The sequence below is a fragment of the candidate division WOR-3 bacterium genome (assembly GCA_013177935.1).
In the GTDB taxonomy this organism is placed as follows: Bacteria; Hydrothermota; Tepidihabitantia; order Tepidihabitantales; family Tepidihabitantaceae; genus Tepidihabitans.
This window is the reverse complement of sequence record JABLXZ010000002.1, coordinates 1-57,671: the sequence shown is the minus strand read 5'-3', so window position 1 is coordinate 57,671 and position 57,671 is coordinate 1. Positions and strand designations below refer to the sequence as shown.

The window sequence follows — 57,671 nt, the reverse complement described above, 5'->3', positions numbered from 1 at the left end:
TGCCGCTTTAAATTTGTCCGCGGGAAGGTAAATTGACTTAGGCAGATTAGGAGCGTTGGGATTAAAAAATGCATTTTACCTCCTGTTTGTAAGATATGTTAGAAAAAAGCGTTTTATCTGTCAATAAAACCGCAAAAGTCACAGAATTCAGTTTAGAAAGGGGCGTTTCGAAAAGCGGCAGGTCAATTTGTCGGGCGGCATACGGCGTGATTTTTTGGATTATAGAAAAACTTGACAAAATCGGAAAATCTGGCAAAATAAATTAGGGAGGGATTGTCGGGGTTTTTATAGTATTAAAAGCATAAAAGGAGGTTAGGATGCGTTGTTTCTTTGTATTAGCCGGGGTAAGCATACTTTTGTTTGCCGGTACCCCAACACCACAGCCTTCTGCTGAGGTTGTAACAAAAGACGGCGTGCCGATGTTTATCAATTACCAGGGCTACCTTACCGATGCGAGTGGCACACCCATCAATAACACGAGTCCGGGTCTGGCGATGGCGTTTGAGATTTACGATGCCGAAAGTGGTGGTCTGCGGCTTTTTGGTCCCCAGTTGCAAACCGTGCCGGTACGGCAGGGTGTGTTCAATGTTAAATTACTGCTGAGCGAAGGCGACACAACCATTTTCCGAACCGGGGAGCGGCGCTGGTTGCAGTTGACAATCAGCGGCCAGGTTATGACCCCACGCACTGAGATTACTTCAATGGCATATGGGATTCATTCGGCAAAGGCGGACAACGCCGATATGCTTGACAACAAGCACCATACTGATTTTATCTGGAACGGTACAACAATGCAGGCACCTTCCAATTTTTACATCAGCGGTGCCGGTATCAGCAATGGGATTTTTGCTGCTTATGGGGTGGGAGTTAGCGGCAATCACACGCCGACGATTTATGGCAGAAGTGAAAAGGACAGCAGTTTTGGCGTTTATGGAACTAACTTTAGCACTCGTGGCACCGGCGTTGCCGGCTGCGGTAACTACGACACCCTGTTCTATTTGACCGCGGGCTCGGGTGGAACCTTTTCCGCCCGGCGGTTTGGTCTTTTTGCCTATGCTCATGACACCACTGGTACTGGTGTTGCTACTATGGGGAACAGAATTCGTGATACGGTTTTTACGCTTGCCCAGGGTTGTGGTGGTGCGTTCAACGGTACCACGGTCGGTGTTTACGGTCTGGCGCGAAATTTGAGCGGCAACCGCGCCGGCGGTTATTTCCGGACATTTGGCACGACCGATTCCACCTATGCCTATGTTGCCTATCGCTACAACGGACAGAACTACAAAATCCTTGGTGATGGTCAGGTCTCAACGATAATGGCAACCCGGGAAGGGAAACGGATTCTCTTTGCGCCCGAGTCACCCCAGCCCTTCTTTGAGGATTTTGGCGAAGCCCGGCTTGTCAATGGCCACTGTCGGGTGAACTTAGACCCGCTGTTTTTAGACTGTGTTGCCGTGGATGAAAGTGCACCGTTACGGGTTTTTGTGACCCTGACCGACGAGTGTAATGGCGTATATGTCAAAACTGACCAGACCGGATTTGATGTTTACGAGTTAAAAGGCGGGCGTTCCAATGCCGGGTTTTACTGGCGGGTGATTGCGACGCGAAAGGATGGCAAGGACCTCCGGTTGCCTGAGGCACCACCGCCGGCATCCGAGATTGGTATTCCGGTAAGAATGCAGCCCAGCCGGTAAAACTCCGGCAGGAAACGGAGGCGAATATGCGGCGGCTTTTTTTAGCGGGCGCGTTTGGACTGGCAATTTTGCTCTGTACCGGTGTACTGGCACAGAGTTACCGGTTGCCCGAATGGGTGATTGATGAAGGCGGGGTAGAGGCAAGAAGTACCAGTTTTATACTTAACGGCAGTTTTCACCAGACGACAATTGGATATGTGACCGGTGGCAACTTTATCGCCTGGATTGGTTTCTGGCATCCCAGACCACAATGGGTTGGCGTACACGATGTTGCCGCAGTAAGGATTGTTGCGCCGTTAGGACGGGTTGATACATTGAGCGATATTACACCGAAGGCGGAACTGGCAAACTACGGCACCGAGGCGGAAAATTTTACTGCAATATTTAAGATTTATATGGTCGGCGGGGTAATTCCAGTTTACCAGAATTTTAAACTGGTCCATCTTGAACCGGGTGAGTCGCGGATCGTGGATTTTGTCCCGACCCGGTTGCATGGTCTGGGGTCACATATCGCCCGCTGTTCGGTGGCACTGGCGAACGACGCGCATCGGGAAAACGATACCGTTTCCGCGGTCTTCAAGGTTCTGGACCGACCACCATTGCCTGTTGGCTGGTCTGAGGCAGACCAGATACCGGCACCGCCGAGCGGTAGAGGCGTTAAAGACGGTGGATGGATTGCCGCGGATGAAGAAGCGGGTGTGATGTATGTTTCAAAAGGGAATAAAACTGCAGATTTTTACCTGTACGACCCGAACGCTTCTCCGGTATGGCGCGAACTTGACCCCTGGCAGAAGGGCGCGGAGGGTAAAAATCCCGGAAGGGGTTCGGTGGGCTGCGTCGCGAGCAATGGCTATGTTTATGCGACAAAAGGCAACAATACGCTTGGATTCTGGCGTTACAGTGCTTTGCTCGGCTGGGAGGCTCTGCCCGATGTGCCTTATGGTCCGAGCCATCGAAAGGTCAAAGATGGCTGCGATATGGTGTTTGTCGAAAAGGATGGACTTCCTTACATCTACCTCCTGAAGGGGACCCGTAACGAATTTTATCGTTACAACATTATCAACGGTGTCTGGGAGGAACTGGCACCGGCACCCGGAACATCAAAGTGGTACCGCGGTTCCTGGCTGGTTTACGACGGCGAAAATACGATTTATGCCCACAAGGCAAAGTATCATGAGTTTTATGCGTATGATATCGCGGCGGGCGAGTGGCGGCAAACACCGCTGGTGCCGATGCCAATCGCAAGCGAGCGGATGTTGACCCGGAAAAGGGCAAAGGATGGCAGTTGCGGTACCTGGGCGTTTGGTTCAATTTTTGCCCTGAAAGGCGGCAACACCTGTGAGTTCTGGCGGTATGTTCCGGAAGGCGATTCGTGGGTGGAAATGGACACAATCCCTTCAGTGGGCTCTACCGGTTCTAAGAAGCGGGTGCGCGCTGGTGGTGACATTGCGTTTTCCGCTGCGGGAGTTCTGTATGCGCTTAAGGGGAACAAGACCCTGGAGTTGTGGCGGTTTGTTCCCGGGGAGGAGATTGTCAATCCCGCACCACCGCACCGGTCTGCCGTAATGGCGGAAGGAGGCAAGTTATCGTCGGCACCGGGTCTACAACTAATCAATTCGGTAGGTCGAGAGCAGGTCCAGGTGCGATACCAGCTGGGTGATGCTGCGCAGGGTAGTTTGGAACTAATGGACATTACGGGCCGGGTGTTTGCGACTCAGAAAATCGCGGGTCAGGAGGGCAGTATCGTGCTGGGTGGGCATGGGATGAAGTCGGGAGTGTACTTTGTCCGGCTTCAGACCGAGACCCGTACCCTTGTACAGAAGGTGGTTTTAGCCCCTTAGTCGAGAATCGCTTTCAGGTCTTCTTCGGGTGTTGCGATCGGCGTTAGATTAAATTTGTCCACGAGTATCTGAACAATCCCGGGCGTGAGAAATGCGGGCAGAGACGGTCCGAGACGGATGTTTTTGATGCCGAGATAGAGCAAAGTCAAAAGAACCGCTACCGCCTTTTGTTCATACCAGGAAAGGATTAGCGACAGTGGAAGTTCGTTCGGGTTGACTCCGAGCGACTTGCTTAAGGCGACAATAAACTGGATTGCCGAGTAACTGTCGTTGCATTGACCGACATCCCAGAGCCGGGGCAGACCTTCAATCGTCCCGAACTCAAGTTTGTTGAACCGGTACTTACCGCAGGCAAGGGTTAAGATGAGACAGTCATTAGGAACCTGCTGGGCGAACTGGGTGTAGTAGTTCCTGCCCGGTTTTGCACCGTCACAGCCACCGATCAGAAAGATGTGACGCAGGCGCTGCGATTGAATCAGTTCGGTTATTTCGTCAACTTTGCTTAACAGGGTGTTGCGGCCAAAGCCCACGGTAATGTAATGCTCGGCTCCTTCCGTGACAAATCCGGGTTGGGCAAGTGCCGCTTCAATCACCGGGGAAAAGTCTTCCCGGGTCACATGGCGCACTCCGGGCCAGGCAACGAGTCCGGAGGTAAAGATTCGGTCTTTGTAACTCTCCTGAGGTCGCTGAAGACAGTTTGTGGTCATCAGAATTGCACCGGGGAAGAGCGGGAACTCCTTTTGCTGGTTCTGCCAGGCAGAGCCGTAGTTACCAACGAGGTGTTTATGGGCTTTAAGTTTGGGATAGCCATGAGCCGGCAGCATTTCGCCATGGGTGTAGATGTTGATATTTTTGTCTTTGGTCTGCTCAAGGAGGGCGGCGAGGTCGCCCAGGTCATGGCCCGAGACGCAGATTGCTTTGCCCCGCACCGGCGTAATCCGAACCCGGGTTGGAACTGGCTCGCCGTAGGCTGAGGTATTTGCCAAATCAAGCAGTTCGGTTACGCTCAGGTTGAGTGCGCCAACCGCTAATGCGTTATTTAACAGTTCCTGGGTGTCGAACTGGTCCCGGGTCAGGTAGTCGAGTAGTTCGTGAAACCGGGCGTAGAGCCGGTCGTCTTCTTTACCCAGAATCGCAGCATGGTCAGCATAGGCGGCAGCGCCTTTTAGTCCGAAGAGGATAAGGTCCATCAGGTCGGCTTGTTCGTCGCCGAAGCGTTCGTGCCGGCTGAGGATGCCGACTTTTTTACCCTGCGCGACAAGGCCATCAATATCAGGCGCCGGAGTCCAGGTAGCGGGTCCGGCAAGGGTTTCCGGTTGAACCCCCTTAGTTCGGCAGGCGTCAAGGTACAGTCTTTGTGCCCGGGTTTTTAAATCGGCGGCGCGGAAGAGAAGCCCTTTCAATCTTTCCGGGTCAAAGTCAACATTGGTGATGGTGGAAAAGAGCGCCTCAACCGTAAACAGGTTGATTTCGCGGTCCGTGAAACCCAAACGCCGGGCACGGTGGGCAAACTGGGCGATGCCTTCGGTCGCGTAGATTAACAGGTCCTGCAAAGTCGCGGTTGTGGCGTCTTTGCCGCAGACCCCCTGAGTTGTGCAGCCGGTACCGCCTTTGGTTTGTTCACACTGATAACAGAACATCTTTACCTCTTCGTTCATTTCTCCTCCTTGATATTACCATCAATACTTAGGGTGATTTCCTTAAACGGGATGTTTTTCCCGCTGGCAGCAAGCGCCTGACGGGCAATTTGCACCAGACCATAACAGCAGGGTACCTCCATGTGCAAACAGGTTACCGAAAGGATGTTATTCTCCTGGAAGATGTTTGTCAATTTTTCTAAATAGAACTGGGCATCGTCCAGTTTGGGACAGGCGATGAGCAGGACCTTACCGGCAAGGAAGTCGCGATGAAATGCGGTGCTGGTAAAGCCGGTGCAGTCAGCAGCAAGCAGGAGGTGGGCGTTGTTAAAGTACGGAGCATGGACCGGTACAAGGGTTAACTGAATGGGCCAGGTGGTGAGCTGTGATTCCGGACGAGTGGTATCAGGCGTCGGGTTTCCTTTGGGTGTTAAACGGCGTACCTGAGTGCCCGGGCAACCACAGGCAAGCGCCGGTTTTTCGTCTGGTGTCGGGATGTTGTGTTCCTTCAAATAGGCGAGCGCCTCCTCGTAAAATTTCTGGGCACCGTGCTCCTTTAAATGCTGGAGATGGGCGCGGATGGTATTGGCACCGGCGCGCACGATATTTTCCATCACCTTGCGCTCGTCATAGGGTTCAGCCGGCCGTTCTTCAATCGTGAGCGCGCCTTCGGGACAGGTACCGACGCAGGCACCCAGACCATCACAGAACAGGTCTGAGATCAATCGAGCCTTACCGTCAATCACCTGCAGCGCCCCTTCTGGGCAGTTGGGGATACAGAGACCACAGCCCGTGCATTTTTCCTCGTCAATATGGATAATCTTTCTTGTTTTTTTCATTTACCCTCCAGGTTTATTTTGACTTCGGCTAAACTGGTCGTCTTTAAGTACCGGACCAGTTGCCGGTTGGTTTTTAAAAGGAAATTTCCCACCGGGCAGCCACCGCTGCATATCGGGATGGCAAAAGGACAGTGGTTGACTTCGACTGTGCCAACAACCGCCTGATAGACCGCGAGCAGGCTTATTTCCTTTGCCGGTCGCGCCAGACGATAACCGCCCGCTGGTCCGGTTTTGCCTTTGACCAAGCCGGTTTTTTCCAGTTGCGCCAGTACTTTTGCCAGATGGGCAGCAGAGAGACCAAGGGTTTGGGCAAGGCGGTTGATTGTCCAGCGTTCCCGAGGACGATGGGCAAGGATTAATGCGGCATGCAGTCCGAGGCGGGCTGCTTCGGGGATGTTAAATAATTCTGCCATTCTGGTATAATAATACCATATTTATCGTTTCTGTCAAGAAAATTTTTCATTTGTTTTGATAGGTGGGCAAATTGGCAGAGCGATAGGGGAAAGGTGTGCCCGATTACCTTATTCTTTTTAATATTATTTAGTTCTCTCGGTGGGTTGCGAAAAGTCGCCTGATTTGGGCTGATGGGTTTGGGTAGTTGGTAAATTTGAAGATGATTTTTCAGGTGAAAATCCAGACAGTCTGCCCCGGGATGGCACGACCTTTTTAGGATATCACGGAGTTTATTCTGCGGGATGGGTCATTGAAAAGGATTAAAGACATAACATTACGGATTATCAATAAGATAGGCTCTGGAAGGGCGTTTGGAGTTGGGTTCAATGCGAAAAGATGGGTGATAAAATAGGCGGGGCGTAAATTGGCGGTGAAGACTATCCCGGTGATTGCCCCCGGGCAGCCGAGGGTACGAAAACCCTGTTGTTTGACAGGCGGTAACGAATGGCTACACTTAATTGGTTAAGGAGAAAGGGTTGATAAGCACACCAGGTTCGTCTTCTTCGTTTAGATACCGGCACTACGGGATTGGGGTGATGTCAGGCTTTTGGTGGTAGGCCAGTGCGGTTGATATTGATTTTCAGTTTTGTGGCGCTTGTTGAGGCGGTGCCGATAGTGCCCGATATCGGGCTGGGGTATCGAATTGAGCCCGGAGTTGAGGAAAAAGGGGTTATTGGGGGTGGGGTTCAGGTGACATTCAGAAACAGGATGGCGCTTGATGCCGGGGTTTACGGAAATTTCGGGAAAAATTCCGGGCTGGGCGGATATGCGTTCAAGGGTGAGTTCGGTTTGCCGGTAATTTCCCGCTGGCGTGGGGCATTGGGGTTTCAGCATCAGGAGTGGCGTGACTGGCGGTGCGGGGAGAATCGGGCTTTTCTCTTGCTCAATCGCACAGGCTTCGGGCGGTTGGCGGCAGGAGTTGGGGTTGCCTGGCGGCAAGGGGTGTTTGATACTACAAAGTTTAGACAACCCTGGGTGTTTTCCGGTCCGGCGGGCGAATGGAACCTTTTGTATCGGCTCGAGTGGACGGTCTGGCATACAACTCGAGCGGAGTTGGGGTTGTTTCTGTCCAATATCAGCCGGTACCAGATTCATAACCCCCAGATGTTTCCTATTGGTGTCCGCGCTAGTTATCAGGTGGCACCGCACTGGCGGGTGTTCGCTGTGGGTCAAAGCACGGTAAAGGGTTTTTCCACTTTGCTCTTCTCACCCGGCGAGTTTGAGGCATACCTTGGGGTCAGGTATGAGTAGAATGCGTCTATTTTTCGGGTTCCTTTTGCTGGTTATTTTCGGGTGTGAGGCGGACCTGAAGGAGGCATTTTTCCATCCCGATGTGGAAAAGAGGGCAAAAGAAAGTTTTGCTCTTCCTACGCCGGCACCGGTTCTGGTTGGCGACACATTTGAGTTTGCGGTGTTTGGAGATGTCCACATCGGAAAAGCGGCTGGATGTTATCTGGAACGGTTCCAGCACGATGTGGATTCGCTGGGGATTGATTTCTTTTGCGTTTTAGGTGATATCACCGAGTACGGGGCGGGAGTGGAGTATGACTCAGCCCGAACAGTGCTGGCAGCAATCGCCCCGTTTTATGCGACGATTGGAAATCACGACCTTTACTCTTCCTCCGGTTGGGCAGATTTTAAACAGACCTTTGGACCGGCGACTTATGCGGTGCAGATTGGCACGAGGCTGAAACTAATTTTCTTTGATACCGCAGAGGGTGAGGTGGGCAAGACCCAGTTTGACTGGCTGGAAGGCATTCTTGCCGATACAAACAAAATAAAACTGGTTTTCACTCACTTTCCCATTTACGATGGTACACTACCCGGACCGTTTCGGCTTGCCTCTAATTCCGAGCGGGCGAAGTTGATGAGTTTACTTGTTAAAAATCGGGTTTATGCCTACTGTTGTGGTCATATTCACGGCTGGCGGCAAAACTCAATCAACGGCGTCCAACACCTGATTGCGGGCACGATGTCGCGAGAGTTAGACTTTGGTTCCCCGGGTTACCTTCTGTTTGCGGTAAGGGGAGATTCAATCTCCTGGCGGTTTGTGTCTTTTACCCGATAACGGGTATTGGCTGAAAGTTATGGCAAAATTTAGAAGAAGATAGCTTATTATTCATACGATTGGGGGCGATAATTGACTTTCTCGGGTTAATATCAATAATTAATCTCAAGGTATTAACCTGAAAGGAGTGTTTATGATAACTGTTGGGAATAGGATATACCGCACTGCTATTGGTGCGGTTTTTGTTGCGCTAATTGCCGGGTGCGCACCGACACCAGCGATGATGAAGGCGATGCAGCCTTATTCAATTTCGGCGCAGTTTGACCTTGCTAAGCCGTGGCGGATAGCGGTATTGCCGGTTCAGCTAACAGGTGATTCAGATAATGCGATTGGCGCCGATTTAGTGGAACGGGCGCAGATGCAGTTGATGAAGGTTTTAAACTTTTCGGTTGTTGACCGGAGCGCCGTTGAGGCGGTATTGAAGGAGCAGGAGTTTTCCTATTCCGGGGTGGTTGACCCGCAAACGGCAGCCCGATTAGGGAAGTTGATGGGTGCCTCGGCGGTGATGTTAATTAAGGTCGGGCAGGTAAAGCACGACCCGTTTTTCTCGGACTCGCCAAACCAACGGGATGCGCAGTTGAATGTACGCATCATCGGTGTTGAGACCGGCGAGGTTTTGTATTCGGCGCAGGGTGAGGGTTCCAGTTTTGAAGGACCAGAAGAAGCCCTGGCGAGCGCACTGGATGTCGCGCTGCTCCCTTTGCTGGAAAAAGGAGGTGTTAAATGAAAGCAGCAGGTTTTTTGCTCTTGACGATTGTCCTTTTTGTCTCCTGTGTAAGTTCGGGTGTTGGTGTACGGAGTGCAGGTAACGCACAGATGCCAACCGAGGCGCCGGTGAGCGGACCGGTGCAGATGCCACCAATGCCGCGCGAGACAAGCGAGATTCCGCCCCTGCCTGTAGAGGAGATTGTTCCTCCGGGTGAGGTTGTGGAGCCGGTACCAGGTGGAGTTATTGATTGGGGGGCTAGGGTGGTGCGCGCGCGTGGTTCGGGTGTTGTTGACCCCGGGGACCCAAATCCGGCGCGCGCCCGGTTGATGGCAGAGCGCGCAGCGGTGGTGGTTGCCCAGCGCAACCTCCTTGAGATTATCAAAGGGGTGCGGGTTGATTCCGACACAAAGGTGGAAAACTTTGTGACGAAGTTTGATGTGATTTACACCCATCTCGAAGGGGTTGTTAAAGGTGCGCGCCAGGTTGGTCCGGCGCAGTTCGATTCGGCAAGTGGTGTGGTGGAGGTGGAACTTGAGGTCAACCTTGCCGGTCCCCAGAGTGTTACCGATGCCCTGGAACCAGCACTTATGCAACCTGGTGCGATGCCGGCCGAGGTTAAAACGACGGCAACTGTCCGAGAGTTTCTACAGAAGTATTCGGCGCTGGTTTTTGACGCCGGCAACAGCGGCTTAAAACCGGCGCTTTTCCCGAAGATTTATGACGAAGCGGGCAACCTGCTTCTGGATACGAAGGAGTTGTATCAGTACACCGGAACAACGGGTCAGAAGGTGGTTCATTATATCGGGAAACTGGACGAGATTCTTTCCCGGCCTGAGTTTGCCAACCAGCCCTTAGTTTTGAAGATTAAACAGGTTCGGGGCAAGATGGGAGCGGATATTGTTCTGAGTAAAGAGGATGCGGATAAACTTAAGTGGCTTAAAGATGGGGCGAAGTTTCTTTTCGATGCGGGCAGGTTTCTAATAAAACTTCTCCTGTAAGGTGGCAAGATGTGGAATGCAGAAAGGCTGATACTGTCTTTCGGGCTTTTTTGTTTATCCTGTTACTACCCCGGATACAGTCCGACACCGGTTCAAACCCAGACAACTGAAGTTGTGCTGAGTGGTGGTGAAGGAACCGAAATCCTTGCCGAGGGCGTGGCGACAATTACCGGCGATGTTGCGATGGCGCGGGACCAGGCATTGAAGGACGCCCTACGCAAGGCGGTAGAGCAGGGGGTGGGAACTTTTATCAACTCCGAGACCCGGGTCGAGAACTTTCAGTTGCTCTCGGACCGGATTTACTCACAGGCTCAGGGTTATGTTTCTTCTTATCGGCTGGTTAGTGAATCAAGGGAGGCAGAACTTTATCGGGTCGTGGTGCGGGCAAAGGTGAAACTGGAGCGGATTGAGGATGACCTGAGAGCGATTGGAATTCTGATTGCCGAGCAGGGACGGCCCAGGGTGATGGTGGTGGTGCGCAAGGTGGCAAATCCGGTTGCAGTTACGGTCAATGAGGAGACGATGACGCCCGAACTGGTGGAAACGATGTTGACCGCAGCCTTTCAGGAGAAAGGGTTTCCAGTAGTTGACCGGGCTACAGTGGAGAAAAATCTCGACCGGGAGCGGTTGCGCAAGATTCTGGAAGGGGATACGCAAGCAGCAATGGTTTTAGGTACTGCGACCGGCGCAGAAATTGGAGTTGTGGGAACTTTGCAGGAGGCGATGGTACGGAAGAAGGCTCCCTATACTTACGAGGAACGAGATTATCACCGCATTGAGTTAAGTGCGCGGGCAGTTAACCTGCACACCGGTGAGATACTTGGTGCCGGCGTGGTGAATGCCGAGGTTCCGTTCAGTGCTGAGGCAGCGCGGCAGACGGCAGCAGACTCAATCAGCCGCATTTTGATTTCTCGCATCCTTACGGACTGGAAAAAGCGGGAGAATGTTACCTTAATTTACGCCCGTAATGCGGATTTCCAGAAGGTAGAGCTTTTTAAGTCTGAGGTCAGAGCGAAGGTTCGAGGGGTGCTCGCAGTAATTACCAGGAAATTGAGCGGCAGTGATGCGGTGATTGAGATTGTGTCCGAGACGGCAACACCCGAAGTCATCGAGCAGATTGGCAGTCGGGAATTGGCGGTTCGCTTTCAGATTGAGGGCGTTGTCGGAAACCGGTTAGATATGAGATTTCTCGGCGACGCCGAGGGGCAGAAGTAACTGGCAGATTACTTGACAGAGATAAGGCGCAAAGTTAAATTCCATAAAGAAAGGAGATGAAGATGCGGATAAAGACAGGCATTTTTGCGGTTATAATAATTTGTTTTGGGTTGAGTGTCGCCAGTGATGTCGACACACTGAAACCTTCTGCGGTATTTGTTCATCCTGATGCCCGGGGTAAACTGCCGATAATTGGGAATGTGGCGGTGGCGCTCACCGGAGTTGACCAGCAGAGCACCCGATTACTGGAAGACGCGCTGGCGCTACTTTTGCTTGCCGAGAGCGTCAAGGTTGTTTACCCTTCGGATAAGGATGTTGGTAAAATGCGCGGTCAACTGCCCGACCCGGTTGAGTGGGCGAAGAAACAGGGGGTAAACTGCCTTTTGACTGGAACCGTAGTGGCACGATGCTCGCACTGCGCCCATGGCAAGTCGAAATGTTCGAATGAAGCGGTACGGGCGGTTTCGTTTACCCTGATAGATGTGCCTGAGGACAAGATGCTCCTCTGGGCGCTTTATGAACCGACCGGTACTGTGAGTCCGACCGATTTTGCCCGGTCGTTTATCAGTTTAATAAAAGAAAACCTTAAAGAGGAGGAGAAAAAATGAAACGGCTGGCTTTTCTGGCGCCGGTGCTTTTATTCTTTGCCTGCGCCACATCCCATTATGTCCGTCCCGATGAGGTAACCGAATGGGACTACACTTATAGCGATACCGATATGAAACTTCTTGCCGAAAAGATGGTGCAGTCACTTGCCGAGTTCAACCTGCCGGCACAGTCCGACACCGGCAAACCGGTACTGGCTTTTCTTGCCATTGGCAACCGGACCTCCCAGCACATCGACACCGAAGGGATTGCGGAGAAGATTATGGTGGCGCTGGTAAAACTGGGCAAGTTCCGGATTGTTGACCGGGAACTGTTGAAACAGCAGGCAAAGGAGATTGCGCTCCAGGAGACGCAGCGGATTGATGTTGAGGGTGCGGTGAAACTGGGAAACCTCATTGGTGCCGACTACTTTCTTACCGGGGATGTGATGAGCATTGAGAAGACCAAGGGCGCTACAACGCTCGCCTATTACAAACTGACGATGCGGCTGGTTAATGTCCGGACTTCAGAAATCGTGTGGGCGGATGAGCAGGAACTGAAGAAGAAGAGCACCAAGTCCTGGTACGAGTAAACGGCTAATGAGCCGAGCGGGCGTCCTTTTACTACTGGGCGCGCTGTTTTTTATAACCTGCGTGCCGGTTGCGCCTACCGTACCATCGGCACCTGAACCTCGCTACTTTTCAAATCTCTCCTATGAAAATGCGATTGAACGGTATCGGAAAGTTGTTGAAGAGAAGTTTCAAAAGCAGGACCTTTCCTACATCCTTTCCCTTTTGAGTTACGGGATTACCAACTTTTACGGCGGAAAAAAGGCGGATGCCAAACGGGCATTCCTTGCAGCGTACAAGGTTGATGCGGGCGAACGGCCTGAGGCGGCAAAGCTTTATGACTGGCTGGTGGTGGATTCGCGAGCAGTTTACAAACTGAAGAAACGGGAACGGGAACTGGTCCATCTTTATCTCGGGTTGTGCTATCTTTTGGAAAACAATCTGGAGGAGGCGCTGGTTGAGTTTAAAAAACTGCGGCAGTTTGACCAGGATGCTTCTACACTCCCAATTGTCAACTTCTACACCGGACTTGTTTATGAGAAGATGGAGAAGTTTGATGATGCTCTGATTGAGTTCCGGCAACTGGAATCGCTTGGTATCAAAGGCTTGGTACGAAATGTGGAACTGATGCGGGACAGCGGTTATATCCTTCCTGCCGATTCAGTGGAACTGGTGGTTCAGGTGGAGCATCAGACGGTCGGTTCAATTGGAAGAACAGAGGTATATGCGGACAGTTCCTTTCTGGTAACGGTTCTACCTGAGGTGAGCGACAGTTTTGCGGTGCGTTTAAGCCGAGCCGAGGCGAATCGTAAGGCAGCGCAGGAGGCGGGTGCCAAAGCGGCACGTATCGGGCTGCGGGTATTGTCGGCGGTGCTCTTGGAAAAGGCGTTACCCGGTATCGGGGAAGAACTGGCGGACAATATTGCTGATATCACATTGGGCAAGGAGGAAGCGAATCGGGACATCCGTGCCTGGGGCTACGCACCCTTAAACTTCGCCTTTGCCCGAATGCGGATTTCGAAGTCAACCAGCAAGGTGCGACTGGTGTTTTACAACCAGGCAGGCAATATGCTCGGCTACTGTGACTATCCGCTCTGGGACGAAAATAGCCGGGCGGTTTATGCGGCGGGGATGTTTTTCATCGTCGCCGGTCTGGCAGAAGAGTTTTATGTGTATTAAAAGGAGGTTAGAATGAAAAGTTTCTGGGCTGTGGCAGGCGGTTTGATGCTTATCCTCGCCTGTTCAACAACGATTAACTCATTATGGATAAACCGGGAGACCGAAAGCCGGCGCTGGGTAATCAACAACCCGGTTCTGGCGTCAGACATCCGGGTGCTGGATGTGAAAGAAGAAGAGAGTGGCGGGGCATTGATTGTCAATGTTCTGTTGAAGAATGGCTGGCATATGCCAATCGGCGGTAAGGTCAAGATGCTTTTTTACGACCAGAATGGCGTGCAACTTGATGACCCCTGGGGCTGGCATCAAATAAACCTTGAGTCCAATCAGGAGCAGTGGGTGAAGTTTGTGGCACCGAAGCCTGCGGACCAGATTTCCAAGATGAAACTGATGATTCGGGGAATCAACCGCTACTCCTCTTCCGGCTAAGAGAGAACTTTTTTGACCGGGATGTAATACAGAGCTGGGATTGCTACAATTTTCGGATATTAGAGGATGTTAAACTGGCGTTTTGATGCTTTTATTTATCGCGCTTATCAGCGGTATTTTTGAGTTCCACGGCCAGGCAACCGGGCAAATCGGCATCAGTGATTCGTTAAGGCATTGCTCCATAAATATGGAGGGGGAATACCGGCCCAGAGTTGAGTACAAATTTGTAACCCCAACGGGCAGTCTTGATTTTGTGGCTTCGGTGCGTGCGGTCATCGGAAGCGCAGTTCATTCCAGGAACACCAGTTGTCGTGCGGAGATAGACCTCTATCGGCTTTTTTTAAGTTATGGTACCGAGCGTTCTGAGGTGCGCCTTGGTCTGCAACAGATTAACTTCGGCTCGGCGGTGATGTTACGGCCCTTACGCTGGTTTGACCGAATTGACCCGCGCGACCCGCTTCAGACTACGGCAGGTGTTTACGGTATGCTGTACCGGGGTTATTCGGGCAATGACAATGTCTGGCTCTGGGGGCTTATTGGTAATTCAAAGCCCAAAGGGCTGGAAACAACACCGACCCCGAAATGGTTTCCTGAGGCGGGTGCCCGACTGGAAAAGGCTTTGTCGGGTGGCGAGATGGCCGGTAGTTTTCATCATCGCTGGACGGTTGTTGAGGGTGATACGGTACTGGAAGACAAGGTTGGTCTGGATGGACGCTGGGACATCGGTCCTGGGGTCTGGTTTGAGAGTGCGCTGGTACACACGGGCAAGCGATGGCAGGGGCAGATAATGGGTGGTGTGGACTATACCTTTGGAATTGGCAATGGGTTGACCGTTCTTCTGGAACATATGACAACCCATAATCATACCAACTGGCAACATCTCTCAGCGCTCTCTTTAACCTATCCACTCGGGCTCAACGACAACCTGAATCAGTTGACATTTTTTGACTGGCAGGAGCGCAAGCCTTATATTTATTTAGGCTGGCAGCATACTCTGGATAACTGGCAGTTTCTTATTACCGGTTATTTCAATGCGGTGGGAAAGACAAACGGTATAGTTGGACAGGTATTTTTTAACCATTGACAGGAGTGGAAAATGAACGACAGCCGAGTTATTGTTGAAACGATTAACCTTGTAAAGCGTTACCCGATGGGACGACAGGAACTGGTGGCGCTCAAAGGGGTAAGTTTAAAGTTTTGCCGCGGAGAGTTCAGTGGCGTTATCGGTCCTTCCGGTTCGGGCAAAACCACTCTGCTTAATATCATTGGAACCCTGGATGCGCCCAGTGCCGGTTCAGTTCTGGTGCTGAATGAACGGGTGGAGTCGCTTTCCCCACAGCGGGCAGCAGAACTGCGCAGCCGGCATATTGGCTTTATCTTTCAGACCTTCAATTTGCTGCCGGTTTATACCGTTTACGAAAATGTTGAGTTCCCGCTTTTGCTCTTAAAGATACCGGCAAAAGAACGAAGAAAAAAGGTGATGGCGGCGCTGGAATGGGTTGGGCTGGCAGACCGTGCAAACTCCAAACCGTCCCAGTTGTCCGGCGGTGAATGTCAAAGGGTGGCAATTGCCCGGGCGGTGGTAAAAGAGCCCGAACTTATCCTTGCCGATGAGCCAACCGCCAACCTTGATGCCGAGAACTCCCATCATATTCTCACCACAATGGTAAAACTCAACCAGGAACTGGGTACCACATTTATCTTTTCTACCCACGACGATAAGGTAATTAAGTTTTTGCGGCGCCGCATTAAACTGGTGGACGGTGCGGTGGTGGCAGATGAGGAGGTCAAAGGGTGAGTGCGATCAAACTGGCACTGCGCAACCTGCGCGGGGCAGGAGTTAGAACCTGGCTTAATGGTTTTGCCCTGTCCCTGGCGTTTGTTGCGATTATCTTTGGTCAGGGGCTATTAGAAGGGGTTAACCGTCAGGCAGAGAGGGCGTCAATCGATTTTGAGTTCGGGGGCGGTCAGTTCTGGTGTGAAGGTTTTGACCCATACGACCCGCTCACATTTGAGAATGCGCACCGGGTGTTGCCGGAAACGATTGCCCATCTGGTTGAATCAGGGCAGGCGGTGGCGATTCTTGTTGTTCCCGGGACGGTTTTTGTTCAGGGAAGGATGGTGCCGGTACTGCTTAAAGGGATTTCCACGCCGCAGACCGTTTTGAAGATTCCCACACAAGTACTCGCTGACTCAACTGGTGATTTACCGGTTTTGTTAGGGGCGCAGATGGCAAAGAAGTTAAATGTCAATGTTGATGATTATTTGACGCTGCAGTGGCGGGATAAAGAGGGCGCATTTGATGCCCGTGAGGCTCGGGTTGCGGGAATAATGCAGACAAGTGTCGGCACAATTGACCAGGGTCAGGTGTGGTTGCCCTTAAAGCAGCTTGAGTTGCTAACCGGGCTGGAAAGGCAGGCAACAGTCGTGGTTCTTAAACCCGGTGTTAAACCACCGCCGGTGGCGGAAGGCTGGAAGTTTTATACGACCGAATTTCTCCTGTCTGACCTGCGGCAGATGATAAAGACGAAGACCGTGGGGCAGTCAATTATGTTTATTGTACTATTTCTTTTGGCACTCTTGGCGATATTTGACACCCAGGTGTTTTCCATTTTCCGCCGGCGCCGGGAGATTGGTACGCTCATCGCGCTGGGAATGACGCGCGGTGCGGTGATTGCGATGTTCACCTTTGAGGGTGCGGTGTACGGGGTGCTGGCAGCGCTTTTGGGTGCGATTTACGGTACGCCACTGTTCCTTTATCTAAGTGCTTATGGGCTGGCAATGCCGGGCGGAAATCAGTGGGGGTTTGCGCTGGAAGAGCGAATGTATCCGGCATGGACCGCGGGTTTGATTCTCGGTACAACCATTCTCGTATTGATTACGGCGACATTTGTGTCGTATCTGCCAACCCGGCGCATCTTGAAACTGAAGCCAACCGATGCTCTCCGGGGAAAATGGGTATGACCGGTTTTATAATTAAAGGACTGATACGGGACCGCAGCCGAAGCCTTTTCCCCTTCCTGACGGTTGCGATTGGTGTTGCACTGGTGGTATTTCTTGACGCCTATTTGCGCGGGACGCAGGACAGCGTTTTTGACACAACCGCCCGACTGGTGACGGGCCATTTAATGGTAACGACCCGGGCACAGGCGCAGGAAGGCGAATCCGGTACACTGGAGACCGCGCTGTTCGGTGTCAAGGGGTTAAAGGCGGAGTTGAAGGGCAAGTATTCTGATATCATCTGGACCGAACGCATCCGGTTCAGCGGCTTAATTGATGTGCCCGATTCTCTTGGTATGACCCGGGCACAGGTACCAGTTACCGGTTTAGCAGTTGACCTGACACCGGGTTCGGTTGAGCATCAACTTCTCCAGTTGCAGAAGGCGCTGGTGCGGGGCAGGGTTCCCCAAGAGAGCCGCGAGATTTTGCTCAGCGAGGATTTGTGCCAGCGGCTGGGAATTTCTCCGGGTGCGCGTGTTAGCCTGATATCAATGACCGCCGAAGGCGGTATGGCGATTGCGGACTTCACCCTTGCGGGTACGGTGCGGTTTGGTGTTACCGCTTTAGACCGCAGTATGGTTATTGGTAAATTAGAAGGCGTACAGGAGGTGCTCGGGCTTGAAGATGGTGCGAGCGAAATTGTGGGATTCTTTGCGGACGGAGTTTATGACGACCGACGCGCGGTGCAAATTGCCCGGGAGTACAACACCGGCTTAACCGGCATTGAGGACGAATTTGCACCAATAATGCGGTCTTTGCGCGAGGCGAGTGATTTAGGCTCGCTGATTGACATCGTTGCGGGCGCAACCGGCTTGATTGTCCTGATATTCATTATGGCGATGGCGGTGGTGCTCTGGAATGCCGGATTGATGGGCTCACTGCGGCGCTACGGTGAGATTGGCATCCGGTTGGCTCTGGGTGAGTCCAAACCGGCGCTTTATTTTTCGCTTCTTGCCGAGGCGTTTTTTATCGGGCTGGTCGGTTCGGTGGCAGGTACACTTATCGGGTTGGTGCCGGCGTATTATCTACAGAAAATCGGGCTTAACATTGGCGGGATGATGAAAAATACCACGGTGGTAATAAGTGAGGTGCTGCGCGCCCGAATTACACCGACAAGTTTCTTCGTCGGGTTCCTGCCCGGTTTAATCGCGACATTTCTGGGCAGTGCGATTTCCGGGCTGGGGATTTTCCGGCGTTCAACCGCAAGACTGGCAAAGGAGTTTTCTGAATGAACACATTTTTGGCTCTGCTCATATTTTTCAGTATGAACCTACCCGATGGCGATTCGCTTCTTAGCCGAATTGATGAAAACACCTTTACCAAAAGCCGGATGGTTGTTGCCAGTATGCGCATCACCGGCAGAAGGGGCGTGCGGACCGTGCGCATCCGTTCTTACAGCCGGGGTGACAGCGCCTTTGTTGAGTATCTGGCACCGGAACGGGAAAAGGGCACGAAGATGTTAAAGTTAGGGCGTGACCTCTGGATTTACACACCAGAATCGGACCGGACAATCCGCATTTCCGGTCATATGTTACGCCAGTCAGTAGCAGGTTCGGATTTGTCTTATGAGGATATGATGGAGGAGCCGCGTTTGCGCCCGATTTACAGAGCGGTCACAACGGGCAGCGATTCAATTGATTCCAGGCCGGTCTGGGTATTGGAACTCAACGCCCGAAGTCCGGATGTTGCTTATCCAAAACGAAAAATTTGGGTGGACCGGGAAAGGTTAATTGTGCTTAAAGAGGAGCGGTTTTCCAAGAGCGGCAAGCCGCTCAAAAGAGCCGAGGTTCTTGAGACAAAATGGATTGATAGCCGCTGGGTTGCAACCCGGGTGGTCTTCCGCGACCTGTTGAAAACCGGAGCCGGCACCGAATTTGTCATTGAAGAAATTCAACAGGATATTTCAATTCCGCCCGCGCTTTTTTCCAAGGCGTCATTGCGGCGGTAAAGTCAGACCGAACACAGATATTCGGAAAATGATTTAGGATTTTCGGCGTTTTTGCCCGCTGTTCGGCTAAATGCGCCCGGACCGAACCCGAGAACCGGTTTGTCGCTGACTAAGGCGATAAGGTGGTGGTTTTCTTTGCCGGGTAATGAGAAGTGTCCGGGCAGGTACTGGTGGTAGTTGGCGCCGAGTTTTTCGTTCAATGTGGGGCTGGCTGGTGCAGGGTAAAAGGTGATATGGTCGGGCTTGAGCGCAAGGATGCGGGTTAAGGTTTCTTCCGGGATTGAGGCGGGTAGTTCCAGTCCAACCGAGAAGAAGTTTGTGTCGCGCAGGATTAAAAAGTCGTTTTCGGGCAGGGTTTGGGCATCAAGGTTGAGCCGTAATGTCACCTGGTCAAATCCGGACTCGCGCAAAACCTTTGCCCGTGCCAGATCCACGGTGTCGGGTAAAACAACTAATGTCTGTTCTTCAGGCTGGATTACAAGGTGGTCATAGAGCGCCTGTAAAATCCGGTACAACTGGTCAAGGGTGAGGCAGGACGGTCCACAGCCACCAAAGTAGATGGTGGTGAAGGTGTGTTTGCGATACGATTTGCTCCGGGAGCGAATTTCCCGAACAATGATGCTTACAAACCTTTCCGCATCTTCCGGTGTGTAAGGCATAGGCTGGGTGCCAAATCGCCAGTCCGGTTCGCTGCCAAACGGGACGGTGACGGTGATGCCGGACAAGGGTTTAACGGACGAGCCTGCCAATCCGATTGAACCGAATTGCCCAGGGTGAGATGATGATGCGGGCGATGTTGGGAGCGGCGCTGGATGAGAAGTACAAAACGAGCGGTTTTCCCCGGAGATAGCGTAAAGGCAGCGGTCCCCAGAAGCGGGAGTCTTCAGAGTTGTCCCGGTTGTCACCCATCGCAAAGATGTGGCCTTCGGGTACAACCACCGGACCAAAGTTGTCCCGAACATAGGGCGAAAGTTCCGAACGGTAAAAACTGCGGTTTTCCCAGAGGTGCTGGAAGTCGGGCTTCAACTCCTGAGGCAAGGGAGGCAGGGTGTAGTAGAACTTGTGGACCGCATAGGGTGCAACCACTTTTTTACCGTTGATAAACAGTTCTTTGTTGCGTACTTCAACGGTGTCACCGGCAACCGCAACGCACCTTTTGACAAAGTTGCGCGGGGTGTACCAGGTGAAGAAGTTGGTCTGTTTATCCCAGAACAGAGGCAGTAGCGGTAACCAGGACGGGAAAATGCGAGCATAGCGGTTGGGGTGCAGGGAGTCAACCGGCATATCCGGGTCAACCGGAAACCGGAAGATGACGATGTCCCCGCGTTTCGGGCTGGAGACGGGGATAAGGGTACGGTCGGTGAAAGGGATTTTGACCCCATAGACAAATTTGTTGACGAGCATAAAGTCGCCGACCAAAATGGTGTCTTCCATTGAGCCGGTGGGAACCATAAACGCCTCAACGAGAAATGAACGGATGAGAAGGACGGCGATAATGACCGGGGTCCACTCGCGAAAGAAACGTTTTACACCGCTGCCAAATCCATCAGCCATAACAGGTTAGTTTAGAAAAGGGTAAGGTAAAGTCAAGCATCTGGGTAGGCGAAGAGAGTAGATTTCCCTTACTGTTGACCCAGAGGTGGATACGGGTAGAATAAACTTGTGAAGGTTAAAGCGGTCTCGTTACTTTCGGGCGGGCTGGATTCCATCCTTGCCTGCCGGGTGATACTGGACCAGGGTATTGAGGTTTTTGGTCTGAACTTTGTCAGTCCGTTCTGTACCTGCACCAGGAAAGGGTGTCGCCATGAGGCGCGGCGGGCAGCCGAGCAGTTAGGTATCCCTTTGAAGGTGGTGGCAAAGGGTGAAGAGTACATCCAGATGATAAAAAAGCCCCGCCACGGTTACGGCTCGGCAATGAACCCGTGCATTGACTGCCGGATTTTTACCTTTAGGCGGGCAAAGGAGTATATGGAGGAGATTGGCGCCCAGTTTGTTTTCACGGGTGAGGTTTTAGGCGAAAGGCCTATGTCCCAGCATCTGCAGGCTTTGAAGTTGATTGAACGGGAGTCCGGCTTGCAGGGCAGGGTTTTGCGGCCACTCTCGGCAAAACTGCTGGAGCCAACGATTCCGGAAATAGAAGGTTGGGTTGACCGGCAGAAACTTCTGGCGATTCAAGGACGGTCGCGCAAGCCCCAGATTGCCCTGGCTGCCCATTACGGTATCAAAGATTATCCCTGTCCTGCGGGTGGTTGCCTTCTCACCGATAAAAACTTTGCTCAGAGGTTGAAAGATGCGTTTGCCCATAACGAAGACAGTTTGCGCGATATGAATCTGTTAAAGGTGGGCAGGCATTTCCGGCTGCCTTCAGGCCGGAAGGTGGTCGTGGGCAGAAATGAGATGGAAAACAGGGTAATCACCAATTTAATTAATGCCAATGATGTGGTGATTGAGCCGGTTGATGTCGCGGGACCGGTGGTGGTTGTCTGGCAGGGTGGTGACGACAAAGATGTGGAAGTTGCTGCCCGGCTCTGTGCCCGGTACTCGGATGGCAAAAACCTGCCCCGCTTAAAGGTGCGGGCTGGTAACCGGGTTTTTGAGGTGGCACCGCTTGAAGAGGAAACGACCCAGGCGTTGCGCGTCGGCTGAGTCAATCGGATTATTAAGACATCTGCAGGTATTGCAAGGGGTTAGAGATTTGGTATAATTTATTAGATGAGGGCGGTGCAGTTTAGTGTTGTCAGTTTCCCTAAATTACAACAGGATAAGGAACTTTTGCGATTGCGGGAGCGGTTTGCGCCCGGTCTATTTCAGCTGGAGCCGCACATTCCGGTTGTTTTGCCCTGGGTGCCGGTTGCGTTGGGTGATGTGGTTACAATGGTAAACTGTTTGAGTGAGACGCGAAGGAAGTTACACCCGATTGCGATTGTGTGCGACAACTGGCACCGCCAGGGTGAACTTCTACTTGGTGATGTAACCCAGGGACAGGAGGCGGTGCTGGAGTTGCGGAAAAGTATCACGGGTGTTGAGCCGGTATCTTTAATAAAGAATGATGAGTCCCGGGATGTGTATCTTGTGGTTTGCCGGGTTCCGGAAGAGGAAAAGTGGGACTCTTTAATTAAAGAGGTGCAGAGTGTGGGCAGGAGTTTAGGGGTTGTTGATTCGGTGGTGTTGCTCCGCACCCTGCCGGACGGTTCCTGGCAGCGGGTGGCAAACTTTCCTTTTGGTGTCGGCAGGGTCGATTTTTACGAGCAACTGGTGGGCTGAAAAGTAAACTCTTTTGTTCCAGAAAAGCCAAACCTGAACACAAAAGTCCAGCGTCGATAATTTCATAAAACAACAACTTGCTGACAATTGGTTAGTTACGATTCTGGCACACCAATTGTAATTATATCGGGTGATGGCAAGTAGAATTATGAAAACAGGAGGTCAAAAATGAAGAAACTGCTTGCGTTCGTTATAATCGGAACCCTGGTCGGCATTGGATTTGCCGGCACCGGCGGTATCGCGGGAAGGGTATTCAATGTCGCAACCGGTCAGCCTGTCGCCAATGCGATTGTTACCGCTTGCAGTGACAGTACGCCCGCAGGTAGAGCGGTGACTAATGACCAAGGCGAGTACCTGATTGAAGGTTTAGATGCCGGGAGTTATCGTGTGATAGCGCGAGCACGGGGTTTTGTTCCGGCACACTCTCCGGTTCTGGTGGTAGTTCGGGAAGGCAGTATCACCCGGGGTGTTGATTTGCGGTTAAGGCCCTTGCCCAGACGCACCGGCGCGATTAGCGGCAGAGTTGTGGACCGTATCACCCGGGAGCCTTTGCGGGGTGCGGTGGTGATTGTACGCAATCAGGCGCTTACCCGTCGGGCACGAACCGACCGTAACGGTTACTACATCATCCGCGGATTAGGTCCGGGAAGTTATCAGGTTGCGGCAAAGGCGCGGCGCTATTTTGGCGAGGTTTATCCCCAGCCGGTTGAGGTTGTTGAGGGTGAGGTTACCGAAAACATCAACTTTGCCCTGCAACCCAAGCCCAGGCGTGGTGGAATTTCGGGTCAGGTGGTTGATGCGAAAACCGGAAGACCGATTGCCGGTGTTCTGATTACTGCTTTAGGTTTGCAGGGTAACGGTTTTGCCCGGACTGATGGCCATGGGTTTTACCGGATTGTTGGACTTGAGCCAGGTCGTTATACAGTTTCCGCGACTAAGCCCGGTTATCAGGCGGCAACATATCCTGAACCGGTTGTGGTTAATTCCGGTGAGATGACCCGGGGCATTGACTTCCGGCTGCAACGGCTGGGTAAAAACCAGACTGATAGCAACTGAATTGGGATTCGACTTTTACCCTCTGGCGTACCACCGCTAGAGGGTAAACTTTTTATTGACAAAATCTTCTACCGTTTTATGCTCTAATGACAAATCGGGTTACATCCCAGGGTTATTTTAACAGGTTCAACAGGAGGTAATGGCATTATGCGAAAAGGTTTTGTATTTCTGCTCTTGGGTGTTTTTTCCTTGCTGGCTGAGGAAGGCGCCCGTTATTTGATAATTACCCCGGACTCTTTTGTTCCTGCCGCCTTTCCCCTTGCCCGCTGGAAGACCGCAAAAGGGATGTTAGCAAAGGTTGTGCCGACGAGTGAAACCGGAACCGACACCGCCTCAATTCGCAGTTACATTCGCAATGCCTGGAACAACTGGGACATTCCACCCGAGTATGTTTTACTTCTGGGTGGTCCGACTCATATCCCGAGCTTCACCAACAACAACGACAACTACTACGGTGATATGAGCGGGGATTACCTGATGGAAATCCCGGTGGGAAGGTTCCCGGCGCAGACGGTGCGCGACTGCAGCACATTTGTTGCCAAGGTCCTGGCGTATGAAAATCCACCTGCGGACATTGATACACTCTGGTTTTACAAAGGAACTACTGTGGTTCGGGAAGATGTACCACCGGACTCTTTTTATCAAAAGGATTCGCGGATTTTACGCCAGTACTGGGTGGACAGGGGTTTTGCACTGGCTGAGAGTTTGTGCGACCTTTATGGTGACTCGAGCCGGGAGGTGAATGCGGCAGCGCACGATGGCAGGCTTTTCATTACCTATCGGGGTACCGGTGTTGGCACCTGGTACTCGCCTTTTAATGCGGTTGATGCCACCGGCTGGGGAAATGGTGCGAAAATGCCGGTGGTGGTGAGCGGCACCTGCGCTACGATAACTCTGGCACCGGGTGAGTCGATGTACGGTGACCGGTTTGTGCGTGCCGGTTCACCAGGAGCGCTGGGCGGTGCGATTGCGTTTTTTGGAACAACCCGTTCGGGTAACCACCTTTCCCGGTACCGGAGCGCCTGTTTTCGGGGTTTTTTCCATTCGCTGTACGAAGAGGGTGAGTACCGATTGGGAAAGGCGGCACTGCGCGGCAAGTTCTGGGTTGATTCAATTTATGGAGATTCGGTGCGCTATCTTGAATGGAACCTGTTGGGCGACCCAGAGCTCAATGTCTGGACCGGACCGGTAAAAACCTTACAGGTGGAACACGATTCGGTTATCCTGCGAAAGCCTCAGACTTTTGTGGTAACAGTGCGGGCGGGTGGCGCACCGGTACCGAATGCGGTGGTCTGTATATCAATGGATTCAACCGTCTATGAGTACACCAGCACGAACAGTCAGGGCCAGGCGATTTTTGAAATCAATCCGATAAACACCGGCTCGCTTCAGATTGTGGTTACGGGTAAAGACCTCCGACCCTATATCGGGTCCTGTGATGTTGTGGCAAAGGATGTTGCCTGCACAGCGATTCTGGCACCGGTTGGGATGGTAGATTCGGGTATGGGTGTGACACCGGTGGTGAAACTTTTCAACTACGGTAGTAGGATGGAGAGTTATCCGGTCCGGCTCAGAATCGGCGCAAATTACTGTCAGGTGGAAACGGCATATTTTCATCAGCCCAACACCGAAAACGAGTTGATTTTCCCGCGCTGGTATGCCCGGGAAAGGGGCAGTCTGGTGGTCAGTTGTTCAACCGAACTGATGAACGATGTGGTGCCGGAAAATGACCGGGACACCGGTGCGGTTTTTGTACGGGTGCGCGATGTGACGGTGTCAAGGATTGTGGTGCCAACCGACCGGTATCCGGCAGGAAGTGTAATTACGCCCGTGGTAGCAGCCCAGAATCCGGGCAATGTGAATGCGACATATCAGATGTGGTTGGTGATTAACAACGCTCAAGGGCAACCGGTTTATAGCGCTCAACAGAATGTTGTGAACCAACCCCCAGGCAATTCCGAACTGCTTGTCACATTTGCGCCCTGTTCATTGAACACCGGTGGCAGATGGGCGGTGCGGTGCAGTGTCTATTATCCATTTGACCAGGTGCAGGCAAACAACATCAAAACTGGTGAGTTCTGGGTGACGCCGGTATGGCAGGCGGGCTGGCACGAGGTGGTGCCAATGCCGGCCCAACCTTCCGGCGCGGCGGTTAAAGATGGGGGCTGGATTGCCGCGGATGAAAATTCGGGTGTAATTTACGCGGGCAAAGGCAACAAAACAGGCGACTTTTATGCCTATGAGCCGTTTACTGACACCTGGCGTATCCTATCGCCGATTTTGCCGGGAAGAGAGGAAAGGTTGCCGAAAAAGGGTGCGCGGGGTGTTGTGGCTGGTGCAGGCAAGGTATATTTAGTTAAAGGTAATAATACCAGGGGTTTCTGGTGTTACCACGCAACTGAAGACCGGTGGGAACAGCTATCTGATATTCCGCTGGGTAATAGTGGTAAGGCGGTGAAGGGCGGCGGCGATATGGTATATCTAACGAAAAACGACACCGGCTATCTGTACCTGTTAAAGGGTTATTACAGCGATTTTATGCGTTACAACACCGCAACCGGTGAGTGGAGTGTGCTTCCAGATGCGCCGATTGGAAAGTGGAAAGAGGGTTCCTGGCTGGTTTACGATGGGGTTAACAACATCTATGCCCATCGGGCAAACAACGAGGAGTTGTGGGTGTTTGATATCGAGAGCAACCGCTGGAGTACAACACCCCTGCCCGGCATTCCGCGGCAGAGCACGCGGACCGGTAAGAGTAAAAAGTCCAAGGATGGTGGTGGTGCCGCGTATTACGACGGTGTTATTTACGCCCTGAAAGGTGGTAATACCGCGGAGTTCTGGTGTTATCGGACGGCTGAAGCCCGCTGGGAGGAGCTTGACACCATTCCCCAGCTCGGTTCGACCGGCAAAAGGAAGCGGGTTAAAGCCGGCGGTGATATCGCCCATTTTAGTGGAGGTGTGTTTTTTGCCCTGAAAGGCAACAAGACTTTGGAAATGTGGCGCTATGTACCAGCAATGGGTTTGGCTTCAAGACCCACAGTGCCGCGGCTCGGGGTTATGGACGAAGCGAGTGAGGAAAAGGGCGTTAAGTCAATACCGACGGTGTCAAGCCCGGTGATGCTCGAGAGGTATTTAGCAGAACTGGCAAGCGGGAGCGGTGCAAAAGGCGTCCGGGTCTGGATAGTGGACATCACAGGTCGGGTGGTGGCAGAGATGCATTCAATAAATTTCGGTAAGGCAGGAAAGAGTTCGGTCGGCAGTTTAGCACCCGGTGTTTACTTCATGCGGTATGAAACCGATGCCGGTTATCGCGGGGTAAAGAAGGTCACGGTGGTGCGGTGAGCGAAATGGTTTGACCAGGAGTACGATTTAAGTGCGGCGGTTCACCATTTATGCGCTGGTATTGACGGTGCTCGTGATTGCGGTTTTCAATGTCCACAGCTGGCTGGTGCTGTCGCGGAGTCGAGCGGCGCTCGAAGAGGAGTTAGGGAACCGGTTGGAAACGGTGGCAAAGACGATTGCCACGCAGTTGCGAACCCGGGAGTTGACACCGGAGCAGGTGCGGGCGCTGAATGAGACGATGAACGAAGCGGGCCTGTTCAACATCTTTCTTGTTGACGAGAGTCTGCGCTATGTGTTTAATGTGCGGGAGCCCGCAGCAGCAGGAAAGACCGACCCGATGCTGGAACTGGATGCAACCGAAATCTTATCAGCTTTCAGCGGGATGCCAAGCCGGACCCGACTGTTCGCAGCCGGACCTTACTATCTGAAAACCGCCTATGCACCGGTTTACGGTGCTGGTGGTACGATTGATGGCGTGCTCGGGGTTGAGGCGGATGCGCGGTTTTTCCGCAGTCTAACCCTTTACCGCAATTCGCTATTGTTTGTCAACGGGTTGAGTCTGATTGCACTGGTCGCGCTGGTTCTGGCGCTTTTGAGCATCGCCCGGCACGCCCTGAAACTGGAGCAGGCAGCGGCGCGCGCGGGCACATTCGCCCTGCTTGGTGAAATGGCGGCAGCGCTGGCACACGAAATCCGGAACCCGCTTGCCACCATCCTTGCCACAACCGAGCGGCTGAAGATTCGGTACGGGGCAGAAAACGACCCGACATTTGACTACATCCGGGAGGAGGTGGAACGGCTCAACCGGACTTTGACCAACTATTTGAGCATCGGCTCAGGCAAGCCGGGTGAGATGGAAGAGGTTGACCTGGGCGCATTGATTGGTCAGGTTCTCACACGAATGGAGGAGGAGTTGAACCGCAACGGGATACGGATTGAAAACCGGCTGGAACAGTTGCCCAAAGTCCGGGGTTCGGAGTTGCAGTTGCGCCAGGTGTTTATGAACCTGTTTCTCAATGCGCTCCAGGCACAACCGCAGGGTGGATTGTTGAGGATTGAGGCGAAAACCGCGGAGAAGGGCGGCAGACGCTGGCTAACGGTGCTCGTTACCGACCATGGTTCGGGCATACCAAAGGAGTACCAAAGCCGGGTGTTTGAGCCGTTCTTCACGACCAAAGAGAAGGGGAGCGGGCTCGGGCTGTTTGTGGTGCGACGGATTGTTGAACTGCATCAGGGTGCAGTGCGGTTGAGAAGTGCGCCGGAGCAGGGTACAACCGTGGAGGTTTGGTTGCCGGTATGAAGATTTTACTGGTGGACGATGAGCGGCGGTTCTGCGAGATGACCGCGGAAAATCTGCGCGAACTCGGTTATGAGGTGAAGCCGGTTTTCAGTGGTGAAGAGGCGGTCCGGGTTCTGGAGCAGGAGAGGTTTGATGTGGTGATTACCGATTTGAAGATGGTGCCAGTGGATGGCATGGCGGTTCTGGCAAAGGCAAAGCAGGTAAATCCCGAAGGCGATGTTGTGGTCATCACCGGTTATGGTACGATTGCCCTGGCGGTAGCGGCGATGAAACAGGGTGCGTTTGACTTCATCACAAAACCGGTGGCGCTGGACCACCTCCAGGCGGTGCTGGAAAAGATAAGGGAGCATCAGAAGACCAGAGATGAGAACCGGCAGTTGAAAGAGGAGCTGAAACTGACCAGCCGGTTTGCGGAACTGGTGGGTGATAGCCCGGCAATAGCGAAGGTCAAGGGTTTGATTGCCAAGGTGGCACAGAGCGACGCCACGGTACTTATCACCGGTGAAAGCGGCACCGGCAAAGAACTGGTGGCACGGATGATTCACCGTTTGAGCAACCGGGCGCAAAACCCGTTTGTCGTGATGCATGCCGCCGCACTGCCTGAGACCCTGCTGGAGTCAGAACTTTTTGGCTATGAAAAGGGGGCGTTTACCGGCGCGACGAGCCGAAAATCGGGCCGGCTGGAGCAGGCGCAGGGTGGAACACTCTTTCTGGACGAGGTTGGCGAAATCACCGCGTCGTTACAGGTGAAACTTTTGCGCTTTCTCCAGGACAGAAGTTTTGTTCGGCTCGGCGGCAGAGAGACGATAACGGTTGATGCCCGAATTGTGGCGGCAACAAACCGGAATTTACCGGAAGAGGTCCGTGCGGGCAGGTTTCGAGAGGACCTTTACTACCGGCTTGCGGTATTTCCGATACATCTGCCACCATTGCGTGAGCACAAAGAGGACATTCCGGCGCTTGCCCGGCACATTTTGTCCCGACTGGGTTATCAGAAGGAACTTTCCGAAGATGTGGTGAAAACATTGCTGAGTTATGACTGGCCCGGTAATGTGCGGGAACTTGAGAATGTGCTGGAGCGGGCGCTGATTTTATCGGAAAAAGGGGAGATAAAACCCCAGTTTATTCAGTTTCCCGAGCCGGTGTTTGCCCGCAAATCAGACTCGGACTCACCCGGTTCCTTATGGGAAATGGAGCGCAAAATGGTGGAAGAGGCGCTGGCGCGAGCGGGCGGCAACAAGTCCAAGGCGGCAAAACTGCTCGGGATTACGCGGCGGATGCTGTACACAAAACTGGCAAAGTTCGGGATTGAGACACAGGATGGCGAGTGAACATTTTGAGCCAGAATGGTACAGGAATGTTCAGTTTGTCTAACCCGGACAAAATGTTAAGCGACGTATTTTCAATCTGTTGTAATTCTGGCACGGCGATTGCTTTTAATTGACGTGAAGATGGATATGAAAAGGTTAACTTTACTGATTCTGGTCTTACTGGGCACGGTTCTTGCCCAGAGTCCGGACAAGGTCGTTTCCGAACTGCGCCGGACCGACGAGATTATTGAACGGGCACGACTGGTGGTTGAACCGTCCGGAAACGAGGAAGCCCGGACCGTATTGAGAAGCGCAATTGAGATTCAGAACAGCGCCTGGGATGGGTATCGGGGCCGGCGTTATCGCTGGGCATTGAGCCGGACCTTGGCGGCAAGGCAGCGCGCGTGGCAGGCGCTTGATATGGTGGTGAACAACCCGGAGCGGGTCCGGCAGGAGATAGAGCGGACCGCGCAGTTAATGCAGGAGGCAGAGCCGCTGGTCAATCGGATTGAGGACCAGCGGGCACGCGATTTGTGGCAGATGGCACGTTCAGAACAGGCAGCCGCTGAAGACAACTTCCGTGCCCGGCGCTATCGGATGGCGCTGCGGTTTACAATAGCCGCGCGCGAGCACATCGGTGCCGCGCTCAAACTGCTCAGGCAGATACTGGCACCGGAAAGGGTGGAACTGGAACTGGAGCGGACCGAACGGATTCAGGAACGGGCAAAGGGTCCGATTCAGGCGGCAAAAAATGTCCGGGCACAGGAGATGTTCCAGCGTGCCAATGAGTGGCAGGTTCAGGCACGCAACCGGTTTCGGGAGCGGTTTCTGGGCAGGGCGCTGCGTTTGACTCTGGCGAGCCGGGATTTAACTTTGCGTGCCTGGGCGCTGGTCAACAAGGATGTCAGCCCGGAACTTCTTGAAACTACGCTCAATGAGACCGAGCGGTTGCTCGATTTGTGGTCCGAACAACTGGAGAAGGAGAAAAGCGGTGAAGCCCGGAGGTTGCTCTTTGAGGCGCGCAACCACCAGCAGACCGCCCGTGAACTGCAAAAGGCAGGGAAGTTAGCCGCGGCATTTAAGGAGGCAACGCAGGCACAGCGGTTGATGAACCGGGCGCTTGAGGTTTTGGAAACCGAAACACCTGCGCCCGATTCGGAATGATTTGCCTCTATCTTTTCATCTTCAGTCTGAACCCCAAAAACGAAATCGGTGTGAGCGGCGACTACTTCGCGCAAAACTACATTGTGATTGACACCGTGACGCGGGACACCAGCGCCCTTGACACAGAACTGCGGCTTTTCTGGGACTTCTGGCTCGAATCGGCAGAGAAGGGGAACGACCGGATTGGGATAAGGCAAGGCGAATGGAGCGCGGGTAACGGCTTGGCTTTTTCTACCCGTTCGATACGGGACCGGCTCAATTTAAGCGCTACCCTGCCGGTCAGTTCCTGGCTGGAACTGCAGGGTAAGTATGACGGTGAACTGCAGTACTACCATCCGGGTTTTTTACTGAAGACCGATTCGGTATCTTATACCTCTTACCTGAACAACAATCTGAGTCTGGAACTTGACTTCGCCCTGGGGTCAGGCTGGAACCTTAATCTCAGTGAAGGGCTGGAACTGCAGCGCTATCTGCCCGAAGACAGTTTTAACACCAGTTATCTTTTAAATCGGGTCCGGCTTGGTGCTGAGTTGAAGCCGGATGATGGACTGTTCTTTACTCTGGTCTATGGGAACAATCGGTTGCTCGTGCCGCGCGCTGACACGAACAACTATGCTGAGCACACCGTTTACGGTGGCGCCGAGGTTTACACAATGGGCGGCAGCCGGTTCGGGATTGACAACTACTTCGCAAGGCGGCGCTATCCGGACCGATTCCGTTCTTACTGGGAGGAGCATCCCAATGTGACCTTTACCCAGGATTTTGGTACCGATTGGGCGCTGACGATTGAGGAGGATTTTCGGCTGACGCAGTTTGATGAGACAACCGCGGTGTATCAAAATCAGGCGGAAAATCGGCTCAAGCTGGAAGGCGAGTGGCGGCTGGGCTCGAGTTTTGCCTTACGGTTCGGACCGCACTGGGAGTTGAGCCGGAATACACAGCGGCAGGATGAGCAGGACTACAATGAATGGGCTTTTTCCCTCGGGGCTGAGGTGTTTACACCGGGCGGGCTCGGGCTGACCATTGAAGACCGGCTGGGCATGCGGCGCTACATTGCTGCCGATTCCGGATTTCAGTCCGATTACCGATTTAATGAGTTCAATCTGTACAGCAACTGGCAGTTTCTCACCACCCGGCGCGGTGGCTTGATTCTGGAGGGTATGATAAACATCGCACCGGAGTGGCACCGCGAGGCAATCGACAACCTTGCCGCGTTCAGTTACTCTTTCGGGCTGAAGTTCCGATTCTGAACAGGGCGGTTTGGCGCCGGTAGCGGATTGTTGACTGTGTTGACAGGGGAGGCCTTTCGGCTAAATTTTGAGTAATGGCGCGCCGGATTGCCATCTGTAATCAAAAAGGCGGTGTGGGCAAAACCACGACGGCGGTTAATCTCGCCGCGGCACTGGCAATCCGGAAGCCGCGCACCCTCCTGGTTGATATGGACCCGCAGGCACACGCTACAATCGGGCTGGGCGTGGACCGCAGCAAGGTTGCGGTATCGGTTTACGAAACCCTGCTGGAAGCCCAGCGCGTTGACGATGCGATTATCCATAACCCGTTTCCCGGAATGGATTTACTGCCGGCGACCATCAACCTTGCAGGTGCGGAGGTGGAACTGGTGGATGCGGAACAGCGGGAGTTTCGGTTGAGTCGGGCGCTTGGGTTAATCGAACCCAAGTACTCGTTTATCATCATCGACTGCCCGCCCTCCCTCTTGCTCCTGACCATCAACAGTTTGACCGCCGCGCGCGGGGTGATTATCCCGGTGCAGGCGGAGTACTATGCCCTGGAAGGGATGTCAAGGCTCTTAGAGACGCTCAATTTAGTGCGCACGAGCCTCAATCCCCTCTTGGAGATTGAGGGGGTGCTCTTGACGATGTTTTCGAGTCGGCTCAACCTCTGTCAGCAGGTGGAGAAGGAGGTGCGGGACTTTTTCAAGGAGCAGGTGTTTGACACGGTGATACCGCGCAGTGTCCGGCTCGCCGAAGCGCCCAGTTTTGGCAAGCCAATCTTTGCATACGACGGGCAGTCAGCAGGTGCCCAGTCCTATCTGGCGCTGGCGGATGAACTGCTTGCCCGCTACGAGAAGAAAGGGGAGGAAAAATGAGCGACAGCGCCCAGGAAAAACGCCGGGCATTGGGCAAGGGGATTCACGCCATCATACCCGAACGAACCCAGGCAGCGCTGGCAGCCGAGTTCCGGCCCATTCCAGTTGACGAAATCAGACCCAATCCGTTTCAGCCACGGGGTGCCAAACAGTGGGAAAACGACCCGAAGTTTCAGGAACTGGTGGCGTCAATCAAGGAGAAAGGGGTTTTGCAGCCGGTAGTGGTGCGAAGGCGCCGGGACGGTTACGAACTGGTGGCGGGTGAACGGCGCTGGCGCGCGGCAAAGGCGGCGGGATTGACAACCGTGCCTGCGGTGGTGCGCGCGGTTGAGGACCGGGAGATGCTGGAGCAGGCGCTGGTGGAAAACCTGCAGCGCGAAGACCTGAACCCGATTGAAGAGGCGCTTGCTTACAAAAAACTTGCCGATGAGTTTCACCTGACCCATGAGGAGATTGCGCGCCGGGTCGGCAAAGACCGCTCCACGGTGACCAATGCGTTGCGACTGCTGGCACTGCCCTTCCGGGTTCGGGATGCGCTTGCCGCCGGTTTAATCACAGCCGGACATGCCCGGGCGCTCTTGAGCATCAACAGCCGGCGCGAACAGGTGGAGCTGTGTGAGCGGGTGATAAACGAAGGGCTGTCGGTGCGGACCCTGGAACGTTTATGTGGCGAAGGAAAGCGGCGGGTCCGGCAACCGGAAAAGGAGAAGGATGTCCATATCAAAGAACTGGAAGAGGCGCTGCAGGAGGTGTTTCAGACCCGGGTCATAATCTTTCCGGCGGCGGGCGAGAAAAAACCGGGCAGGCTGGTGATTGAGTTCTTTTCTGAAGAGGACCTGAACCGCATTGTTAAAATTCTGAAAAGACAACCGTAAGTGGCACGCAAAGAGATTACCGTTTTCATCTTCGGCAACTACACACCCAACTCGCTAAGGTTTAGCCTTTCGCTCGGTCTGGCACGATTTCTGTTTGTCGTGCTCGTGTTTATGACGGTGATGCTGTTTGTTGCGTTCGGACTTGTGGCGTCCGGGGCGTACCGATTCAGCCGGATGGTTTATCTGGCGCGGCGCAACCGGCAACTGGAACAGGAGTTCAAAAAGGTGACCGCGCTCCAGGAGCGGCTGGAGTTTCTTGAAAAGGAGCGGGAGAAACTGGCAAAGATGCTCGGGGTTGACCTGACACCACCACCGGTTAACTGGCAGACCGGAATGGTTGACTCAGCCGAACTGCCTGACTGGGTCAAAAATCAACCCTGGGGTAGTCAACCCCTGCCGGTACTGGTGCCGGTGAGCAACTATGTGGTCTCGCGCGGGGCGGGTATTGAGCATATGGCGATTGACTTTGCCTGCCAGAAAGGGAGCCTGGTGCGGGCGACCGCAGATGGGGTTGTTCTGGAAAGGGGGGTTGACAAACAGTTCGGCAGATACCTCCTTTTACGGCACGAAAAGGGCTACGAAAGTTACTATGGCCATCTGGAAAACTGGCTGGTCCAGCGCGGGGATACGGTCAAGGTGGGTGAGATAATCGGTAAGGTCGGAATGACCGGACAGGCAAGCGCGCCCCACCTCCACTTTGAAATCAGAAAAGATGGCAAACCGATTGACCCGGCAACGCTCCTGAAACTGTAAAATCGGGCTTTACGACAAAAACCGCGTTCTATTTTACGGATATGGTCTCCTTATCTTTTAGACCCCAAACTCCCGCCTTTTTCACGCTCCATTAACTTATTGAAATCCAGTGGATTACCGCAGTGGGTAGGGTACCGGTAACGGTCCCCTGGGTCGTTCCGGGAGTAGTAACCAGGGCTTTCTTTGGTATGGTTAATAAGTGGGAATCGGTGGCGAATTTTTCGGCTGATGCCGTTTTTATGGTTTGGAATCTGCCCGATTTTTACGCCGGCACGGTCGCTAATTAGTAATAAAGATTGTCCTTTTTTTCTAAATTGACTTAGCGGACTGGGTGATTATACTGAAGGCAAAATAACTTTTGCCCTATGCTGTGGCAAAGAAGAGTAAAATAATGACTCAAGGAGAAGAGCCTTACATTTCGTTGCAAGATGCAGTTGCGGGCACGGAATGTAGCAATGGCTATTTCAGACTGAAAAGTCATTATGCATAAAAGGGGGTGTAGATGTCCCAGACTCAACAATCGAAAATAAACCAGATTTTTTCCGCTTCAGATGTGAAACATGGATTGTCTCTTTTCACGCCTGATGAGATAAACGCTGTGGAAGCAATGATTATAGAACGGGATGGAAGGTTTTATATCAGATGCCAGATTAAAGATAAATACAGGGGGGCAAACCCTGAAGAAATCGTCAGACAACTGTGGATTTATAGATTATTGAATGAATATAATTATCCAAGAGAAAGAGTGGATGTTGAGAGGGTGGTTTATTTTGGCTCAAGAGATTCTGGTTTGGCAGATATAGTTGTACTTCACAATGATTTACAACACCCATATATAATCTTTGAGGTAAAAAGGCCTCAAAGAACCGCAGGCTTGGAACAATTAAAGAGTTATTGTAATGCAGAAGGCGCACCGATTGGTGTTTGGTCTAATGGGAATGAAATGATAAGGCTTCATCGCGAAGAACCAAATATCTTTGTGGAGATTCCAAGACTACCAAAGGTTACAGAAACACTGAGAGATATTTTAACTGAAAGATGGAGTATTAACTGGCTTGAAGAAAATGATGAATTAAAAAAGGGTAAAACTACCCTTAAAAAGATATTGCTGGATTTAGAGGAACTTGTTTTAGGCAATGCAGGAGTGGACCCATTTGAGGAAATTTTTAAGTTAATCTACGCCAAACTCTACGATGAATGGCAAGGAATCAATAATTCATCTTATCAGTTAGAATTTTTTGTTGGCGACAGAAACTCCGAACAGGTAAAAAGAGCAGTAACAACTCTGTTAGAAGGCGCAAAAAGAGAATGGCAGGGGGTTTTTGAGCCAACAGATAAAATTGAGTTGAGAAATGACCATTTAAAAGTTTGTGTCTCTTTTTTAGAAAAAATAAAGTTGTTTAATTCTAATTTACGCATTATCGATGAGGCTTTTGAATATCTAATACCACAGGTTTCCAAAAAGAAAGAAGGGCAATTTTTTACCCCGCGTCCAGTTGAAGATATGGTCGTTAAAATGCTCAATCCTAAAGCAGGTGAATTCGTCATTGACCCAGCCTGTGGTTCTGCGGGATTTCTCTTGCATTCGGTGATGTGGGTTGCAGGCGGAATGATAAGCGGAAAACCCCTGCCTGAAAACGCAAGAAATTTCGCGCAAACTAAGATTTACGGGATTGACTTTGCCAAAAAGGCGGTAAAGATTGCCAAGGCAATTAACTTAATCGTAGGAGATGGAAGGTCCCATGTCTATAAAGACAACTCATTAGCACCTCATACATGGGAAGATGAAACAGAATCGGGCTTAAGAGGCAGACTGTTAAGATTCCCTGACAACCCCGAAAGAGACCGCGAAAATCAAGAGAACTTTTTATACTTTGACTTTGATGTCTTAATGACCAATCCACCATTTGCTGGCACGGTAAAGGAAAGAGATATTTTAAGACTCTATCGCCTGGCTGAGAAAAACGGAAGATGGGTAAACAAAATCGGCAGGCATATTCTCTTTTTGGAGCGCTCTTTACAATTTATAAGACCTGGTGGAAGGATGGCTATTGTTTTACCTCAAGGGTTACTTAACAATACAAATGCTGAATACATCAGAAGATTTGTTATTGATGAGGCAAGGATTTTAGCGGTGGTAGGCTTGCATGTTAACACATTCAAACCACATACCGGGACAAAAACAAGCGTTTTGTTCTTACAAAAATATACGGATGAAGAAAAAGAGGAGATTCAGCAGATAAGGGTAAAATACGAGGGTGAATGGGAAGCATTTTGGGAAAACCTAAAAGAGCAATATCAAAACATAACTTGGGATAGTTCGGTAGAGGAAGATGAAATACCAGAAGAACTCAACTCTTTCCTTGAATCCTATTTTGAAAGCAGAGAAGACATTGAGGAATTACCACGAGAGGAAAGCGAGGTTGAAGAAATAGAAGGGCAAGAAGAAGAAAACGAAGGGAAGAAACCCCTTGCTGTTTTGGTTCAGGAGAAGTCCGAATTAGAAGAAGTTCTAACAGAAAAAGCGGAGGAACTCCAAAGTGTAGATGCTACAGGAAAAGCAGAATTGAAAAAGGAAATAAAGACATTACGAAAGAAGATAGATAAACTCATAAAAGAAATTTCTCAAAGGACATTGGCGGGTCAGATAAGTTTAGTCATAAATGATGAAAGGATTACAGAAGCATTTAAGAAATACTGGCTTGACGGAAAGGTGATGCAAGAGTTGGACTACCCGATTTTCTTTGCGGTTAATGAGAAGCCGGTTAAGAACGAAAGCGGAGAGTATAGGTACAAGAAAAACCCTGATGGTTCCATTGCTTTAGATAGACACGGACACCCAGTAATTGACCATGATTTAGACGAAATCGCAGAAGCATTCATTAAGTTTGCTAAAGAACAGGGTTTTGATTTCTGGAGATGATAAAATGGCGGTATTTAGCATTATAAAATTATCAGAACTTGAGGGGGCAAAAAGGATAGATGCGGAGTATTACAAACCTATCTTTAATAATCTTAAAACCATACATAAATTTAACGCAAGAACGCTCAAGTCTATTTCTGATGTTGCTTTTGGCACAACTCCGCCTGGAGGAATTTTTGAAGAACAAGGAATACCTTTTGTCAGGTCTCAAAATTTTGCCATAGGAATGGTAAATAAAGCTGAAATTGTTTTTTGCAAAAATGAATTTCACCAACAAAATAAAAAATCTGCTATTCATCCTGGTGATATATTGTTTGCTGCGGTCGGAGGAACAATTGGTCAGATAGCTATTGTCCAAGATAGTATTAATGAAGGTAACATAAATCAAAATATAGCAAGAGTTAGAATTTTAGACCCAAGTATTAAGCCTTACTATGCTGGATTGTTTTTTCTTTCCAAGTATGGGCAATTGCAAATTTTTAGATTTGTTACAGGTAATGCTCAAGCATATTTAAATTCTTTTCAAATAGGTTCGTTCAAAATACCTGTTATATCTAAACAAGTACAAAACAAATTAGGTTCGTGTTTTTTAAAAATAGAAAAATTCATAGAGGATTCTTACTCCCTCTACTTCAAAGCCGAAAACCTTTTTTTAGAAGAACTCGGGTTAAAAGACTTCAAGCCAAAATATCAAAAAACATATATTGCTAATCTTTCCGATGCTTTCACTGCCCATAGAATTGATGCCGAATATTTTCAGCCAGCGTATGAAGAGGTGATTGAGAAATTGAGACAAAAAAGTATAGAGATGCTACCCTTAAGAAAATTTATTTTGAGCATTCAAAAAGGTATAGAAGTTGGAAGCGAGAATTACCAAGACGAAGGAAAGCCATTTATTAGAGTAAGCAATCTTTCTATAAACGGATTTACTGACAGAGACCAAAAATATCTAAGTGAAGGGTTATACCAGCAATTAAAAGGAACTTATGAACCCAAACAAGGCGATTTTCTTTTAACCAAGGATGCAACCCCTGGGATTGCTTATGTTGTAAAAGAACAAATAGAAGGAATAATTTCAAGCGGTATCTTAAACTTACAAATAAACGAAAGCCAAATAAATAAAGAGTATCTTGCCTTATGTATAAATTCGATTGTTGGAAAAATGCAGATAGAAAGGGATTGTGGAGGCTCTGTTATACTTCATTGGAAACCAGAGCAAGTTAAAAAATTAAAAATCCCTTTTCTTCGTCTATCAACCCAGCAAAAAATTGCCGAGTTAGTTCAGCAATCTCATGAGGCAAGAAGAAAAGCAAAGGAATTGTTAGAGACAGCAAAAAAGGCAGTAGAAGTTGCCATTGAAAAGAGCGAAGAGGAAGCGCTGAAAATTCTTTCCGCTTTCAGAAACTAACCCGCTGTTACTTTAAATTTAGACATTTACGCAATAAGTGTTGAAGACGAACGGTTATTTGTTGAATTTGTAGGCGATTTATTGGATAAAGGCTTATTATCCGCACGGTGTGCGTTGCTATTTTATTGGGAAGGGTGATGGCGTGAGTTGACATGGGTAAAGTTGCGAGTAGAATGGTTGTAGAACCAAAAAGGAGGTGCGTTTGTTGAAGTTCGTGAAGGTTGGTGTAATGGCGTTTTTGCTGTTGACACCGGCTTTGGTAATGGCTTGGCCGCAACCCGGCGACCCCGCTCCGGATGTTTCAATTCCGGACACCGCCTGGGTTACACATCTTGTGCCTTCGGAGTACCGGGGGCAGGTTGTCCAGCTCTTTTTCTGGCAGTCCACCTGACCAGGTTGCCTCGCGGAGTTGCCGCGAATTCAGGCAATGTATGATGAGTATGGCGCTCAGGGTTATGTGCCACTGGCAATCAATCTGTTTCAGGATATGAATTCGGTGGTGAAGGTTTATGCCCGGCAGTACTCGTATCCGTTTTTCCGTGATGGTGGTCCTGCCTGGAGTGCCTATCGGATGAATGGCTACATCCCGCTGAACTATGTGATTGATACCGCGGGTATCGTGGTCGGGTCGATGGAAGGTTTTAATGAGGCACTCATCCGGAGCTGGATTGAACCCTATCTGACCGGTGTGAAGGAGGAGAAGAGGTCAGCGGTACCAGAGCTGGTGCGCGTTTTCCCGAACCCGGCTGGAATGAGTCAAAGGCTGAGTTTCAGTCTGCCCGCCGCAAGTCCAGTTACGGTGCGGGTCTATGCCGCTTCCGGGGAACTGGTGCGTACGGTGTTTTCCGGTACGCTACCGATGGGTAATCAGTCGGTGGTCTGGAATTTGACCGATGATGCGGGTAAGCCGGTACCGAACGGTCTTTACTTTTATGAGGTTGCTGCTGGTGCCAGTAGTGTGCGGATGAAGGCGTCGGTTTTGCGATAGCGGAAACAGGTTTCAAAGGGCGTCCGGTTTTCGGACGCCCTTTTTTGTTGACCTAATTTGAGAGGTTTTTAGAATAGTGGTGTGAGAAGGTTGCTGATTTTCAGTTTGATTTTTCTTGTAGTCGGAAGCGGCTGTCGCGCGAAACCGAAGCGGGTTACGGTGCGGTTCTGGCATGCGATGGGCGGAGAGGCGCAGAAGACCCTGAAGGCGATGGTTGAGCAGTTTGAGAAGGAGAATCCAGATATTGATATTGAACTGGTGGGGATGGGGAATTACGATGCACTGGCGCAGAAGTTGCTGGGCGCGGTAGCGGTGCAGAGTCCACCAACAATTGCCCAGATGTATGAGAACTGGACAACACAGTTGTTTGCCGCGGGCGAACTGGAGTTTTTAGAGGATTATATGAATGGACCGGATGGGTTGAGTGCGGAGGAGCGGGCTGATATTTATCCCCGGCTGCTGGAAAACAACCGCTGGGAGGGGAAGATTTTGACCCTGCCGTTTAATAAGAGTGTGCCGGTTTACTATTACAATGTGAATATGTTGAAGGCGGCAGGTTATGACTCGTTTCCCGCTACCTGGGAGGAGTTTCGCAATATGTGTCGCCGGCTGGTGCGTCGGAATCAGCGGGGTGAGGTTGAGGTGTGGGCAACAGCAAACGGGACCGATATCTGGATTTTTGGCTCGATGCTGTTTCAGCGCGGTGGCAGGTTTTTAGACCAGGAGGATGGCAAGCCAGAGTTTAACAGTCCAATCGGCGTTGAGGTGCTTAAGTTTCAGGTGGATTTGATTTACCAGGACAGTGTCCAGACCACGATGACGGGCCGGAATCCGATGGACGACTTTTTAATCGGCAGGATTGCGACTTTGACCGGCAGTTCGACCTGGCGGGCACCAGTGGTTGACAAGGAAAGTTTTCCGGTGGGAATGGCGCCGGTGCCGGCTTGGGGTAAAAGGCGGGCCGCAATTATCTATGGGACAAACATCGGGATGTTCAAGCGGGCAAAGCCGGAGGAGAAGAAGGCGGCGTGGCGGTTTATCAAGTGGTTTATTGCGCCGGAGCAGCAGGTGGTGTGGTCTTTAGGCACCTGGTATGTGCCAATTCACCGGCGGTGCCTTGACGACCCGCGGATGAAGGAGCGGCTGGACAAGACACCGGGTTTGCGCGCGGCGTATGAGCAGATGGAGTTCGGGGTTTTTGAGCCGCGCGGGCTAAAGTGGCTTGCCGGTAGGAAGGCGCTGGTTGAAGAACTGGAGGCAGCAACGCTCGGCATCAAAACGCCGGAGCAGGCGCTGAACGATGCTGCCCGGCGTTATCAGGCTCAGTAGCGGACCGATTCCAAAATGAGCCCTTGAGCAGGTGCGGTCGGGAACGGCCGCGACTTTTTCCCGGCAAGGGCGGCACGGATTTGTTGCTGGGTGATGCGGCCCGAGGCATAAGCGACCATTGCACCGACAATTCGGCGCACCATTTTGTAAAGGAAGCGGTCACCCCGGATGAAAACGGTTATCTGGTCGTTACTGGTTTTTATCCGGATGGAGAAAATCTGGCAGACGCCGCTCGGCTCCCGGGTGTGGCAGAAGGGGTTGTAGTCGCGTTTACCGAGAAAGAGGCGGGCGGCAGATTTGAGCCGGTCAAGGTTTAAGGGGTAAGGGTATTCCCAGGCGTAGCGGCTGCGGAGCGGTGAGCGGTTGAGGACAATTGTGTAGGAGTAGGTTTTGGCGCGCGCCGAGTAGCGGGCGTGGAATTTTAGAGGAACGGGTTCGGCAGACTTCACGAAGATGTCACGGGGTAGATAGAAGTTGAGTGCCGGTGCAATTTTTTCTAAGGGGAGGGTAGAGTTTGTAAAGAAGTTGGCGATGTAGTTGCGGGCGGAGACGCCAGCGTCGGTACGGCTGCAGCCGTAAAGTTCAATGGCGGTGCCAAACAGCTGGCAAAGTGCTTTCTGGAGTTCGCCCTGAACAGTTGGTCGGTTGGGCTGAATCTGCCAGCCATAGTAGTTAGTGCCGTCAAACTCGATTGTCAGCCGGATGTTGCGCAGGGGAGTGGTTTGTTTCATCGGTCAAAAGATAAAGGAGAAAATGGTACACAGGACAGCAGGGATGAGGAGAAGGAGGTCGGCAGAAAAGAGTTTTAATCTTTTGTCGGAGTGGTTGATGGAAATTGGGTTTTGGTTCAGGCAATGGTGCTGTGCCAGCTGGAGGCGTCGGGCGATGGCATCAGGAAGCTGGCGCAGTTCCGGGATGCGGATATCGGCGAAAAGGGGGACGAGTTGCAGGGTGGTGGTTAAGAGTGAGGCGAGTTGTTTGCCAAAGATGCTGTGGAAGAAGTCAAGGAGTTGCTGTTGCGGACAGGCGGTGACGAGGATACCGGTGAGCACAACACCCCAGATAAGACGGTAGGAGATAAGGATGCCGTTGAGGGCGCCCGTTGTACTGAAGAGGTTAAGGAGTTTGGGTTTGGGACCGAGCAGGGCGTTGGAAAGGATAAGCGCGGGTGCCAGCCAGACAAAGGTGCGCAGCGGGGAGATGCTTGGCCGGGACGGTTTCAAGGTAATGTAGAGGTAGAGGATGAACAGCGCCGAGACGGCAATCTCGAGTTCGTGGTTGATGGTTAAGAGTCCAGGAAGGGAGAAGAAAAGCGTGCCGATTCGGCCCGGGACCGAGAAGCGTTGATGGTTTGTCAGGCTTCTTTTTTCTCTTTTTGCGCACACTTCATACAGAACCGGGCAGCGGGCACCGCCTCAAGTCGGGCAAGAGGTATTGGTTCGCCGCACAGTTCGCAGATGCCATAGGTGCCGGCAGCAATTTTGCTGAGGGCATCGTCAATATCGCGCAGGGAGCGGGATTCAATCGAGCGTAACTGGGAGGCGAGTTCGCGCTGGAAGTTTTCGGTGCCCTGGTCAGCGATATGGGTGCGATGGCTGGAAAGGTCGCCGGTGTTAGACGGGACATCCATTACCTGACGGGTGAAGTTGCCCTGGCGCAGGATGCGCTGTTTTTCATTGAGGAGCGCCTGTTCCAGACGGCGCAGGTCTTTAGTTGAAATGTGGCGGACGGTTTTTTTCTTTGCTTTCGCCATTATGTTTTTACCCTCCTGATGGCGAGCCGTGCCGGCTCGCGGTTTACGGTAATTTCCGTTTCAATTTCCGGGTCGGGAATGGGCTCAAATTTCAGTTCTATCGTCAGGGTTTCCTGCTGGAGGTAGTTCTGGAACAGATGGACCGCCTGATTAAGCCGGTCTGAACCCTGGCAGGAAAGGACGATGCGGTCGGCAACCTCAAATCCAGCATTTTTGCGCAGGTTCTGAATCCGGCGGATGAGTTCCCGCACCAGACCTTCGGCTTCCAGTTCCGGTGTTAACCGGGTGTCAATCCCGATGGTAAAATGGTCACTCTCTTCTATTGCCAATCCTTCGGGGAGAGTTCCGGTTGTAAAGATGATGTTGCGAATGTTCAGCTCGTCTTTGATAATCTCGATGTCGGGTTCGAGGCGGTTTTGGTCAACCGGTGGTTTTGCCATAACGAACATCCGGGATAGCGGCTGGCGCACTTTGATGCGCGACTTTTCCCGGGCGGCATGGCCCAGCGATACCAGTTCGCGCACCAATTGCATATCGGCTTCCAGTTCTGGGTCGATGAGCGTTTTATCAGGTTCAGGATAGAATGTGAGGTGGACGCTGTCTGGAGCATTGGGGTCACAGGAGCGCACGAGGTTCTGGTAGATTTCTTCGGTAAGGAAGGGGATGAATGGCGCAAGGAGTTTGATGAGAGTAACGAGGCAGGTGTAAAGGGTGTGGTAGGCGGCTGATTTGTCCTGGTCGGCAGCAGACTTCCAGAACCGGCGCCGGCTGCGGCGGACATACCAGGTGGACAATTCGTCGATAAACTGTTCCGCTGCCAGTGCCGCTGCAGCACAGTCGTAGTCTTCAAGCCGTTCGCGGGTGAACAAAACGAGGTTGTTGAGACGGGAGAGAATCCAGCGGTCAAGGCGGCTGAGGTGTTCTTTTTTTACATTTAAGGTTGTGGGGTTGACTTTGTCGATAAGGGCGTAGGTGACGAAGAAGCTGTAAACATTCCAGAGGGTGAGGAGTTTGCGCTTAACCTCTTCGCCGACCTTGAATCCGAAGAGCAGATTCTGGGTCGGGTTGTGGCGACAAAACACCCAGCGCATTGTGTCGGCGCCCATTTTTGCCACCGCCTCCTCGACTTCGATGGCGTTGCCCCAGGATTTGTGCATCTCCCGACCATCTTCGGCTTTCATTGTGGCATAACCGAGCACGGTGCGGAAGGGTGAGCATTTTTCGAGAACGGTGCTCATTGCGAGAATGGCGTAGAACCAGTTGCGGAACTGGCCGGGGAAGGATTCGGTGATGAAGTCAAAGGGGAACCACTCCTGCCAGTAGTTGCGGTCGGTAAGGTAATGGGTGGTAGAGAAAGGCACGATGCCAGCGTCAAGCCAGGGGTTGCCAACATCTTTGATGCGGGAGACGAGGTTGCCACATTTAGGGCAGCCGATTTTTACTTCATCAATCCAGGGGCGGTGCGGTGTGTGGCCCGCAAACTTTTCCCAGCCGGTGCGCGCCCGTTCTTTTAACTCCTCAGGGGAACCGATGACATCAAACCAGCCGCAGGTGCATTTGTAGATAGGAAGGGCAAGGCCCCAGTAACGCTTTTTGGAAATGCACCAGTCACCCATATTGCGCAGCCAGTCCAGTTCCCGCTCAAGGCCAAATTCCGGAATCCAGCGCACCTGTTTTGCCGATGCCATAATCGCCTCGCGCAAGGGGTCCATTGCGATGAACCACTCATCAACGAGGCGGAAGACCAGTTCCTCGCCACAGCGCCAGCAAACCGGATAGCGGTGGGTGTAATCTTCTACCCGATAGAGCAACCCTTTCTGTTTGAGGTTTTCAAAAATCTCGGGTGCAACCCGGGCGGCGTCTTTGCCTGTGAGCCAGTCAAAACCTTCTTTGAAGGTGCCGTCTTCGTTCAGGGGTGCAATGACCGCGAGGTTTTCCTCTTTGCCGAGGAGGAAGTCTTCTTTACCGCAGCCCGGCGCGATGTGGACGATGCCGGTACCTTCGCTGGCGCTGACATCTTTCCAGAGTACGACCCGATGTTCAACCCCTTGCTGTGCGGGCAGTTCGTCAAATGGACCCTGGTATTTCAAGTCGGCAAGTTTGCTGCCCGGAAACTCTTCAATGACCTCAGCACCGTTACCCAGCACCCGGAGCAACTCTTTGGCAAGGATAAATATTTCACCGTCCTTTTTTGCCCGGACATAAATGAGGTCGGGATGAACCGCGGCAGCGGTGTTGGAAGAAAGGGTCCAGGGTGTGGTGGTCCAGACCAGGAGCGATTCGTTAGCACGGTTTAAGATGGGAAAGCGGACAAAGACTGCCGGATGGGTCAGGACGCGGTAACCCTCGGTGGCGATTTCCATATCAGAGATGGCGGTGCCACAACGGGCACACCAGGGCATCACATCGGTTCCTTCGTAAATTAAGCCGAGTTCGTGGCACTTCTTAAGAAAATACCAGATGGAGTAGTTGTTTTCTTCGGACATCGTGTAGTAGGAGTTTTCCCAGTCCATCCATTGACCGATGAGGATTGACTGCTGGGTCTGGATGCGGGAGAACCTCATCACCCGTTCTTTGCACTTTTCAACAAACCGGGCGATGCCAAACTTTTCGATGTCCTTTTTGGATTTGAAGCCCAGTTCTTTTTCCACTTCGACCTCAACCCAGAGTCCCTGACAGTCAAAGCCGTTCTGAAACCGCTGGTCAAAGCCGAGCATCGCTTTGTAGCGCTGGAACAGGTCTTTATAGGTTCTACCCCAGGCGTGGTGGACACCCATCGGACCATTGGCGGTAATTGGTCCGTCCAGGAAGCGAAACTTTGGATTGCCGCGGTTGCGTTCTTTCAGGCGGTGAAAATGGCGACCTTCTTCCCAGAAGCGGAGTATCCGCGGCTCAATTTCGCGATGGTCGGGTTGAGAGGGTACAGGATTAAACATATTGATTTACTCTGCCCGACCGGTGTTTTTGATGTCGCCACCAAACATAGGCCAGGAGGAGTCTGCCGGACCACCGTAGCCAACAACACACCAGGCACGGGTGCCATCACCGATATAGATATAGCCGGCATCGTCAATCTTCGGGGCGGAAATAAAATCGCCGGGCGTGCCAATGCCCAGTCCTGCAGCCCAGCGCCTTGAGCCATCGCTGTTGACCGCGTAGAGCGAATCCCGGTCGCCTTGCTGGTCTATTAAGCCAACACAAAGGAAGTAGATGACACCAGTATTGCTTACCGCCGGGGTTGAGGCGTCACCGGTTAGTGGCGGGATGAACTGCCAGTTGATGTTGCCGTTTTGTGGTGAAACGGCGAGCAGTGTACCACTCAGGGTGATGTAGATTGTGCCATCACCACCGATTACCGGAGCCGAAAGTTCGCCAACGAAGCGCACCGCCCAGTTTTCATTTCCATCGGCAAGGTTCACCGAGGCAAGCCAGCCATCCTCGTCGGTTACATAGAGAACAGAACTTCGGGTGTCAATCGCGGGCGGTGCGGCTATCGCCTGCCGCATACCGTAACGCCATTTTATCTGACCATCCGAAGGGCTAAGGGCATAGAGGGTGTCGTCCTGAGATACAAACACTGTGCCGTCTGGACCGATTACGGGTGAATGCTCTCCGCCACCAGCATAGAAGACCCATTTCCGGGCGCCATCGTTTGGGTCAATGGCAAATACCGAATCGTTTTCGGTCTGGATAAAGATTGTGCCGTCCGACCCAAGAGCGGGTAGAGCAACTATTCCGGAACGGAAGGTTACCTTCCACTTTTTCTGGCCAGAAGGAGTGACCGCGTAAAGGTTACCTTCTTCGGTACCGAAGTAAATCGTGCCGTCCGGGCTGATTGTCGCCCCGATGGAAAGTTCGTCTTCCTCTTCCGGTATGAACTCCCAGCGCCGGTTGCCGTTGGCGTTACGGCACATCAGTGCCGGAATGTCCGCCGCCGGAATGTAGATATTGCCTTCGGGTCCGATGCTGAAGATGTGGTTGGAGAAGTCGGCGGAGTCTTCGGGTGATTCCGGGTCGGTATAGGTAAATCGCCAGCGGACTTCGCCTTCACCCGGGCTGATTTCGATAATTAGCGGCTCAGACCAACCGGAAACCCGGCCTTTGGAGTTTTTTGCCCGGGCTTTAATTTCCATCGAGCCCGCGGTAGTGTAGGTGTGGGTATCGGCATAGACAACACCACCATCAACCCAGCCGGACCATTGAGATTGCGAGCCATCGCCCCAGTCGAACTGATAGGCAACCTGACCACCTGATGGATCGGTGGTGCGAGTAGAGCAGGTGAAGACAACATTTTTGTAACCGAGAAGTGGTCCACTGGGTTTTTCCGGAACAAGCGGTGGTTTCGGACAGCCCGAAAATATGAACGCCGCGAGGAGCACAATCCCCGCGCCGAGCCATGTCTGCGCAATCTTAATCTTCATACATCCTCCTTGCAGTTAAAAACATCAGACATATAGGATAACAGGAAAAAAACCCCTGTCAAGGGTTAGCGGTGGTACATTGAATAACGCGTCTATCCAAAAAGTCTAAGACGGTGGGCTCGATTTCATCCCAGATGTAATCATGGTCTGGGATATGCCACACCTCTTCGAGGCGGTGGTTTTTCCCTTTTACCCAGCCGGTGAGAAGATTCCTGATGCCTTCGAGCAGGGAGGCAAGAACAATTTCGACTTCACCGGTGGTGAGAGGGTCAGCGCCTTCGTTATTGAAAATCAGATTGTTTTCGCAGGACAATAAGCCATGCCAGAAGGGTGGACCGAGCTCGATAGAAAACGTCTGCGCCGCCAATTCTGGAGGGAGCAGCTCCATAACCTGATTGGCAAAAACCGCACCGTTTGAGATGCTGACAAAGACAAATTTAAGTTGCCTATTTGCCTTTGCGAGAGACTCAATTTGGGATACGCACTGACGAGCCTGACAGTGGTGGAGGTCGAACATCTCAGTTAATGTTTTCAACTGAGTAGAAAAGTTCGGGGTTGTGGCAGGGGGCTTAACTGAAGCCCGATGATAAGGAATGACAGTCGAAGAAACCCCTCTACTGGCGAGGTAGTCTTGAATACCTATTACAATCGGGAAGATGTCGGGCGATTTCTTGAGCGGGACATTACCCCAGCCACCACGATGGGTGATAATGACAACATCAAATTGCTCTGGTTTCTCAGTAAGGGTTGCAAAGGAGGACTGGGTAAGAAGTGGAAAAAGCAGGTGTAGTAGTAGGCTGGGCGTAGGCTATTTTTTGTTTTGTGTGCTGTCCTCGGGTACTGGTTCAGGTTTTGGAGCAAGGCGAAAAGTGTAACTGGACTTCTTGGCGTGTTTGGCTTTTAGGGATGGGCTTTTCGGGTTACGGGCAAGGATGAGGCTGTATGTCTGTCCTGGGGTCAATTCTGAAATCGCCGTACCTTTTAACCCAGTCCATTTGAGCGGATAGGTGAACTCAATTACCATTTCCCCGATTTCATCATCGTAATCGACTTCCCAGTCCTCAAGAAGGTTCGTATCGATGACCGGCTTATGGGACCAGCCAGCGCCGATGTGGTTTTCGAGGTTTGTTGAGTCCTCGGTATAGTAGCCAATAAAGATGTTAGACTTGTCCATTTTGGGTGAGCCAAGACCTAGTGCTATCCAGCCGGTTCCTTTTGCGGAGAGCGCTACATAGAGCAGGCTATCGTCATAACCCCAGTAGATAGTAACACCGGTAACAGGGTCATAAAAAGAACCTGGATACTCCTGGCTTTCTATATCAACGAACCCATCAACACTAACCCAATCTTCCAGTTCGGGGTCATAAGGCACTACAGGTGTTTCGGGCGTGCCTTTTCCCTGAGCGAGGGCAAACGAAAAGGTGATTGTTATCAAAAAAAGCAGGGTCAATGCGATATTTTTCCTCATTTAATACTCCTTTTTGTTTATTAAATTTTAGCGGTTAAAACCTTGAAGTCAAGCATTAAAAGATTGTGTAGTTATGGCATTATATCCGAACACCGGTAAGCACAGACAATATGACAGCCGTGTTTTTATGCTGTATTTGCCGTTTTTTTCGACAGTAATATAACCCTGTGTCGCATGTGGTCTAAAGATTGGTAAAAATAACTTATTCTATTATAATGTGTTACTTAATTTAATTTTGTGCGACACATTTGGAACATAAATTGCATAATTAATATAAGAATTGTGGGAGAGGCTTTTGAGGGGGTAGAGATGCGTCGTAGCTCTGCGCCTGGCCGCCCGCTTTATTCCGGGCGGTCTTTTTTTAATATAATAAACTGTTGATACCACAAAGGGCTTATGTTATAATCAATCAAAAGAAAACAAAGAGGTTTGTTTATGGATAAGAGAATTTTGCCGATTTGTTCCCGGCGTAGTGTCCGGGAGTATCTTGATTTACCGGTGCAAGAGGCGGATGTGCACGCTCTGCTCGAGGCGGGAATGGCGGCACCGTCGGCAAGGAATCTGAAACCCTGGCACTTTATTGTGATAAAAGAACGGGAGATGTTGCACCGAATCGCGGAGATTCACCCTGCAGCGCAGATGCTAAATCAGGCATCGCTGGCGATTGCGGTCTGTGGCGACAAGGAGGTTTCGCCCCATTTCTGGGTGCAGGACTGCTCAGCAGCAACCGAAAATATCCTGATAGCCGCTTCAATACTTGGCCTGGGTGCGGTCTGGCTGGGTGTTCATCCAAGGGAGGAACGGGAACGGTCGTTAAAAGAGCTGCTTAACATTCCTGGTAAATTTGGGCTGCTGTGTGTGATTTCGGTCGGGGTGCCGAAGGTCAAGCCTGAGCCCCGGACTCAGTTTGACCCGAGTCGGATTCATCAGGAGCGGTGGTGAATCGGGTGCCGAGGATTGCAGCACCAATCTGGGAAAGGTGAAAGTTAGCCCGCTCCAGGTCTGCTATGATGTCCAGATGAATGGTTGAAGTGTCGAGCGACTCTTTTAAGCCGCGGGATAAACGGGTGAGGTGGCGGTTGTGGAGCTCTCGTTTGCGCTCCACCCCCCAGCTGCGTTTTTGAACAAGTTGCTGGGCGAGGTTTTTGTCCCAGGTGGTAAGGCAGGCGATGGTAAGAGTAAAGTTTTCTTGAACCTCGTGGTGAAACTGTTTGATATCCTCCAGACCCGGTTCAGAGAAGGCAAGGTTTTCGTTCAGTTTCTTGCGCGTGTAGTTGACGAGGTTTTTAGAGACGATGTCGGCAATGTGTTCCAGTTCATCGGTTATGTAGAAAAGGGCGAGGGTCTTTTTTGACATTTCTGGACTGAGCAACTCTTGAGAGATGCGGGCGAGATAGCCGGTAAGCGCTTCTTCGAGCCGGTCAACCTGGTCGTCCTGGGCAACGAGTTGCCGACAGTCGGTTTTGTCGCCTTTCAGAAACACGGTAATTGATTGCTGGAACATCTGCTGGACAAGTTCTGCCATCCGGAGGAGTTCACGGTTGACCTGAGCCAGCGCCAGTTCCGGTGCGTCGAGCGAAGCCTGGTTGAGGTATCTTGTGCCCAGGTACTTCTGTTCTTTGTCGGGGACGATAAGGCAGAGCAGTTTCTGGTATGCGGTCAAAAAGGGAAGAAAGAGCAGGGCAGAGCCGATGTTGAGCAGGGTATGGGCGTTGGCGATTTGCCGGGCAACGGTGTTACCGGTGGCAGAGAAAAGCCTGGTGAGCGGGTTCAGAAAGGGCAGGCAGATGATAGCAACGGTAATCTTGAACAGAACCTGAGCGGCGGCGATGCGCCGGGCTTCGGTATTAGTTCGCCAGGATGCGACGATGGCGTTGAGGGCGCTACCGATGTTGGCGCCGATGATGAAGGGGATTGCGGCTTTAAGTTCGACCAGTCCGGCAAAGGAAAAGCCGACCACGATGCCAATCGTTGCGGCTGAGGAGCGAATGAGTGCGGTGAGCAAAAGGGCAAAAAGAAGGGCAAGAATGGGGTGGGAACTGCCAGCTTTAACCGCCTGCTGAATCGCCGGAACAAACGGCAGGGGCTCGGCGGCATTCAGCACCACCTTAAGAGAGTAAAACACCAGACCGAAACCAAATAGCGCCTGACCGATGTCCCGGACCCGGGGAATAGTGTTCATCAACACAAGCCCGAGGAACACGACAATCAAAGAGTATTCAAACAGCTGGAAGGAGAGGAGCTGGACGGTTATTGTGGTGCCGATGTCGGCGCCCAGAATAACACCGAGCGATTGGGTGAGTGTAAGCAGTCCGCTGGAAGCGAGGGAGATGAGCAAACTTATGACCGCGGTTGACGATTGAAAGATGACTGTTACAACAATACCAACAAAGACACTGAAGAACCGGTTTCTGGTCAGGGAGAAGAGCGCCTCGCGCAACCGGTTACCGGCAAGTCGGCGCAAACCTTTCGAGCCGTAGTACATACCGAACAGGAACAAAGCCAGACCACCAAAGATTTCAACGAGGGTGAGCAAAAGCCAGTTCCGTTTTAACCCGCGCAGGGAAAACATCAGTTCCTGACCATTGGCGACAGCGCGGATGCGGTAATTACCGGCACCGGTGCCCAGTTGCACACGGGTACGGGCAAAACCCAATCGGTCGGTGAAAACAATGGTATCGGTAATGCGTGCCGATTTGCCGGGATAAAACCGATTTTCATCCGGTTCGCTGAGCAGCGAGAATCGTACCGGCAGTCCGGCAATTGGTTTGCCACCACTCAACACCTGCACCGTAAGCGGCTTTGGCAGTTCGGTTCCGGCTTCGGTTACCTGGTTGTTGCCGGAGATGTCTTCATCGCCAAGTTGGGCAAAGCGTAACTCCAGGTTGCGGCTGAAACCCAATGACGCGCCGAGAAGCGCCCCAATAATGAAAAAGATTTTAAGCCATTGCCACTGCCGCATAGGAAAACCTTAGAGGCAAAATGAGCATCTGTCAAGGATGGGTGAGGAAAATGTAATAGTATTCTTCTGATTTGAACTAAGGCGTTGATAGATGCCCGTGTTAGGAAATTTGAGGATAGTGCGCCAGGTCAACTCTGTTGACAATATTGGAACTTATCATATAATATCCTGCGCTTTAGGATATGCTGAGGAGTAGCGCTTTAGCCGTTAAACTTATCCCATCCATCAGACAATTGTTGCTCAGACAGACAGACAGACAGAAACTCCCGCTTTAGACAATTTATCCGGATTGGAAAATCGCAGCCGGCGGTTTGTCCGCTTTAGCCTTTTCGCTCTTTGAAAATCTGGAGCGTTATTTCAGAACGAGAATCTTACGGATGATGCTCTGGTTGCCTTTTGTGATGTGGAGAAAATAGGTACCGGGTGTCGCGGTTGTGGAGTGCCAGACATTTTCTTCAGGTTTGGCAATAACCCTGCCCGAGGCATCAACAACGCTCACCGCTCCATCGCTCAACCCTGATATTTTCACCATCTCTCCCTGGCGCACAATCGAAGGATAAACGCTAACTCTTTGTAACTCTGCCAGTTGGCGTTCGGTGATGCCAAGCGAGAAGTATTCGTAAATGTGCGTTGAATCGTCATTACAGAAAGCAATCACCTCTGCCTTGCCGTCGTTGTTGAGGTCATAAAGTCCGACTGCGCCACACCCGGTGTATACCTGCCAGAACTGTTCATACTGGTCATTGCCAGTGCAGCGGAACAGATGAACATAGGCGCCATCGGAGAAAGCGATTTCAGGCACACCATCACCATCTACATCGCCTATCACAAGTGGGGAGAGGCTGAACTGACTCGCTGGGAATTGCGTAAACCAGACAATCTCAAAGGAGTCATTCTCAGGTGACTCAAACACCGCAAGCAGACCCTGGTCAAAGTAGTCCACAGCATATAGAATCGCCTCGTTTCTACCATCCCGGTCAATATCAGGACCGCCGGTTATGGCTGCATACCCACCCCCACTTGAACCAGGCAATTGATAGATAGCTTTGATTGCGAATGTGTCGTCACCAACCGCTTCATAGACCATCACCCTTGAACCGGCGACCAGGAATATCTCATCAAAACCATCCCGGTCAATATCAGGAGAGCAACCAAAGCCAAGGGTGGCACGGATAGGTGTGGTATCTGGAAGGACAGTTCTGAATGCATAACTGTCATCTGCCACATTTTCGAATATACCGATAGCGGAGCCAGGAAGGTGGTTGTCTCTCAGGACTATCTCTTGTCTCGAGTCTCTATCAAGGTCGGTCACGATTGCATACGGAGTTGCATAGCCGATTCTAGCCTGCCAGACGCAGCGCAAGGGCAGGGATGTGCGGTCCGCGCTCTCGTAGATGAAGAATCCGTCTATGTCTATGTTAGTAAGTCCCAGGTCGGTCTTACCATCCCGGTCAAGGTCGCCTATGAACCAGAATATAGCCCATTGCAACCCGGGAATGTGGATGGTATCATAGTTCATATCAGGGGTGAATTCAAGGATGTAGGCATCATGTGGGAACCATCGGGCGTTTGCATAGAATTCCGGAAATCTATCATGGTCGGCATCGCAACAGATGCTGCGGCGTATAGCGGAGTAAGGCACTCTGGTTATGTCGCGGAATTCGAAGGTGTCTGGTGTAGGAAGCCTATCTAAGTGGATGGAGATTAGGGCAAGTGAAGAAATGAGGAATACTATATTCACGGGTAAAGTGTAACGGAATTAACAGAGATGTCAAGGGAAAAAAATGCAAAGGCATATAAACAGGAGGTGTGTATGTTTTAACCGATAGTTCTGGGAAGGGAATGAAGGGATAAAAAAGAGGTTATGCTTTAGATGTCTGTAAACAAGAGGAGGAACAATGAAAGGTCTGAAAATAACCATAGGACTGCTTGTTATAGCAGTTCTATCATGTGTAGCATATAGTCAGACGCAGTGGGTCTGGCGGGTTTTGCCTTATTCTGAATTTGGCATATCTGATTCGCCGCCACCGTATGGATTGGTTCAAAACAACGGCTGGGCGGTGGCAAAGGCTTATCCGCGTTCTGGATGGTATGATTCGATTGACACAATTCATGTGGTGTTTACGGAGAACGGATACTACCGTCTTCCACCGGATAAAAGACCGCGGGTGTATTGGCGGTTTACCACAAATGGGGGAAGAACCTGGAGCGAAGGACTTTGTCTATCTGCCGAACTTCACCATGAACAGGAAGGGGAATATGACAGCGCCTATGATGCGACAATTGGGTGTCTTGGTGATACGATAGCGGTTGCGTTCTATGACCAGTGGCATGTGCCGGTAGGAGATAGTGACCTGCCGCACCAAATCGCCTATACACACAAGCATCCCCAAATAGAAGACTGGATTGACTTGGTGCCGCTAATTCGTTCTCTGAACCATAAGGGAGCAAAGCATCCCTCGCTTGCACTGCAAAGGCGAGTTTCTCATATTGGTGGTACCTGGCGTCTTGGAGCCAATATTCTATATAGTGAGACCAAAATCTCATCAGACACAATGGATGTAGACTGGATTGACGCCCCTACGGAAAACTTAATCAAAATCCTGCCCGAGTTCCACTACCGGCCTGAGATGAGAATGGGTGCGAACCGTGATACCACCGATTATTTAACTGTTGCCTGGGATGGTGATGATGACGCAGAGCACATGTTCTATTACGCCTTTCAGAAAATGAAATCTGATGGGACATGGCAAATCCGGTGCGGTCGGAAGGAATATAGCGGAGGCGTTGAGGAAATCTCTCTTACGGGTGCGGAAACTCTACCCCCGCAGGGTCAACAGCCCTCAATTCAGGCTATTACCCATGATACAGTGGTAGTGGCATATGTTTCTCCTGCCCCCGGTGCCTTGAATAGCAAAATATATGTGGCGATTGTGAAACGCCAACAAAGTATTCAACAACCCCTTGTTATAATAAGGAACGAGCCGGCATTCCCTGATCAAGGGGTGTATTGGCCCAACCTCTGGCACAAAGGCGATACGGTATTTATGGTGTTCATAGGAAGGTTGATGCAGACATATTTTTCCTACTCCACAAACAGAGGACAGTCCTGGCAGACACCGAAACCAGTAAGCGGATACTTGTCATTAACGCCTTCTGTCACGACTACTGACTTTGGGCGTGCCTATTTTGTCTACGCTACTCTTAACCCCCAGAAATTCCAGCATCTCCGTTTCCGGGAGGTTCGAGCGGTGGCTTCACCAGTTGTTTGGCCACCAGTGGAGGTTGATGGCATATCAGCCGGGAACGCCCGTGTTCTCCAACAAATACAGGTTCCTGGTGATTATTTTGTGCGTGCCTATCCGGTTGAGGATTTTATTGCGGTTGATAGGTCAACCGACGGCGGCTTAACCTGGGAGGACATCTTCAGTCCGGGCTGGGGTAAGAACCCATCAATCGCTACTGACGGTGACTCGGCGGTGGCGGCGTTCTTTGTTGAGGGCTGCACGCTCTACTGTGCGTGGTGGTATCCAAATGTGATGGACTGGACCGAACCGCAGGTTGTGTTTGCCGAGGCAAATGGTGTCATACCGGCTAACCCTTCGGTTGCGCTTTATCCGGGCAAGGTGAACGGTGTGAAAGTTGCGGCGGTTACTTTTGCGGTCTATGACACGGTTGGGGGCACATCAAAGATTATGTTTGCGAAGGTTGACACCGGCACGGTCATCCTGGATACGATTGATACCAAAAATGACCTCACGGACAGTTTTCCCTGCATCAACATCGCTAACACCGACTCGGTCTATGTAACCTATCAGCGGGGAGCTGAAGTGGTGGGGAGCGCGCTTTATGACTACGCTGCCGGTACTACAGAAAGACCGCCAGTCTGGAAAGCGCTTGGTTCAATCGGCGATGGGTATCATCCGATGTCAGAGATTGAGGGCGGAATTCTGCACTGTGTCTGGACAAAACGGGTTGAGAACAATGGTGTGCCCGATAGCGTGGTCATCTGCCACAGCACTTGTGATGTAACCGACGCTCCGCAGTTTGCCGGCTGGCAGGCTGGTGCAAACTCAAGTTACCAAGACACAACAGACAAGGCGAATCCGGTTTATGCCGGGATTGGGGTAACGGTGTGGAACGAGCTGGTGAATGGCAAATGGGCAATCAAAGCCAAAGTCAGGGATAGTATTCGAACGCTTGTAGCAAACAGCCATAACTGCCGCTATCCCCAATCTCTGGCTGAATCCAGTGCCATATCCCCATCTATTGACCAGATCAGATTGGCGCTGTTATGGTCCGAGGAGGTTGCGCCCGACACCGCGGTGCTGGGTTTCAAGGTTGACTCTTTCAATGTCTCTCATGCCGGCGCCAATGCGACCAGGATTAACAACGGGACGAAGTTAATACGCAAGGCTAACTCAGACTCACTCTATGCGGTCTATACCGACCTTGACGGTGCAGTGATGTTCGCCCGAAGTGCGAATGGTGACTCGTGGAAAAGAGATGTCCTTGCTGAAGGTTGTGAGTTCCCGGCGATTGCGGAGGACGGCACGGGTAGGAAATGGGCGGTGATGAACTATACGGGCAATACCCACGCCAACGCAGTTGAGGCATGCTATCTCAAGACCAACGGGGACTGGTCAAATGCCCAGACCCTCTATTCCTTCGCGGCTCAGGGTTCGGCAGGACCGCTTGCCATTGCCGCTGCCTCTGATGGAAATAACCCCTGCTGTTATGCCGCATTCCTTTATAACAACGGCGCAGGTAAAAAGTATCTTATTGTGGCGAAGTTTAACGGTGACAGCTTGAGAATAGATACGGTTGCTCAGAGCAGTAATCTTGATGACCCGGCGATTGCAGTTGAGCCTGATGCTCAAGGGGACTACCTCCATCTGGTCTGGAGTGATAATGGCGAGGTGAAATACACGATGAGCGAGAGCCGGATTCAGGCAAACAACTGGAGCGGCGGTTTCCCCTCAGATTGGAAGGACGCGGTCAATCTCTCCAACAGCCAAGTGCCATCTGTTCATCCGGTGATTGGTGCGAATGAGAGCCGGGTTGTTGTCAGTTGGGCAGAGGGTGTAATCCCGGATGTCTTTGCCCGCCAGCGCTCAACCGCTGATGAGTACAACAACTGGCAGGAAGCGGTCAATTTGAGTAACACCCAGGACTACATTTCCGACTATCCGACGATTGCTGCAGGTGATACAGTGCTTATCTCCTATCAGGAGGAGGGTGAGAATGGGGACTATGACATAATGGTTGCGGTTGAGTTCAATGAGCCACTCAACATCTGTGACAATCCCACCGCCTCAACCTATCCGCAGGTGCTATTCGAGAAGAAACCCGCGGGCGACACAACTATTCCCTACCTGCACTGCATCTGGAGTGAAGAGCCTTCTCAGAACTACTACGAGGTGCGCTACCACAAGTTGAATCTCAAACAGACCGGTGGGGGTGGTCAGCAAAGTGGCGCCGGGTTTGAACTCTTGGCACCCAGACTCTATCAGAGTGCGCCCAACCCGTTCTCAACAAGGATGCAAATCAGATACCAGATTGGTCAGGAGGGTGATGTTCGGCTTAAGGTTTATGACACTCAAGGCAGACTGGTCAAGAGTCTGGTAAGTGCCAAGCAGAAACCTGGCAGTTACACTGTAATCTGGGATGGCAAAGATGAGCGGAATCGGCAAGTTCCCTATGGCATCTACTTCTACCGGCTTGATGCGCCCCATTTCAGCGACACTAAGAAGGCGGTTTTTTTGCGATAGTTTTAGGTTTGATGTGGGGCGTCTGAACGGACGCCCCACATCCTCATTTTTCGGGGTTGACAGCGTTATAATAGGCAGGAGGCGTATGAGATTTAAAATACTGTTGGCGTTTTTGTGCCTGTTTTGCGGCTTCATCTGGGCACAGGACTCATTGAACTGCCGGCTGGTGGGCGGTTGGCCATTTGGTCCATCCTATGCGGTTGCGGTTGATGAGGCAAGGAACATAGCGTTTCTTGGCTCTGGTGGTGGAGTTTATATCCTTAATGTCGCCAACCCTTCCAACCCGGTAAAAATCTCTGAGGCGATTCACACTAAA

At 51.7% G+C, this 57,671-nt stretch carries 51 protein-coding genes; 37 read left to right on the top strand and 14 right to left on the bottom strand.

The window, feature by feature from the left end:
• Positions 1–317: 317 nt before the first annotated feature.
• Together HPY86_03550 and HPY86_03545 are read left to right on the top strand one after the other, a co-directional pair.
• Positions 318–1,694, top strand: coding sequence for a hypothetical protein (locus HPY86_03550; GenBank protein ID NPV13991.1), 1,377 nt, complete (start codon positions 318–320; stop codon positions 1,692–1,694).
• Between the two features lie 26 nt (positions 1,695–1,720).
• Positions 1,721–3,535, top strand: coding sequence for a T9SS type A sorting domain-containing protein (locus tag HPY86_03545; protein NPV13990.1), 1,815 nt, complete (start codon positions 1,721–1,723; stop codon positions 3,533–3,535).
• Here the strand turns inward: HPY86_03545 and hcp are convergent.
• From hcp to HPY86_03530, 3 genes are read right to left on the bottom strand one after another with little or no spacing between them, the layout of a single operon-like run.
• Positions 3,532–5,175 carry a hydroxylamine reductase gene (gene hcp, locus HPY86_03540; protein NPV13989.1) on the bottom strand — a complete coding sequence of 548 codons (1,644 nt, stop codon included), beginning with the start codon at positions 5,173–5,175 and terminating at the stop codon, positions 3,532–3,534. The two genes, HPY86_03545 and hcp, sit on opposite strands and share 4 nt — an antisense overlap.
• A 14-nt stretch (positions 5,176–5,189) precedes the next feature.
• The gene (locus HPY86_03535; GenBank protein ID NPV13988.1) at positions 5,190–6,011 is read right to left on the bottom strand and encodes a 4Fe-4S binding protein; all 822 of its coding nucleotides are present in this window, start codon (positions 6,009–6,011) and stop codon (positions 5,190–5,192) included.
• Complete coding sequence (locus tag HPY86_03530; protein NPV13987.1) at positions 6,008–6,424, bottom strand: Rrf2 family transcriptional regulator; 417 nt, start codon at positions 6,422–6,424, stop codon at positions 6,008–6,010. Before HPY86_03530 ends, HPY86_03535 begins: the two co-directional genes overlap by 4 nt.
• A gap of 601 nt (positions 6,425–7,025) precedes the next feature.
• Between HPY86_03530 and HPY86_03525 the strand changes: the two genes are divergently transcribed.
• The 14 genes from HPY86_03525 to HPY86_03460 all read left to right on the top strand — a co-directional run bounded on the left by HPY86_03525 (position 7,026) and on the right by HPY86_03460 (position 19,161).
• A complete protein-coding gene (locus HPY86_03525; protein ID NPV13986.1) occupies positions 7,026–7,715 on the top strand; it encodes a hypothetical protein in 690 nt (229 codons plus the stop codon).
• Complete coding sequence (locus tag HPY86_03520; protein ID NPV13985.1) at positions 7,708–8,532, top strand: metallophosphoesterase; 825 nt, start codon at positions 7,708–7,710, stop codon at positions 8,530–8,532. The genes HPY86_03525 and HPY86_03520 overlap by 8 nt, the downstream gene beginning before the upstream one ends.
• A 133-nt stretch (positions 8,533–8,665) precedes the next feature.
• Positions 8,666–9,259, top strand: a complete 594-nt coding sequence (locus HPY86_03515; GenBank protein ID NPV13984.1) for a hypothetical protein — start codon at positions 8,666–8,668, stop codon at positions 9,257–9,259.
• The gene (locus HPY86_03510; protein ID NPV13983.1) at positions 9,256–10,239 is read left to right on the top strand and encodes a hypothetical protein; all 984 of its coding nucleotides are present in this window, start codon (positions 9,256–9,258) and stop codon (positions 10,237–10,239) included. The genes HPY86_03515 and HPY86_03510 overlap by 4 nt, the downstream gene beginning before the upstream one ends.
• A gap of 9 nt (positions 10,240–10,248) precedes the next feature.
• Entirely contained in the window at positions 10,249–11,454 is a 1,206-nt protein-coding gene (locus tag HPY86_03505) for a hypothetical protein (protein ID NPV13982.1), read from the top strand.
• A 62-nt stretch (positions 11,455–11,516) separates the two neighbouring features.
• Complete coding sequence (locus tag HPY86_03500; GenBank protein NPV13981.1) at positions 11,517–12,062, top strand: hypothetical protein; 546 nt, start codon at positions 11,517–11,519, stop codon at positions 12,060–12,062.
• On the top strand, positions 12,059–12,631 hold the full coding sequence (gene lpoB, locus HPY86_03495) for a penicillin-binding protein activator LpoB (protein NPV13980.1): 573 nt from the start codon (positions 12,059–12,061) through the stop codon (positions 12,629–12,631). The genes HPY86_03500 and lpoB overlap by 4 nt, the downstream gene beginning before the upstream one ends.
• Positions 12,632–12,638: 7 nt before the next feature.
• A complete protein-coding gene (locus tag HPY86_03490; protein NPV13979.1) occupies positions 12,639–13,787 on the top strand; it encodes a hypothetical protein in 1,149 nt (382 codons plus the stop codon).
• A 12-nt stretch (positions 13,788–13,799) separates the two neighbouring features.
• Positions 13,800–14,213 carry a DUF1425 domain-containing protein gene (locus HPY86_03485; GenBank protein ID NPV13978.1) on the top strand — a complete coding sequence of 138 codons (414 nt, stop codon included), beginning with the start codon at positions 13,800–13,802 and terminating at the stop codon, positions 14,211–14,213.
• A gap of 85 nt (positions 14,214–14,298) precedes the next feature.
• Positions 14,299–15,297, top strand: coding sequence for a hypothetical protein (locus HPY86_03480; protein ID NPV13977.1), 999 nt, complete (start codon positions 14,299–14,301; stop codon positions 15,295–15,297).
• A gap of 12 nt (positions 15,298–15,309) precedes the next feature.
• Positions 15,310–16,011, top strand: coding sequence for an ABC transporter ATP-binding protein (locus tag HPY86_03475; protein NPV13976.1), 702 nt, complete (start codon positions 15,310–15,312; stop codon positions 16,009–16,011).
• On the top strand, positions 16,008–17,177 hold the full coding sequence (locus HPY86_03470) for an ABC transporter permease (protein NPV13975.1): 1,170 nt from the start codon (positions 16,008–16,010) through the stop codon (positions 17,175–17,177). Before HPY86_03475 ends, HPY86_03470 begins: the two co-directional genes overlap by 4 nt.
• Positions 17,168–18,445: an FtsX-like permease family protein gene (locus tag HPY86_03465; protein NPV13974.1), complete on the top strand. Its 1,278-nt coding sequence runs from the start codon at positions 17,168–17,170 to the stop codon at positions 18,443–18,445. Before HPY86_03470 ends, HPY86_03465 begins: the two co-directional genes overlap by 10 nt.
• Entirely contained in the window at positions 18,442–19,161 is a 720-nt protein-coding gene (locus tag HPY86_03460) for an outer membrane lipoprotein-sorting protein (GenBank protein ID NPV13973.1), read from the top strand. Before HPY86_03465 ends, HPY86_03460 begins: the two co-directional genes overlap by 4 nt.
• A 2-nt stretch (positions 19,162–19,163) precedes the next feature.
• Here the strand turns inward: HPY86_03460 and HPY86_03455 are convergent, their stop codons facing one another.
• Positions 19,164–19,910, bottom strand: coding sequence for a hypothetical protein (locus tag HPY86_03455; protein ID NPV13972.1), 747 nt, complete (start codon positions 19,908–19,910; stop codon positions 19,164–19,166).
• Positions 19,891–20,715: a signal peptidase I gene (gene lepB, locus HPY86_03450; protein NPV13971.1), complete on the bottom strand. Its 825-nt coding sequence runs from the start codon at positions 20,713–20,715 to the stop codon at positions 19,891–19,893. Before lepB ends, HPY86_03455 begins: the two co-directional genes overlap by 20 nt.
• Before the next feature lie 108 nt (positions 20,716–20,823).
• Between lepB and HPY86_03445 the strand changes: the two genes are divergently transcribed.
• From HPY86_03445 to HPY86_03365, 17 genes are all read left to right on the top strand, one after another.
• Positions 20,824–21,807: a hypothetical protein gene (locus HPY86_03445; protein NPV13970.1), complete on the top strand. Its 984-nt coding sequence runs from the start codon at positions 20,824–20,826 to the stop codon at positions 21,805–21,807.
• Between the two features lie 66 nt (positions 21,808–21,873).
• A complete protein-coding gene (locus HPY86_03440) occupies positions 21,874–22,425 on the top strand; it encodes a hypothetical protein (protein NPV13969.1) in 552 nt (183 codons plus the stop codon).
• A gap of 168 nt (positions 22,426–22,593) precedes the next feature.
• Positions 22,594–23,481, top strand: coding sequence for a carboxypeptidase regulatory-like domain-containing protein (locus HPY86_03435; protein ID NPV13968.1), 888 nt, complete (start codon positions 22,594–22,596; stop codon positions 23,479–23,481).
• Positions 23,482–23,628: 147 nt separating this feature from the next.
• Positions 23,629–26,823 carry a hypothetical protein gene (locus tag HPY86_03430; protein ID NPV13967.1) on the top strand — a complete coding sequence of 1,065 codons (3,195 nt, stop codon included), beginning with the start codon at positions 23,629–23,631 and terminating at the stop codon, positions 26,821–26,823.
• Positions 26,824–26,854: 31 nt separating this feature from the next.
• Positions 26,855–28,123, top strand: coding sequence for a hypothetical protein (locus HPY86_03425; protein ID NPV13966.1), 1,269 nt, complete (start codon positions 26,855–26,857; stop codon positions 28,121–28,123).
• Entirely contained in the window at positions 28,120–29,454 is a 1,335-nt protein-coding gene (locus tag HPY86_03420; protein NPV13965.1) for a sigma-54-dependent Fis family transcriptional regulator, read from the top strand. Before HPY86_03425 ends, HPY86_03420 begins: the two co-directional genes overlap by 4 nt.
• A 126-nt stretch (positions 29,455–29,580) precedes the next feature.
• On the top strand, positions 29,581–30,597 hold the full coding sequence (locus tag HPY86_03415) for a hypothetical protein (GenBank protein NPV13964.1): 1,017 nt from the start codon (positions 29,581–29,583) through the stop codon (positions 30,595–30,597).
• A complete protein-coding gene (locus HPY86_03410; protein NPV13963.1) occupies positions 30,594–31,847 on the top strand; it encodes a hypothetical protein in 1,254 nt (417 codons plus the stop codon). The genes HPY86_03415 and HPY86_03410 overlap by 4 nt, the downstream gene beginning before the upstream one ends.
• A 74-nt stretch (positions 31,848–31,921) precedes the next feature.
• Positions 31,922–32,704 (top strand): ParA family protein, encoded by a 783-nt coding sequence (locus HPY86_03405; GenBank protein NPV13962.1) that lies wholly within the window; start codon positions 31,922–31,924, stop codon positions 32,702–32,704.
• Positions 32,701–33,579, top strand: a complete 879-nt coding sequence (locus tag HPY86_03400; GenBank protein NPV13961.1) for a ParB/RepB/Spo0J family partition protein — start codon at positions 32,701–32,703, stop codon at positions 33,577–33,579. Before HPY86_03405 ends, HPY86_03400 begins: the two co-directional genes overlap by 4 nt.
• Positions 33,580–34,332, top strand: coding sequence for a peptidoglycan DD-metalloendopeptidase family protein (locus HPY86_03395; protein NPV13960.1), 753 nt, complete (start codon positions 33,580–33,582; stop codon positions 34,330–34,332).
• 122 nt (positions 34,333–34,454) lie between these two features.
• On the top strand, positions 34,455–34,619 hold the full coding sequence (locus HPY86_03390; GenBank protein NPV13959.1) for a hypothetical protein: 165 nt from the start codon (positions 34,455–34,457) through the stop codon (positions 34,617–34,619).
• A gap of 215 nt (positions 34,620–34,834) precedes the next feature.
• Positions 34,835–37,255: an N-6 DNA methylase gene (locus HPY86_03385; protein ID NPV13958.1), complete on the top strand. Its 2,421-nt coding sequence runs from the start codon at positions 34,835–34,837 to the stop codon at positions 37,253–37,255.
• 4 nt (positions 37,256–37,259) lie between these two features.
• Complete coding sequence (locus HPY86_03380) at positions 37,260–38,663, top strand: hypothetical protein (GenBank protein NPV13957.1); 1,404 nt, start codon at positions 37,260–37,262, stop codon at positions 38,661–38,663.
• Positions 38,664–38,865: 202 nt separating this feature from the next.
• On the top strand, positions 38,866–39,054 hold the full coding sequence (locus HPY86_03375) for a hypothetical protein (GenBank protein ID NPV13956.1): 189 nt from the start codon (positions 38,866–38,868) through the stop codon (positions 39,052–39,054).
• An 18-nt stretch (positions 39,055–39,072) separates the two neighbouring features.
• Entirely contained in the window at positions 39,073–39,651 is a 579-nt protein-coding gene (locus HPY86_03370; GenBank protein ID NPV13955.1) for a T9SS type A sorting domain-containing protein, read from the top strand.
• Between the two features lie 81 nt (positions 39,652–39,732).
• Entirely contained in the window at positions 39,733–40,980 is a 1,248-nt protein-coding gene (locus tag HPY86_03365; GenBank protein NPV13954.1) for an ABC transporter substrate-binding protein, read from the top strand.
• On the opposite strand, the gene truA is transcribed toward HPY86_03365, so the two are convergent.
• From truA to HPY86_03335, 6 genes are read right to left on the bottom strand one after another with little or no spacing between them, the layout of a single operon-like run.
• Positions 40,974–41,711, bottom strand: coding sequence for a tRNA pseudouridine(38-40) synthase TruA (gene truA, locus HPY86_03360; GenBank protein ID NPV13953.1), 738 nt, complete (start codon positions 41,709–41,711; stop codon positions 40,974–40,976). The two genes, HPY86_03365 and truA, sit on opposite strands and share 7 nt — an antisense overlap.
• A gap of 3 nt (positions 41,712–41,714) precedes the next feature.
• Positions 41,715–42,365, bottom strand: a complete 651-nt coding sequence (locus HPY86_03355; protein ID NPV13952.1) for a hypothetical protein — start codon at positions 42,363–42,365, stop codon at positions 41,715–41,717.
• Entirely contained in the window at positions 42,335–42,733 is a 399-nt protein-coding gene (locus tag HPY86_03350; GenBank protein ID NPV13951.1) for a hypothetical protein, read from the bottom strand. The genes HPY86_03355 and HPY86_03350 overlap by 31 nt, the downstream gene beginning before the upstream one ends.
• Entirely contained in the window at positions 42,733–45,669 is a 2,937-nt protein-coding gene (locus HPY86_03345; protein NPV13950.1) for an isoleucine--tRNA ligase, read from the bottom strand. Before HPY86_03345 ends, HPY86_03350 begins: the two co-directional genes overlap by 1 nt.
• 6 nt (positions 45,670–45,675) lie before the next feature.
• The gene (locus HPY86_03340) at positions 45,676–47,154 is read right to left on the bottom strand and encodes a PQQ-binding-like beta-propeller repeat protein (GenBank protein ID NPV13949.1); all 1,479 of its coding nucleotides are present in this window, start codon (positions 47,152–47,154) and stop codon (positions 45,676–45,678) included.
• 58 nt (positions 47,155–47,212) lie between these two features.
• The gene (locus HPY86_03335; protein ID NPV13948.1) at positions 47,213–47,521 is read right to left on the bottom strand and encodes a hypothetical protein; all 309 of its coding nucleotides are present in this window, start codon (positions 47,519–47,521) and stop codon (positions 47,213–47,215) included.
• Between the two features lie 216 nt (positions 47,522–47,737).
• Here HPY86_03335 and HPY86_03330 point away from each other — a divergent pair, with 216 nt between their 5' ends.
• On the top strand, positions 47,738–47,944 hold the full coding sequence (locus HPY86_03330) for a hypothetical protein (GenBank protein NPV13947.1): 207 nt from the start codon (positions 47,738–47,740) through the stop codon (positions 47,942–47,944).
• Between the two features lie 18 nt (positions 47,945–47,962).
• Here the strand turns inward: HPY86_03330 and HPY86_03325 are convergent, their stop codons facing one another.
• Positions 47,963–48,622, bottom strand: a complete 660-nt coding sequence (locus HPY86_03325; GenBank protein ID NPV13946.1) for a hypothetical protein — start codon at positions 48,620–48,622, stop codon at positions 47,963–47,965.
• A 435-nt stretch (positions 48,623–49,057) separates the two neighbouring features.
• Between HPY86_03325 and HPY86_03320 the strand changes: the two genes are divergently transcribed.
• Positions 49,058–49,564 carry a nitroreductase family protein gene (locus HPY86_03320; protein ID NPV13945.1) on the top strand — a complete coding sequence of 169 codons (507 nt, stop codon included), beginning with the start codon at positions 49,058–49,060 and terminating at the stop codon, positions 49,562–49,564.
• Here HPY86_03320 and HPY86_03315 read toward each other — a convergent pair.
• Entirely contained in the window at positions 49,506–51,584 is a 2,079-nt protein-coding gene (locus tag HPY86_03315) for a Na/Pi symporter (protein ID NPV13944.1), read from the bottom strand. The genes HPY86_03320 and HPY86_03315 overlap by 59 nt on opposite strands.
• 352 nt (positions 51,585–51,936) lie before the next feature.
• Positions 51,937–53,325 (bottom strand): T9SS type A sorting domain-containing protein, encoded by a 1,389-nt coding sequence (locus HPY86_03310; protein NPV13943.1) that lies wholly within the window; start codon positions 53,323–53,325, stop codon positions 51,937–51,939.
• Positions 53,326–53,482: 157 nt separating this feature from the next.
• On the opposite strand from HPY86_03310, the gene HPY86_03305 reads away from it, so the two are divergent.
• Together HPY86_03305 and HPY86_03300 are read left to right on the top strand one after the other, a co-directional pair.
• On the top strand, positions 53,483–57,355 hold the full coding sequence (locus HPY86_03305) for a T9SS type A sorting domain-containing protein (GenBank protein NPV13942.1): 3,873 nt from the start codon (positions 53,483–53,485) through the stop codon (positions 57,353–57,355).
• An 85-nt stretch (positions 57,356–57,440) separates the two neighbouring features.
• On the top strand, positions 57,441–57,671 hold a 231-nt coding region (locus HPY86_03300; GenBank protein NPV13941.1), incomplete at its 3' end, for a hypothetical protein.

Excerpts from the sequence above, each read along its gene's own strand:
- HPY86_03550 (NPV13991.1), top strand. The coding sequence starts at position 318 with ATGCGTTGTTTCTTTGTATTAGCCGGGGTAAGCATACTTTTGTTTGCC.
- HPY86_03545 (NPV13990.1), top strand. The coding sequence starts at position 1,721 with ATGCGGCGGCTTTTTTTAGCGGGCGCGTTTGGACTGGCAATTTTGCTC.
- hcp (NPV13989.1), bottom strand. The coding sequence starts at position 5,175 with ATGTTCTGTTATCAGTGTGAACAAACCAAAGGCGGTACCGGCTGCACA.
- HPY86_03535 (NPV13988.1), bottom strand. The coding sequence starts at position 6,011 with ATGAAAAAAACAAGAAAGATTATCCATATTGACGAGGAAAAATGCACG.
- HPY86_03530 (NPV13987.1), bottom strand. The coding sequence starts at position 6,424 with ATGGCAGAATTATTTAACATCCCCGAAGCAGCCCGCCTCGGACTGCAT.
- HPY86_03520 (NPV13985.1), top strand. The coding sequence starts at position 7,708 with ATGAGTAGAATGCGTCTATTTTTCGGGTTCCTTTTGCTGGTTATTTTC.
- HPY86_03515 (NPV13984.1), top strand. The coding sequence starts at position 8,666 with ATGATAACTGTTGGGAATAGGATATACCGCACTGCTATTGGTGCGGTT.
- HPY86_03510 (NPV13983.1), top strand. The coding sequence starts at position 9,256 with ATGAAAGCAGCAGGTTTTTTGCTCTTGACGATTGTCCTTTTTGTCTCC.
- HPY86_03505 (NPV13982.1), top strand. The coding sequence starts at position 10,249 with ATGTGGAATGCAGAAAGGCTGATACTGTCTTTCGGGCTTTTTTGTTTA.
- HPY86_03500 (NPV13981.1), top strand. The coding sequence starts at position 11,517 with ATGCGGATAAAGACAGGCATTTTTGCGGTTATAATAATTTGTTTTGGG.
- lpoB (NPV13980.1), top strand. The coding sequence starts at position 12,059 with ATGAAACGGCTGGCTTTTCTGGCGCCGGTGCTTTTATTCTTTGCCTGC.
- HPY86_03490 (NPV13979.1), top strand. The coding sequence starts at position 12,639 with ATGAGCCGAGCGGGCGTCCTTTTACTACTGGGCGCGCTGTTTTTTATA.
- HPY86_03485 (NPV13978.1), top strand. The coding sequence starts at position 13,800 with ATGAAAAGTTTCTGGGCTGTGGCAGGCGGTTTGATGCTTATCCTCGCC.
- HPY86_03480 (NPV13977.1), top strand. The coding sequence starts at position 14,299 with ATGCTTTTATTTATCGCGCTTATCAGCGGTATTTTTGAGTTCCACGGC.
- HPY86_03475 (NPV13976.1), top strand. The coding sequence starts at position 15,310 with ATGAACGACAGCCGAGTTATTGTTGAAACGATTAACCTTGTAAAGCGT.
- HPY86_03465 (NPV13974.1), top strand. The coding sequence starts at position 17,168 with ATGGGTATGACCGGTTTTATAATTAAAGGACTGATACGGGACCGCAGC.
- HPY86_03460 (NPV13973.1), top strand. The coding sequence starts at position 18,442 with ATGAACACATTTTTGGCTCTGCTCATATTTTTCAGTATGAACCTACCC.
- lepB (NPV13971.1), bottom strand. The coding sequence starts at position 20,715 with ATGGCTGATGGATTTGGCAGCGGTGTAAAACGTTTCTTTCGCGAGTGG.
- HPY86_03440 (NPV13969.1), top strand. The coding sequence starts at position 21,874 with ATGAGGGCGGTGCAGTTTAGTGTTGTCAGTTTCCCTAAATTACAACAG.
- HPY86_03435 (NPV13968.1), top strand. The coding sequence starts at position 22,594 with ATGAAGAAACTGCTTGCGTTCGTTATAATCGGAACCCTGGTCGGCATT.
- HPY86_03430 (NPV13967.1), top strand. The coding sequence starts at position 23,629 with ATGCGAAAAGGTTTTGTATTTCTGCTCTTGGGTGTTTTTTCCTTGCTG.
- HPY86_03420 (NPV13965.1), top strand. The coding sequence starts at position 28,120 with ATGAAGATTTTACTGGTGGACGATGAGCGGCGGTTCTGCGAGATGACC.
- HPY86_03415 (NPV13964.1), top strand. The coding sequence starts at position 29,581 with ATGAAAAGGTTAACTTTACTGATTCTGGTCTTACTGGGCACGGTTCTT.
- HPY86_03410 (NPV13963.1), top strand. The coding sequence starts at position 30,594 with ATGATTTGCCTCTATCTTTTCATCTTCAGTCTGAACCCCAAAAACGAA.
- HPY86_03405 (NPV13962.1), top strand. The coding sequence starts at position 31,922 with ATGGCGCGCCGGATTGCCATCTGTAATCAAAAAGGCGGTGTGGGCAAA.
- HPY86_03400 (NPV13961.1), top strand. The coding sequence starts at position 32,701 with ATGAGCGACAGCGCCCAGGAAAAACGCCGGGCATTGGGCAAGGGGATT.
- HPY86_03385 (NPV13958.1), top strand. The coding sequence starts at position 34,835 with ATGTCCCAGACTCAACAATCGAAAATAAACCAGATTTTTTCCGCTTCA.
- HPY86_03380 (NPV13957.1), top strand. The coding sequence starts at position 37,260 with ATGGCGGTATTTAGCATTATAAAATTATCAGAACTTGAGGGGGCAAAA.
- truA (NPV13953.1), bottom strand. The coding sequence starts at position 41,711 with ATGAAACAAACCACTCCCCTGCGCAACATCCGGCTGACAATCGAGTTT.
- HPY86_03350 (NPV13951.1), bottom strand. The coding sequence starts at position 42,733 with ATGGCGAAAGCAAAGAAAAAAACCGTCCGCCACATTTCAACTAAAGAC.
- HPY86_03345 (NPV13950.1), bottom strand. The coding sequence starts at position 45,669 with ATGTTTAATCCTGTACCCTCTCAACCCGACCATCGCGAAATTGAGCCG.
- HPY86_03340 (NPV13949.1), bottom strand. The coding sequence starts at position 47,154 with ATGAAGATTAAGATTGCGCAGACATGGCTCGGCGCGGGGATTGTGCTC.
- HPY86_03330 (NPV13947.1), top strand. The coding sequence starts at position 47,738 with ATGATAAGGAATGACAGTCGAAGAAACCCCTCTACTGGCGAGGTAGTC.
- HPY86_03325 (NPV13946.1), bottom strand. The coding sequence starts at position 48,622 with ATGAGGAAAAATATCGCATTGACCCTGCTTTTTTTGATAACAATCACC.
- HPY86_03320 (NPV13945.1), top strand. The coding sequence starts at position 49,058 with ATGGATAAGAGAATTTTGCCGATTTGTTCCCGGCGTAGTGTCCGGGAG.
- HPY86_03315 (NPV13944.1), bottom strand. The coding sequence starts at position 51,584 with ATGCGGCAGTGGCAATGGCTTAAAATCTTTTTCATTATTGGGGCGCTT.
- HPY86_03305 (NPV13942.1), top strand. The coding sequence starts at position 53,483 with ATGAAAGGTCTGAAAATAACCATAGGACTGCTTGTTATAGCAGTTCTA.